This window comes from Flavobacterium sp. GSP27 (genome assembly GCF_003970395.1).
Taxonomy (GTDB): Bacteria; Bacteroidota; Bacteroidia; order Flavobacteriales; family Flavobacteriaceae; genus Flavobacterium.
Map to the genome: position 1 here is coordinate 1 of NZ_RYDP01000010.1, position 57671 is coordinate 57671.

Annotated in this window: 47 protein-coding genes and 1 tRNA gene (1 of these 48 running past the window's edge); 15 read left to right on the forward strand and 33 right to left on the reverse strand. The window is 35.4% G+C overall.

The genetic code is table 11. The features are described from left to right. The 3 genes from EKM05_RS09820 to EKM05_RS09830 all read right to left on the reverse strand — a co-directional run. On the reverse strand, positions 1-5591 hold a 5591-nt coding region (locus EKM05_RS09820), incomplete at its 3' end, for an RHS repeat-associated core domain-containing protein (protein WP_126554903.1). Positions 5592-5674: 83 nt separating this feature from the next. Further along, the gene (locus EKM05_RS09825) at positions 5675-6100 is read right to left on the reverse strand and encodes a T9SS type A sorting domain-containing protein (RefSeq protein ID WP_233584083.1); all 426 of its coding nucleotides are present in this window, start codon (positions 6098-6100) and stop codon (positions 5675-5677) included. A gap of 100 nt (positions 6101-6200) precedes the next feature. After that, positions 6201-6854 (reverse strand): response regulator transcription factor, encoded by a 654-nt coding sequence (locus EKM05_RS09830; RefSeq protein WP_126554905.1) that lies wholly within the window; start codon positions 6852-6854, stop codon positions 6201-6203. A gap of 486 nt (positions 6855-7340) precedes the next feature. On the opposite strand from EKM05_RS09830, the gene EKM05_RS14855 reads away from it, so the two are divergent. Then, positions 7341-7871, forward strand: a complete 531-nt coding sequence (locus EKM05_RS14855; protein ID WP_370275761.1) for a DUF6444 domain-containing protein — start codon at positions 7341-7343, stop codon at positions 7869-7871. Here the strand turns inward: EKM05_RS14855 and EKM05_RS14770 are convergent. From EKM05_RS14770 to EKM05_RS09860, 5 genes are all read right to left on the reverse strand, one after another. Continuing rightward, positions 7837-7959: a hypothetical protein gene (locus EKM05_RS14770; protein ID WP_255416488.1), complete on the reverse strand. Its 123-nt coding sequence runs from the start codon at positions 7957-7959 to the stop codon at positions 7837-7839. The genes EKM05_RS14855 and EKM05_RS14770 overlap by 35 nt on opposite strands. A gap of 12 nt (positions 7960-7971) precedes the next feature. Further along, positions 7972-8559, reverse strand: coding sequence for a DUF4202 domain-containing protein (locus EKM05_RS09840; RefSeq protein ID WP_126452893.1), 588 nt, complete (start codon positions 8557-8559; stop codon positions 7972-7974). Between the two features lie 29 nt (positions 8560-8588). Beyond that, positions 8589-8939, reverse strand: a complete 351-nt coding sequence (nirD, locus tag EKM05_RS09845; RefSeq protein ID WP_126554910.1) for a nitrite reductase small subunit NirD — start codon at positions 8937-8939, stop codon at positions 8589-8591. Between the two features lie 448 nt (positions 8940-9387). After that, positions 9388-11547 carry a S9 family peptidase gene (locus EKM05_RS09855; RefSeq protein ID WP_126554913.1) on the reverse strand — a complete coding sequence of 720 codons (2160 nt, stop codon included), beginning with the start codon at positions 11545-11547 and terminating at the stop codon, positions 9388-9390. Between the two features lie 902 nt (positions 11548-12449). After that, positions 12450-12522: transfer RNA gene (locus EKM05_RS09860), tRNA-Phe, on the reverse strand. A gap of 143 nt (positions 12523-12665) precedes the next feature. Here EKM05_RS09860 and EKM05_RS09865 point away from each other — a divergent pair. The 6 genes from EKM05_RS09865 to EKM05_RS09890 all read left to right on the forward strand — a co-directional run bounded on the left by EKM05_RS09865 (position 12666) and on the right by EKM05_RS09890 (position 18917). Beyond that, on the forward strand, positions 12666-13400 hold the full coding sequence (locus tag EKM05_RS09865; RefSeq protein ID WP_126554915.1) for a type III pantothenate kinase: 735 nt from the start codon (positions 12666-12668) through the stop codon (positions 13398-13400). Then, complete coding sequence (locus EKM05_RS09870; RefSeq protein WP_126554917.1) at positions 13393-14643, forward strand: hypothetical protein; 1251 nt, start codon at positions 13393-13395, stop codon at positions 14641-14643. The genes EKM05_RS09865 and EKM05_RS09870 overlap by 8 nt, the downstream gene beginning before the upstream one ends. A 45-nt stretch (positions 14644-14688) precedes the next feature. Continuing rightward, positions 14689-15243 (forward strand): LPS export ABC transporter periplasmic protein LptC, encoded by a 555-nt coding sequence (gene lptC / locus EKM05_RS09875; RefSeq protein ID WP_126554919.1) that lies wholly within the window; start codon positions 14689-14691, stop codon positions 15241-15243. 11 nt (positions 15244-15254) lie between these two features. After that, positions 15255-15449, forward strand: coding sequence for a hypothetical protein (locus EKM05_RS09880; protein ID WP_126457478.1), 195 nt, complete (start codon positions 15255-15257; stop codon positions 15447-15449). 3 nt (positions 15450-15452) lie between these two features. Beyond that, a complete protein-coding gene (locus EKM05_RS09885; RefSeq protein WP_126457477.1) occupies positions 15453-16712 on the forward strand; it encodes a hemolysin family protein in 1260 nt (419 codons plus the stop codon). 108 nt (positions 16713-16820) lie between these two features. Continuing rightward, positions 16821-18917, forward strand: a complete 2097-nt coding sequence (locus tag EKM05_RS09890; RefSeq protein ID WP_126554921.1) for a peptidylprolyl isomerase — start codon at positions 16821-16823, stop codon at positions 18915-18917. Between the two features lie 104 nt (positions 18918-19021). Here EKM05_RS09890 and EKM05_RS09895 read toward each other — a convergent pair whose 3' ends face one another. Both EKM05_RS09895 and EKM05_RS09900 read right to left on the reverse strand, forming a co-directional pair. Then, a complete protein-coding gene (locus tag EKM05_RS09895) occupies positions 19022-19939 on the reverse strand; it encodes a GYDIA family GHMP kinase (protein WP_126554923.1) in 918 nt (305 codons plus the stop codon). A 51-nt stretch (positions 19940-19990) separates the two neighbouring features. After that, complete coding sequence (locus EKM05_RS09900; protein ID WP_126554925.1) at positions 19991-21307, reverse strand: hydroxymethylglutaryl-CoA reductase, degradative; 1317 nt, start codon at positions 21305-21307, stop codon at positions 19991-19993. Between the two features lie 179 nt (positions 21308-21486). Between EKM05_RS09900 and EKM05_RS09905 the strand changes: the two genes are divergently transcribed. Genes EKM05_RS09905 through EKM05_RS09920 form a run of 4 tightly spaced genes read left to right on the forward strand, consistent with a single transcriptional unit; the run spans position 21487 to position 27525 of the window. After that, positions 21487-23658 (forward strand): S9 family peptidase, encoded by a 2172-nt coding sequence (locus EKM05_RS09905; protein ID WP_126554927.1) that lies wholly within the window; start codon positions 21487-21489, stop codon positions 23656-23658. A gap of 9 nt (positions 23659-23667) precedes the next feature. After that, positions 23668-25212 (forward strand): peptide MFS transporter, encoded by a 1545-nt coding sequence (locus EKM05_RS09910; RefSeq protein ID WP_126554929.1) that lies wholly within the window; start codon positions 23668-23670, stop codon positions 25210-25212. Between the two features lie 4 nt (positions 25213-25216). Beyond that, positions 25217-27022, forward strand: a complete 1806-nt coding sequence (locus EKM05_RS09915; RefSeq protein WP_126554931.1) for a peptide MFS transporter — start codon at positions 25217-25219, stop codon at positions 27020-27022. Between the two features lie 44 nt (positions 27023-27066). Further along, positions 27067-27525 (forward strand): thioredoxin family protein, encoded by a 459-nt coding sequence (locus EKM05_RS09920; RefSeq protein WP_126554933.1) that lies wholly within the window; start codon positions 27067-27069, stop codon positions 27523-27525. A 4-nt stretch (positions 27526-27529) separates the two neighbouring features. Here EKM05_RS09920 and EKM05_RS09925 read toward each other — a convergent pair whose 3' ends face one another. The 5 genes from EKM05_RS09925 to surE all read right to left on the reverse strand — a co-directional run bounded on the left by EKM05_RS09925 (position 27530) and on the right by surE (position 32489). Continuing rightward, a complete protein-coding gene (locus EKM05_RS09925; RefSeq protein ID WP_233590900.1) occupies positions 27530-29440 on the reverse strand; it encodes a ComEC/Rec2 family competence protein in 1911 nt (636 codons plus the stop codon). Between the two features lie 222 nt (positions 29441-29662). Beyond that, positions 29663-30181, reverse strand: coding sequence for a C40 family peptidase (locus EKM05_RS09930; RefSeq protein ID WP_126554935.1), 519 nt, complete (start codon positions 30179-30181; stop codon positions 29663-29665). A gap of 49 nt (positions 30182-30230) precedes the next feature. Then, positions 30231-31343 carry a lipid-A-disaccharide synthase gene (gene lpxB / locus EKM05_RS09935; protein ID WP_126457468.1) on the reverse strand — a complete coding sequence of 371 codons (1113 nt, stop codon included), beginning with the start codon at positions 31341-31343 and terminating at the stop codon, positions 30231-30233. A 101-nt stretch (positions 31344-31444) separates the two neighbouring features. After that, positions 31445-31717, reverse strand: coding sequence for a hypothetical protein (locus EKM05_RS09940; RefSeq protein ID WP_126554937.1), 273 nt, complete (start codon positions 31715-31717; stop codon positions 31445-31447). After that, positions 31710-32489: a 5'/3'-nucleotidase SurE gene (gene surE, locus EKM05_RS09945; RefSeq protein WP_126457467.1), complete on the reverse strand. Its 780-nt coding sequence runs from the start codon at positions 32487-32489 to the stop codon at positions 31710-31712. The genes EKM05_RS09940 and surE overlap by 8 nt, the downstream gene beginning before the upstream one ends. 206 nt (positions 32490-32695) lie before the next feature. On the opposite strand from surE, the gene EKM05_RS09950 reads away from it, so the two are divergent. Then, positions 32696-34954: a carboxy terminal-processing peptidase gene (locus EKM05_RS09950; RefSeq protein ID WP_126554939.1), complete on the forward strand. Its 2259-nt coding sequence runs from the start codon at positions 32696-32698 to the stop codon at positions 34952-34954. Between the two features lie 356 nt (positions 34955-35310). Here EKM05_RS09950 and rodA read toward each other — a convergent pair whose 3' ends face one another. The 6 genes from rodA to purH form a co-directional block, all read right to left on the reverse strand. Continuing rightward, positions 35311-36546 (reverse strand): rod shape-determining protein RodA, encoded by a 1236-nt coding sequence (rodA, locus tag EKM05_RS09955; protein WP_126457465.1) that lies wholly within the window; start codon positions 36544-36546, stop codon positions 35311-35313. A gap of 5 nt (positions 36547-36551) precedes the next feature. After that, positions 36552-38501 carry a penicillin-binding protein 2 gene (gene mrdA / locus EKM05_RS09960; RefSeq protein ID WP_126554942.1) on the reverse strand — a complete coding sequence of 650 codons (1950 nt, stop codon included), beginning with the start codon at positions 38499-38501 and terminating at the stop codon, positions 36552-36554. After that, on the reverse strand, positions 38498-39004 hold the full coding sequence (locus EKM05_RS09965; RefSeq protein WP_126457463.1) for a rod shape-determining protein MreD: 507 nt from the start codon (positions 39002-39004) through the stop codon (positions 38498-38500). The genes mrdA and EKM05_RS09965 overlap by 4 nt, the downstream gene beginning before the upstream one ends. Next, positions 38997-39821: a rod shape-determining protein MreC gene (gene mreC / locus EKM05_RS09970; RefSeq protein WP_126457462.1), complete on the reverse strand. Its 825-nt coding sequence runs from the start codon at positions 39819-39821 to the stop codon at positions 38997-38999. The genes EKM05_RS09965 and mreC overlap by 8 nt, the downstream gene beginning before the upstream one ends. Before the next feature lie 106 nt (positions 39822-39927). Beyond that, positions 39928-40956: a rod shape-determining protein gene (locus EKM05_RS09975; RefSeq protein WP_126452939.1), complete on the reverse strand. Its 1029-nt coding sequence runs from the start codon at positions 40954-40956 to the stop codon at positions 39928-39930. Positions 40957-41009: 53 nt separating this feature from the next. Beyond that, positions 41010-42536: a bifunctional phosphoribosylaminoimidazolecarboxamide formyltransferase/IMP cyclohydrolase gene (purH, locus tag EKM05_RS09980; RefSeq protein WP_126554944.1), complete on the reverse strand. Its 1527-nt coding sequence runs from the start codon at positions 42534-42536 to the stop codon at positions 41010-41012. 197 nt (positions 42537-42733) lie between these two features. Between purH and EKM05_RS09985 the strand changes: the two genes are divergently transcribed. Then, entirely contained in the window at positions 42734-43984 is a 1251-nt protein-coding gene (locus EKM05_RS09985; RefSeq protein WP_126554946.1) for an ABC transporter permease, read from the forward strand. Positions 43985-44139: 155 nt separating this feature from the next. Here EKM05_RS09985 and accD read toward each other — a convergent pair whose 3' ends face one another. The 3 genes from accD to EKM05_RS10000 all read right to left on the reverse strand — a co-directional run bounded on the left by accD (position 44140) and on the right by EKM05_RS10000 (position 48797). Next, positions 44140-44994, reverse strand: coding sequence for an acetyl-CoA carboxylase, carboxyltransferase subunit beta (gene accD / locus EKM05_RS09990; protein ID WP_126457459.1), 855 nt, complete (start codon positions 44992-44994; stop codon positions 44140-44142). Positions 44995-45102: 108 nt separating this feature from the next. Then, positions 45103-46170: a class II fructose-bisphosphate aldolase gene (fbaA, locus tag EKM05_RS09995; RefSeq protein ID WP_126554948.1), complete on the reverse strand. Its 1068-nt coding sequence runs from the start codon at positions 46168-46170 to the stop codon at positions 45103-45105. A gap of 59 nt (positions 46171-46229) precedes the next feature. After that, complete coding sequence (locus EKM05_RS10000; protein ID WP_126554950.1) at positions 46230-48797, reverse strand: BamA/TamA family outer membrane protein; 2568 nt, start codon at positions 48795-48797, stop codon at positions 46230-46232. A gap of 37 nt (positions 48798-48834) precedes the next feature. Here EKM05_RS10000 and EKM05_RS10005 point away from each other — a divergent pair, with 37 nt between their 5' ends. Then, positions 48835-49560 (forward strand): RNA methyltransferase, encoded by a 726-nt coding sequence (locus EKM05_RS10005; protein ID WP_126554952.1) that lies wholly within the window; start codon positions 48835-48837, stop codon positions 49558-49560. A 54-nt stretch (positions 49561-49614) separates the two neighbouring features. Here EKM05_RS10005 and EKM05_RS10010 read toward each other — a convergent pair whose 3' ends face one another. The 4 genes from EKM05_RS10010 to EKM05_RS10030 all read right to left on the reverse strand — a co-directional run bounded on the left by EKM05_RS10010 (position 49615) and on the right by EKM05_RS10030 (position 52480). Beyond that, positions 49615-50319, reverse strand: coding sequence for a porin family protein (locus tag EKM05_RS10010; RefSeq protein WP_126457455.1), 705 nt, complete (start codon positions 50317-50319; stop codon positions 49615-49617). A 1-nt stretch (position 50320) separates the two neighbouring features. Beyond that, positions 50321-51052: a bifunctional demethylmenaquinone methyltransferase/2-methoxy-6-polyprenyl-1,4-benzoquinol methylase UbiE gene (gene ubiE / locus EKM05_RS10015; RefSeq protein WP_126457454.1), complete on the reverse strand. Its 732-nt coding sequence runs from the start codon at positions 51050-51052 to the stop codon at positions 50321-50323. A 600-nt stretch (positions 51053-51652) separates the two neighbouring features. Further along, positions 51653-52135 (reverse strand): dihydrofolate reductase, encoded by a 483-nt coding sequence (locus tag EKM05_RS10025; protein WP_126452958.1) that lies wholly within the window; start codon positions 52133-52135, stop codon positions 51653-51655. 12 nt (positions 52136-52147) lie between these two features. Beyond that, a complete protein-coding gene (locus EKM05_RS10030; protein WP_126452960.1) occupies positions 52148-52480 on the reverse strand; it encodes a 2TM domain-containing protein in 333 nt (110 codons plus the stop codon). Positions 52481-52718: 238 nt separating this feature from the next. On the opposite strand from EKM05_RS10030, the gene EKM05_RS10035 reads away from it, so the two are divergent. Continuing rightward, entirely contained in the window at positions 52719-53015 is a 297-nt protein-coding gene (locus tag EKM05_RS10035) for an isoamylase early set domain-containing protein (protein WP_126554954.1), read from the forward strand. Positions 53016-53037: 22 nt separating this feature from the next. On the opposite strand, the gene EKM05_RS10040 is transcribed toward EKM05_RS10035, so the two are convergent. From EKM05_RS10040 to EKM05_RS10060, 5 genes are all read right to left on the reverse strand, one after another. Continuing rightward, a complete protein-coding gene (locus EKM05_RS10040) occupies positions 53038-53862 on the reverse strand; it encodes a thymidylate synthase (protein ID WP_126457450.1) in 825 nt (274 codons plus the stop codon). A 12-nt stretch (positions 53863-53874) separates the two neighbouring features. Next, positions 53875-55179 carry an amidohydrolase family protein gene (locus tag EKM05_RS10045; protein ID WP_126554956.1) on the reverse strand — a complete coding sequence of 435 codons (1305 nt, stop codon included), beginning with the start codon at positions 55177-55179 and terminating at the stop codon, positions 53875-53877. A gap of 153 nt (positions 55180-55332) precedes the next feature. Then, complete coding sequence (locus EKM05_RS10050; protein ID WP_126452972.1) at positions 55333-55962, reverse strand: bifunctional nuclease family protein; 630 nt, start codon at positions 55960-55962, stop codon at positions 55333-55335. A gap of 138 nt (positions 55963-56100) precedes the next feature. Further along, positions 56101-57081 carry an electron transfer flavoprotein subunit alpha/FixB family protein gene (locus EKM05_RS10055; protein WP_126457448.1) on the reverse strand — a complete coding sequence of 327 codons (981 nt, stop codon included), beginning with the start codon at positions 57079-57081 and terminating at the stop codon, positions 56101-56103. Positions 57082-57183: 102 nt separating this feature from the next. Continuing rightward, positions 57184-57671, reverse strand: partial view of an electron transfer flavoprotein subunit beta/FixA family protein gene (locus EKM05_RS10060; RefSeq protein WP_126452978.1) — the 3' portion only. The gene runs 259 nt beyond the window's last position; the window shows 488 of its 747 coding nt (coding positions 260-747); its start codon lies off the right edge, out of view; the stop codon is at positions 57184-57186.

A 57671-nucleotide genomic window follows, 5' to 3' on the forward strand; every position in this document is an offset into this window, starting at 1 on the left:
ATAAAAGTGGCTTTTAGCAAGCCACCAACACTAAAAGGTACATCGCTCATTAGAGCAGTTAAAGTATAAACGGTAGCAGAAACAGCTGCGCCAATAGCAACTGCAACCAAAAAAGGAATTATTTCCCCACTAGGATCGGTATACATTAGTGGGTTGTTCAACACATACGCATAGCGGTTGTAGTTTTGGGTATTCTCCGGTTGCTGGATAAAATTATCGGGCATTAAGAAAGAACGTAAAACAGGATCATATAAACGACCGTTCATATGAATTAAGCCTACCTCAGAAAGGTGTTCATGACTCGTATAACCACGATCTAAGAAAAGCAATTTTGCAGCGGTACCATCTGTAGGTAAAACTATTGCTACTCCATTTTGTTGCAATTTAGCTAAATTTCCCCAAGCATCAAAATGACGGCGTTCTATGGCTAGTCCATTTTCATCAGAAATGGCAATAATACTGCCTAAATAATCGCGATGTAAGTAGTACTTTTTATCGACTATAGTTCCTGTCGCTAGGTTTTTTATTTTTTCTACATACAGTGGGGCACCATAGGCATCTCCTGCAATATAGGTACGAATGGTAATAGTTGTAGGGGTTTTAATAATCTCTACCGTACCATCATCAGTATAATCCTTAGTTTTAGTATATACTCCGGTAGTAGCTGGTGGTGTAATGGTAAAACCATAATTCATAGTTTGACGGGACAAATGCGAATTGTAAGCAAAAGTAGTACTTCCTTTATCACTCTCATTTATACTTATCGGGCTTTTGAACATGGTATAACTCACTACTTGTTTGGGTAATGTGTTGTAATAATTCTTCCCTTCGGGAGTAAGGACAATAGCACTCTTTCTGTAAATACCAGTTGCTACGTCTGTGTTATAATTTACTGAACCTAATTTATTGTTGGTGGTAATACGTCCTTTGTTATCATAGCTGTTAGAATCGCTAGTACCATTCAATGGATTCGTCCATTGCGTCAATCGATCCAAGTTGTCATAGATAAAACTTTCACTAGTGCCTAGTGTTAGGTTCTGGCGACTGTTTAATGTACCTTTTATTCCATTAAAATCATACGTATTATGCAAAATAGCTGTACTGGATAGCAGGTGTTTTTGTGAACTAAAATACCCATCAATTGTGTAGGCATTGGTAATGGCAATACCATTCCCTAGTGTCTCTGTCAACGATTGCATTTTTTCATTGGCGGTATTCCACTGCCACAATACGGCATCATTACCATCGGTAATTTTGTCCATAATGCCATTATAGGTGTTATAGTTATTCTTTGTCACCACAGTAGCCACCATCCCAGTAATCAATTCTTGAGTGGTACTGGTACTGGTAACAGGTCTGCTAAACGAATCGAATGTGATCGATTTAGATTGTGTAAATCGGCTGTTGGATTCACTGGTTGTTAACAAGCGATGCAAACTATCATAGCCATACGTGAACACATCAATACTAACTCCATTAGATTTTTTACTAGTCTCACTAGTAAGTTGATTTAATGAATTATAAACATAATCTGTTTCTATATCAGTGCCATCGCCAATTAATTTTTTCTTTATCAATTTACCATAAGCGTCATAGGTATTGGTTGTACTTCCTTTCGGAGTCGTTTCTGTCAAGGATTGACCAAAAGCGTCATAAGTATAGGAATAATTTCCAGCATTAGGATCATTCATAGCAATTTTATTACCCCATCCGTCAATACTAATTGTTACTTTATGTCCCTCATAATTAGATTGTTTTAATTGACCGTTAGCGTAGTACGTGAATGCAATTACACCACCTGGATCAGTAGTTTCTATTTTATTCCCCAAAGCATCAAGCGCTGCAGTGGTGGTTTTTCCATCATCAATACTTGCAGTTGTCAATCCTGAATAGGATAATGTTTGTATACGACCAGTAGGTGCAGTTACTTTTACGGGACGTTGTAAATAATCATATTCATAATTAGTAAATCTATTAGGGAATGAAAAATAGGGTTCACTTACCCATGATTTCCTTCCTAAAGCGTCATAAGAAACCATGGTTGAGATCATAGATCCAGCTGCCAATCCTTTTGTTGAGTTGCGCACTTCACGACCTAAAACATCATATTCTACAACAGATAATCCATTTAAATTATTGGTAGTGGTTGTAGTATATCCACCAGAACTTAATTTGTTATAGACTGTTGTTGTTGTAAGGGGTGTTGCTGAAGCATTTGATACCGATGAATTAATTAGTTTGCCCCAACTATCATAGCCATTAGTACTAACTACACCCATATAATTTGTTGATGATAGTACTTGGCCCAAAGTATTATAGGTAAACTGATTAATAAATCCTTGATGATCTGTTTTCTTTATAACGAATCGTTTAGAGTTGTCGTATTCATCAGTAATTGTTCTTGAAGCAACAGGACTTGGAGCGCCCGGAGCACTAATAGTTTTTGTTAGTAAATTCCCTAATGTATCATACGTCATATCTTCGACGAGAGCATAACCGGTATTATGACCCGTTTTTTCAGATTTGGATAATGTCGTTCCAGAATAGGTATACGTTTCACTAGTTGTTCTCGTATCGCCGGTGCTATTTGATGTTGAAGTAGCAATAGTTTTAGGACGTCCTACATAATAATTTGCCCCTACACCTGATGGGTTATTTTCATAGGTTGAGGTGGTGGTTGCTGTTCCCTGCAGGGCAGTGCCAATACTTTTTTTAGAAACTCGTTGTGTTTCTAGTCCATAATACGAACTAGAGTTGACTGAGCCGTCATAAGTAAAAGTATCTTCAGTTGTTACTCCAGTTAAATGATCAATTGTCGATTGTTTGTTCAATAAAACATTGTAAACTTTTGAGGCTGGATGTATATAAGTATCAAAAGTGTTCGTTTTGGTATTTAATAAATCTGTAGGTACTGCATCAAAAACAGTATTGGAATTAGTACTTGACCAAGAAAGAGTAGTTGCTCCTTTTAGTGTTATATCATTGTGTTGTGTTGACCAAATTTTTGAATCCGAATCTGATAAATACCAGCTGCTTCTAGAAGTCCGAATGAAACCAACAGTTCCGAAATTGAAGTTAGAAACATACCCTCTATATCTAAAATCCTGATATTTAGAAATCCCATTGATTGTAGCAGTTAATTTAGAGACCAAAAAACTGGTAGGGTTACGGATAATTTCAATGTTGGGATAGGTTACCGAATCACTTGAAGAATAAAAATCGGATGTCGCATTACCATAACTAGTATCACTTGCTTCCATTGGTTTATAATCAATAGTTTGCTTTATATTTCCACTAGCTGCAGTTACCGATATTAATCTATTTTCTTTTTCTACATTTTTATAGAATTGGTAATACTCAATTTTATTATGATGTCCTCTTACAAGTACAAGATCAGTATTGGCTCCATTGTATCTGAAATTTGAGGTTACTGGAATAGGTATATCTGGAGAGTCATTATCAAACAGTCCTGAATCATAATCATAATTGAACCCTGGATAATCTAGTTTCCCTAAATTATTTACATAGCTGGTTACGCGCCATTGTGTGTTATGATCATTTATCGTCCATTTTGGTTTGTAATATTTTCTCCAAACTCGTACAATGTCTGATTTACCATCTTTATTTACATCAATTGCATAATAACTACTAAAATCAGTTTGAGTACTATATGTTGTTCCTGTATTAGGCCAGTATTCAACTATATTGTGACTTTCTTTTGTGAAAAAATCACCACCAGATGTTTTTGGATTACTGTAATAAATATGCCACAAAGTATGCCCACTTCCTCCTTCTGAATGGGGAATCATAATATCCGTTTTCCCATCTCCATTATAATCTCCAAAAAGGATTTGTTTTGTGTCTGAATAACTGTCAATAATACCAAAACCTAGCAGTTCCAATTCGACCCATGGCGCAGCATTGAGCTGTTTAAAGCCTATTACTTTATAATTCCTGTTATAATCTATAAGTAAAATATCCGATTTGCCATCTGAATTAAAATCCATGACAAACTTTTTTCCACCCTCTAAAAGATTTCCATTAGGTATTAAAGCAAAATCTTTTTGTCCAATTGACGTGTTTGCATTAGGGTCCAAGTTAACTAGGTGAAAATCCAGTCCGTCATAATCAAAAGTTTCTGTACAATATTCATTTATTGGATAACCAGTATTATGGTCATACTCTGTATATTCGTATGTAGTGCTTCTCTGATTTCTTAAGCTTTCAATAAGAAATTCACTTATCCCATCTCCATTAAAATCACCCTCGAGGTAAGTATTGATTTTTTGTAAATTGGCTTGTTCTGCACAATAACCCTCTGAACTTGGATCTAAGAGCATTGTGTTATTGAAATTTAGACTTTTTGTATAATTCAAAGTTAAACCAGTAGCATTTAAATTATACGCTTTAAACTCAATACTATTCAGCGATTCTTTAACATAAAAAATGGACTGAAATTGATTCATTTTATTGTTTGTAAGAGTAGTTCCTATAAATATTTGGCCATCTTTGGCAGGCATATCAATAGGAGTATTTCCACTGTTTCCCAAGAAAAGGTTCGTGTACATTTTATCTTTTGCCGTAAAATCCAGTCTACCATCACCATCAAAATCACCTGCTAAATCTATTTTGTCAAAAGCTAAGTTGTTTACGTATGATTTTTCCTTTCTTTCTAAAAATCTAGGGCTAATGTCATATTCAAATTCAACTGGGTTTGATTCTTCATTTTGAGCATTAAGTTCTTTAATACTTTGTACCCTTTCGTATCCTAAAAAGTAATCTTCTATATGAGACAATTGATATTTTCTAAAAATAGTGTTGTTAGTTCGTACTTCAATATTATCTAAAATCTTAGAAGCATAAGAAGGGTTTCCACCAATAAAATCGCGCTCCACACGTTGTGAATTTTTAAAATTGAATACAATTGAATTTTGAAATGCAATTCCCGCACTGGGATTCCCGCTAAATGAAATACTTGAAATGTAAAGTTGATTAGTAGCATTATACACCACATTCATATAGTTATAATCAATTCTATTGCCATTCACATCCTCATAGCGCACAATATGCCAAGCTGTTACTGAAACTGCATTTTGATAAGTGCCATTTCCAGTACTCCCATACCATGACCTAGAGCCATCCGGTGCCGTAACGACAAAGAAAGCCATATTACCCTGAACAACATACTCAATTTTAGTATTGCTTTTGTATTCCGTTTCATAGGTAGATCCGCTTCCCCAATAAGCACCTGTTTTTATAAGTAAACGCTGACCATCTAAGGCTAATTTATCATCACTATCAAAATCTACCCCATCAACAAATCCATCAATGTCTCTTCTTGTAGCCATTCGAGTTATAGATGAAATACTATTGATACTCCACCCTTGTCCAGCAATACCTCCCCGAGCTCCACTAGAATAGGTAAGATTAATTACTGGAGCGACATTCATAATACTTGGGGGTACTGCGATGGGCAAATTAAAGGAAGCTGTTCCAGAATTAGAAATTTGTAATTCTCCCTTGGTATCTGTGAAATTCTGAGCCAAACAAAATTGTCCAAACAAGAAGAGTAAAAAATAAAGTTTTTTCATATTAAATTCTATTGGATATGTAAAATATTGTAAATTGTTTTTTTTGAAATATATAAAGAGTAAACGGTACTGAAGGATAGTAACTATTTCTTAATAATTTTAATACTCTTTTGTTCATCAGTATTATAACTAAACTGAACTACATAAAGTCCACTTGGATAACCTTGAAAACTGATTGACATTTGTTTGTCGGCAGGAACATACCTTTGTAGTAACGTGCCATTTATTGAAATTAATTTAATTTCAACTACTTTTTTATCTGGCACCAATTCCCAATTAAGATAGAGTTCCTCTGATACAGGATTTGGATAATAAGAAATCTGATCAATTTTTTGTAAGTCCTCTTTTTTTAATTCTTTTACTGGTTTAGCTGTAGTTCTAGCATTACAATTAATACATATTTCCCGCAAAACTTGATTCCCAGCCTGGTCGTAACTGAATAGTATTTTATCTTGTGCGAATGATAATAGTGGAAATAATAGCATTACTAATATGTAGTGTTTTCTCATAAAATTCATTTTGATTAGTTAAAAATGAACAAAAATAAAAAACTTCTAAAATAAAAAAGGGTAGTAAAACTACCCAAAATGTTAAATTTACAATTGTACTTTAAATCAACCCACGTTTTTTGGCTTCCTTTATAATTGCTTCATTAGAACCATTCTCAATATTCAAAATAACTTTTATTTTAGCTTTTCTTTTATTAACAGCACTTAGTGAAATCGGTAAATGCATTGGCAAATTCTTGGTAGCTATACCTTTACAAATCAATTGAATAATCATTAAATTCAGATAATCTAAAAATATATAATTGGATTTATTATGCTTTATTCTTTGTAAAATATGACTACTGTAAAATACTCCTCCATTAAGCACCTTTTGGAAAATAATACTCAGATCACTATAGTTTATATCTGCTTTTTCAACAATAGCATCAGGTTTAATATTTTTTAATAGACTTTCTAATTCTAAACTGTGAAGTTGTCCTGAGATAAATATAATTTTCGCATCAGGAAATTTTGACCGTATAATCAAAGCAATATCTTCACCATTTTTTAAATTAAGAGGCTCATACTCGGCCATACTGAAATCTAAAATAGCTAACCTCAAAATATTAAAATTTGGATCTGTTAAAGTAGTATAAGCATGATGCAAAGAATGAGATACAATAATATCGGTATATAGATTTAAACTATGTAATGCCATAATGTAACAATCCGTTACCAATTTATGGTCTTCTAAAAGTAAAATAGGTTTTGCCATGTGAGTAGTGAAGATTATCGTGTTAAAAAAAATTAAGTATTAGCGGATTAGATATGTTTAAATATTCAAATCAAAAATACTAATTTGAAATAAATCCCAATTGAAATTTGTAATAAATATTATATTTTGACACTGACTAATCTGTAAAATCTATTGTAGTACTGCGACATAATCTTAAATATCAACTAGTTGTTGAATGAAATAATTGAAAAGCCGTAACTATTCAGCCTGTTCTAAAAAAAACATAGTTATAAACAATTTTAACTTTTTGCTTTTAAAAAAACAGCTTTATTTTAAGTAATTGTTTATTACTTCTTAACAAGTATTCGCCTGATTTTAGTTGCTTTTTGTAGGTGTTTGTTTCCCTTGTGTCAAACAAATAGAAATAGAACACAGATAAAAAACGTATTGCTGAATTAGAGGTCAAAGTTACCCGATTAGAATCATTAGTTGAAAAATTACTTGATAAAATCGATGACCTAACGCATCGCAAAAAACAGTCGTAATAGTTCAGTTTCATCATCAAAAGACGAACTGCGAAGCACATCACGAAAGCCAAAATTAAATAGACCTTTAAAACCAAAAAAAATAGGCAGACAACCAGGTCACCAAGGCAATACTTTGGAAATGATTGCCAACCCAGATGTTGTCATTGAGCACCAACTAGAATTTTGCAATCATTGTGGTGATGATTTGTTTGATCAACTAGCACTATTTATGCTACGCAGACAAGTTGTTGACATACCACCGATTATTCCTGAATTTACTGAACACGGTATATTTCAAAAAACTTGTCCTTGTGGCTATCATACCAAAGCTTTGTTCCCTAGCCGAGTTAACTCGCCTACCAGTTATGAATCTAATATTCAAGCTACTATTGCTTATATGCATACTAGACAATACTTGTCATTTGAGAGAATGAGCGAGCTCTTCAGGGATGTTTGTAATATCCATTTTGGAATCATCAACAACGCACTTAAGATTACGGAAGAGCCCAATTACTTAACAGAACCGTAACCACAATAGTCAATAAGGCAAATAGATAGAATCGTCTTAGATTTTTGAAGGTGTCTTTGTCAACAGATGCTGTGGCTCTGTTTTTCATAAGCATGTCGATTTACAAACCAAGCGCTTCTTTTATCAAATCGAAATTTTCAGCGCTAAATTTTATTTTTAGGGCTTCCTGTTGTCCTTTTTCAGACATTTTATTCCAGGTTTTCAAGATAATATTTTTCATTTTCTCTCGGTCGTGTTTTTGAACAAAAGGATCCAAATAAAATTCCATAAACACCAAACAAATTACATCTTCAAGGAGTTGTGTTTCGATATCTTTTTTGAGTAATTTTTTTTCGATAAGGAAAGAAACCCGTGCAATAAATGCTGTGGAATATCCTGCTTTTTCTAAAATTTCAGCAGTGGTTTTAGCGTGAAATTTTTTCAAATCTTCGCGCCATTTTAAATAGCCCACTCGATCCATTGGATAGGATTCTCGGGGCATTTTCCATCGGCAAATGTGTTGTGCTTTGGCCGAAATTTGAACAGCTTCGGATGCATTTGGATAAAAATCCATCAGCCTTTCGTACATTCGATTAGAGTACAATAGTTCCTTTGGCTGCGAAACAGAGTGGTCTATTTCATGATTTGGATCTTGTGCATTTTCTGCATCAATCCATGCGCTGGCATTTTGGAATTGTAAGATTGTCATTTGAAAGGTTTAAAATCAAAGATACATAATTAATCCAAAAAGCCAACGAATACCTCGTTACCTATAATTTTTTCAGGATAAGTCGCAATTTTTAGATCGTCTCCATTTAAATTGGTACCGTCCACAAGTGAAAAAGTTTTTTTGTGCAAAGGGCAGGCTATTTTGGGAATATCTCCCATAGAACTCAACATTCCTCTGGAAAGAGCCATTTTCATTTTATTAGGGCAGGCGTTTTGACAAGCATACCATTCTTTTTTGCATTCAAAGTTGATGATGGCAATTTGCTTGTCTTTGTATTTGAGGCAACCGCCTCTATTGCTTGGAAAACCGCTTGTTTTTCTGGCCTTGAACCAAGTTTTTACATAAGTCAACGCTATCATACGCGCGTCTGGGCTCTTCTCCAAATACGGTAATTTGATGTTTTTCCTGTCCGGGTTTTGCAATAAATTTTTCGCAAAACTTGTATCCTAGCATGCCGTTTCCGACTACTGTTACTTTAATCATAATCCAATTAATTAAGTATTGTTACGTAAATACAAGTATTAATACTTAACCCGTTGGGTGCAATTAATTTTTGATGATAATTTTCGTCAGTTCGAGTGATCCCGCTTTTGGGCGGGATTATATCGAGAACTAGAAAATTAGTATTAAAAACGGTTCTCGATACACGTCACTTCGAGTGCGAAGCGTATCGAGAAGTTTGTTCCGTTTTACTACACAAAAAACACTCGAACTGACGTTTTGAATAATTGCACCCAATGGGTTAATACTTATATAAACGTACTTAATTTAATTTTTTTATTCTACGTAATTTTAAAATTGAGTTTTTTATTTTTTAGCAATCCATCTTTCAAAGAATTCATAGGTTCGCAACATTTGATCCATTCGCTGTCTGTTGTCGCCATTGCGAGTGATTTCGTGTGTTGCTCCCGGATGGACTACATATTCAACGGGACGCCCCAGAACCTTGAGACTGCGATACATCATTTCTCCCTGAACGAATCCCGTACGACGGTCATTGCCCCCGTGAAAAATAATAAATGGTGTCTTGATGTTTTCAACGTATGTCAAAGGGGATTCTCTCGCCAGAATTTCTTTCACTTTGGGTTCCCACGGATAGCCGCCAAAATAATTAGGAACCAGTCTCCAGGCATTCCCTTCGCCAAAAAAGGTGTTCAGGTCGTACACGCCACGTTGTGCGCAGGCGGCTTTGAATCGATTGTCATGGCTGATAATCCAAGCCGTCAGGTAACCAGCATAAGAACCTCCGGTTATCAATAGTTTATCGGGATCAGCCCAGCCTTGATCGATAGTTTTATCTAAAGCGGTCAGCACATCGCTTGCAGGACCTTTGCCCCAGTCATTGATGTTACCCCGTAAAAAATCTAAACCATAACCGCCGGAACCCCTAGGATTGCTATACACTACACCATATCCTTTGCTACAAAAATATTGGTATTCGTGCCACATGCTTTCTTCACCTGGTCCCCACATAGCAGATGGCCCTCCATGAATTTCCAGCAACAAAGGGTATTTTTCTCCTGCTTGGTAGTTGGCAGGCTTCATTACCCAATACTCAATGGTCATCCCTAAATCGTTGACAAACGTTTTCTTTTCAGGAAAGGATAATTTTTTAGTTTGCACCCAATCATTAAAAGTACTGGCTTTTCTTTCTTTTTTGAAATCCGTAGTGGAAAAATACAGTTCGGATGGATTTGAAATCGCTGTTTTAGAATAAACAAGGGTTTTGTTTGCAATGTCAAAACTGGTAATGCCAATCTCACTGCTCGATAAAGAATCTACTTTTCTGGTGGCAATAGTGACTTTGTTCAGGACATTTCCACCATTGCTTTGTCCAGTGAAGTAGAGGTGTTTGTCATCAGTACTCCAAATGAGATTTGTTTTATTGCGATCAAATGGGATCGTTATAATGTCTTTTTCGGTTCCGTTTATTGGCATTATTGCTAAGGTAGGGACTGAGACGAAAGAAGTAGAACTAAAAAGAAAGGCAAGCCATTTTCCGGAATGCGATACGGAGGCATTGCTGTATCTTTTGTCCTTTTCGCCTAAGATCATTTTTAAATTAGTCCCATCACTATCCGCTAAATAAATTTCGCTTTCTAAAGAGCGATCCGGATTTTCTGCGGTGTCCATATCGCCCGAGAAAATGAGTTGTTTGCCGTCTGGAGTATAGTCAGCATTGGTAAAACTATAAAATCCTTTTGTGAGCAGTCGTGGCGCAGCATCTTTAGTCACATTGATATCAAAGAAATGGTTATAAGTCATTTCGGATGAGATAGCCGACTCACTTTGAAAGTTTAATTTGTTTAGGACGATTGCTTTTTTATCCACGGCATTTTTTTCAAGATAGGCTCTTATCTGGGATAAGCTCCCATTTGGGTTTGGTTTGTCGCTATTGGGTAACAAATGTTCATTATTGGTAAAACCAGGTTTTTCCATGGCCCAAGTTGGTATGTCATGTGATTTGTTTAGGGTAGAGTCTGCAATTAATTCTTGTAGAGAAAGACTTGATGAAAAAAGTATTTTTTTGCCATCTGGAGACCATTTTGGGTTGTTTGCGCCGTACTTATGGCTGGTCAATTGCATGGATTCTCCTCCATCTAGGGATAAAATAAAAACTTGAGATTTGTCTTCTACGGAGCGCGTAAAAGCAAGCTGCTTTCCGTCTGGACTCCATGCGGGTTTTGCAGCACCTTCTTTGCTAGTGGTCAACTGCAACGGAGTGGCTGTGTTTGCCGTGGATGCGCTATATATCTGGGTTCGATACTTATAATCCAGCGTACTAGTCTGGTCAGGCTCGATAGTGGTCAGGGTAAAGGCCACTTTTGTTCCGTCTTTAGTTAGTGTGACGTTGTTGATGGTTTTAATTTTTAGCAGATCTGTAAGGTGTACGGGTTCTGTTCCGTTTTGAGCAATAGTGGCTTGCAGCGTGGCAATAAAAAGCAGTAACAGGGAAATTTTTTTCATAGTGTAATGGTATCGCTAATTTTTATTTAATTCAAGAGAAAAGGCATACAGGCAACTAATTCTTGGTGTTACAATTGGTCATAATTTGCTTGTTCCGGCAAAAGAGGAAGTTTGGTTTTTAGTAAATATAGGAAAAAAGAACAGTGTAGTCCGATAAAAACATCAAAATAAGAGTATTCTTCTTCTTGTTGTCATTACTCTTTGATAATTCTGAGAACCTTTTTTGTAAGGAAAGCAAGAAATAAATCTTTACAAGACGCCAAGACCAGTTGTAGTTGTATCATGGCCACTGGGCGATGCTCGGTATGATTTTTGAAATCCGTATTGGAATACCTGTTTTTTCTTTCAATACAAATGTGGGAGATAAAGCGACTGAGGGAGATGTTGCTGCCGGAAAAAAAATGCAAAGCTAAATTGTAAAAGGACCTCTTTTTACTCGGTCTTTATTTTTCAGGGGTATGTGTTATTCCTTTTATAAGCCTGGTTTTCCTACTTATTTAAAAAGTGTTTTTTGCAAACAGAGAAGCGTAATCTTTTTGTAGGGGAATTATTAAAAAGATAAGAAGGGGTTCGTGTGCGATTGTGTTTTTTGCAATTAGGCCTATTTGTTTTTAATTAAAAGAATATGGAGGCAATGCATTAAACGAGAGTGCGGGCTGTTTTTATGGAGTTTGTACACGGAATAAAATATTTTTTTGGGAACAAGAGGGAACTACTGATTCCAGAAACGAAGGCGCTTTTTGAGGTCTTTTGAAGGGAATTTTATTGCTGTACGAGTATTTTGTTTCTTGCAATACTGCTTTGAGCAAGGACGAAAGGAATGTGTTTTAGATCAAGTCTTGAACAAAGTTGTTTTTGATTTTGTATAAAAACAAAAAACCCACTCGTTTGAGTGGGTTTTGTGGTACCTCCAGGGATCGAACCAGGGACACATGGATTTTCAGTCCATTGCTCTACCATCTGAGCTAAGGTACCTCGCTATTATCTCACTTTGCTCTTATTTTAGTAGGAGTTCGATGAACTTGTTTGCGGGTGCAAATATAGTATGATTTTTAGTTTATCCAAAACAATTTTAAAAAAAAATCAATTCGTACCTTTGTCCCATCAAAAAAGAAATTATGATTTTAGTAGTTGATGTGGGAAATACCAGAATTAAAGCCGCTGTTTTTGAGGGTGCTATGCTTTTGGAGGTTTTTGTTTTTAGCCAAATTGAATTGGAAAAAAATATTAAAAATATTTTAAAAAACTTTAAAAAAACAACTGATTTGGTGGTTTCTTCAGTTGGAGATCTCGGAAAACAGCCGTTTTTAGCTTTCGATAAAGAGATAAAAGTGCATTTTATCTCGAATAAGGATTCTTTTCCGTTCCAAAATAAATACGCAACGCCACAAACTTTGGGAATTGACCGTATGGTTCTTGCTGCAGGGGCTACGCTCCGGTATCCGGATCAAAACCGGCTGGTCATTGATGCCGGAACTTGCATTACCTATGATTTTATAGATCAGGAAAATAATTATTTAGGGGGAGCGATCTCGCCGGGACTGCGATTGCGCTATGAAGCATTGCATCACTACACCGCAAAATTACCTTTATTGTCTCTGGGGATTCCGGAAGATTTGATTGGGAAATCAACTTCAGAATCGATTCATTCCGGAGTGGTAAACGGTTTAGTTTATGAGATTGACGGGTTTATAAATCAATATAAAGCACGGTATTTAAATTTTATAATAATTTTAACGGGTGGAGACACAGATTTTTTGGCTAAACGATTAAAAAATACCATATTTGCCAATTCAAATTTTCTTCTGGAAAGTTTAAACCAAACATTTCAACATAAAACCAAAAATGATTAAAAAAATTATAATAAGCGCCTGTTTGCTTTTATCATTAGTATCTTTTGCTCAAGAAGGAACAGCGTCCCCGTATTCTTTTTATGGAATAGGAGATGTTAGGTTCAAAGGAACGTTGGAAAACCGTTCGATGGCAGGAATAGCCATTGAACAAGACAGTATACACATGAACTTGCAAAATCCAGCCAGTTATGCAAGTCTTAAACTAACTACTTTTACCCTGGGTGGTACGCATGCGACCACAAAAATGAAAACAGATACTGAAGCTGCAAATACAAGAAGAACGACTCTGGATTACCTGGCCGTGGGTTTGCCTATTGGTAAGTTTGGGTTGGGTTTTGGATTGATTCCGTATTCATCGGTAGGATATAAAATACAATCTATTGCTACTGATCCCTCGCAAAACAGCAAGCGTTTCAATGGTACTGGTGGTTTGAACAAGGCCTTTTTAGGAGTAGGGTATAAAGTGACGCCAAATTTTAGTGTAGGTGCCGATGTGCAGTATAATTTTGGAAAAATTGAATCTAATAACCTTGAATTCATTAGTGGAGTTCCTGTTGGAACCAGAGAATTGAATACGATTGATTTGTCTGGCGTGAATTTTAATGTAGGGATGATGTATCAGACTAAAATCTATAAAAAAATCTCTTTTTTTAGTAGTGCAAATTATACGCTGGAAAATACATTGGTGTCTAAAAACAACAGGAATATTTCGACAGTGGTTTTTAGTTCAAATTTTGATGTGGTGGTTGTAGATGCGCTGGATGATGTAAAGGGCCAAGTGAATTTGAAAATGCCGAGTAAATTAGCATTAGCAGCAGGTTTTGGCCAGGCCAGAAAATGGCTCGTAGGAGTTGGTGTGACGCTACAGGATGCAGGATCCTTGGCAAATAATTTTAATTCAATGCCAAATGTTACCTACGAAAAGCATTCGAAATACAGCATTGGAGGGTATTTTATTCCTAATTACAACTCGTTCACAAGCTACACAAAAAGGATTACGTACCGAGGGGGTTTGAAATTTGAAAAAACCGGAATGGTGATCAATTCAGAATCCATTGATGATATGGGATTAACTCTAGGCATTGGATTGCCACTAACAGGTCAGTTCTCTAATGTGAATATTGGATTTGAATTAGGCAAAAAAGGAACTACAGCATCTAGTTTAGTTCAAGAAAACTACGCCAATGTAAGTGTGAGTTTTTCTCTTAATGACGAATGGTTCATCAGAAGAAAATTCAACTAGAATAAAAAGAAGTACTTTTTCCAATTTTTTCGTCCAGGCCAACTTATGACAGTAGTCAAAAAATATTATATCAAATTAGGGGTCGCGGTTTTTGCCGGAGCGCTTTTTTTGGGGTGCGAAAGTAATTTTAAGGAAATACAAAAAATAAATTTTTCCGAGTTTGTTCCCAGTAGTGATGCTGATATGGTAAATCTCAAATATACAGATTCAGGAAGGATTACATCCATTTTGATCAGCTCTAAAATGTTAGATTATTCTAGCGTTAGCTTTCCTTTTACGGAATTCCCAAAAGGGATTGATGTTACTTTATTTGACAAAAAAGGGAAGAAAACATTTATCAAATCAAATTATGCCATTTCTTACAAAGGAACAGCAGTAATTGATCTGCAGGGAAAAGTAAGGATCTCTAATGAAAATGGACAGCTGTTAGAAACAGAGCAACTTTATTTTGATCAAAGGAATGAGTGGTTTTTTACCGAAAGAAGGTTTAAATTAACAGACCCAAAAGGTGTTTCAAATGGACAAGGAATCGATTTTAGCAAGGATTTCAAAGTGATTAATTCTCAAAAAATAACCGGCGAACTCGAAACCGCTGAATAACACAACACCCTATGAACTATTTAAAATACACACAATACGTTTATCTTGTTTTTGGAGCCTATTTTATTTATGATGGCTTCATAAAGTTAAATGCCGAGGAAGAAAATCCGTGGTTGAGTTTCATGTTTGCCGGATTAGCCGTTTTTATGTTTTTCTTTAGAAGAAAATTTGCTAAAAAGTTTGAAGACCGAAACAAAAAATCCTAATTCATGGAGATTAGTGTTATTTTCCTGTGTCTAATACTAAGTGCTTTTTTTTCAGGAATGGAGATAGCGTTTGTCTCTTCAAATAAAATATATCTTGAAATTGAAAAAAAACAAGGCGGTTTTGTTTCCAGAATACTGACAAAGCTTACTGAAAAGCCCTCCAAGTTTATCGTAGCCATGCTCATTGGGAATAATGTCACCATGGTGGTCTACGGTTTTTTTATGGGCGAATTATTGATGCGCTGGTTTGTTACTCTGGGGCTTCAGTTTTCGGATTTCTTGGATTTATTAATTCAAACCATAATTTCTACTATCATTGTGCTGATTACCGCAGAGTTCTTGCCAAAAGTTTTTTTTCAAATTTATGCCAATTTTCTATTTAAGTTTTTTGCAATTCCCGCCTATTTCTTTTTTAGTATTTTCTATTTTATAGCTGCATTTTTTATTTGGGTTTCTGATTTTGTTTTGATAAAATTCTTCAAAACCGAAGGCGATAATGTACAGCTTTATTTCAGTAAAATTGAGCTGGGGAATTACATTACGGAACAAATGAGCAGTGTTGAAGATGATGATGCCATGGATTCTGAAATTCTGATGTTTCAAAACGCATTAGAATTTTCAGGAGTCAAAGCCAGAGATGTGATGAATCCCCGTACTGAAATTATAGCCATTGACTTGTCGGATACCATCATAGATCTCCGAGAATTGTTTATAGAAACAGGCTATTCTAAAATAGTGGTGTTTCAAAATTCACTCGATGACATTGTAGGCTACGTGCATTCCTTTGATATGTTCAAGAAACCAGACAGTATCAAGGATATTGTGATTCCGGTAGAATTTGTTCCGGAAACAATCTTTATCAAAGATGCGATGAGTTTGCTGATCAAAAAACGTAAAAGTGTAGCTATTGTATTAGATGAATACGGCGGCACCTCCGGAATTATTACCGTAGAGGATATTGTGGAAGAGCTTTTTGGTGAAATTGAAGATGAACACGATTCAGATGAAGAATTGATTGAAAAAGAACTCGGTGATGGCGAATACGTTTTCTCAGCCCGGTTAGACGTCGAGTACCTTAATGATACCTATAAACTGGCTATTCCGGAAAGTGATTCGTATGGAACACTTGGGGGGTTTATTGTGAATTTTACTACCGAAATTCCTCAAAATGGAGCGGTTATCACCATTGGAGCGTATCGTTTTGTAATTGAAGAAGCAATAAATAAGAAAATAGAATTAGTAAATATGACCGTGCTAGAGTAGTTTTTTTTGTAAAATTGAAATTTCTTATAAAATAAAACGCTACTACTATAATTATTAATTAGATAATTGTATTTTCGCAACCTGAATATAAAAATTAACAACAATAAAATGGCATTATTACAAAAAATTAGACAACGTTCGCTTCTTCTGATCTTAGTTATTGGGTTTTGTTTATTAGCATTTATCATAGGTGATATATTTAGCAGTGGAGGTTTCAGCAGCACATCAAAAGATGTAGGAAGCATTGACGGGAAAGATATTTCATTTGAAGATTTTAGAGTTAAAGTGAGTAATGTTGAAAAAAGTGGTCAAGGAATTACTTCAACTGAAGCGGCTAACAGAGTATGGGAACAAGAAGTTTCGGTTGCTTTGCTAACGGCTGAATTTGAAAAATTAGGATTACGAGTAGGTGAAAAACACCTATTAGAAGTGCTGAAAGGCGATCAAAATATTGGTGGGAATCCATTGTTTTTGAATGCAGCCGGTGTTTTTGATATTGCAAAATTTAAAGAATATTTCAAAGCAAATCCTGCCCAAGCTCAGTTTTTGAAAGACAGAGAAAAAGATGCAGATCTTAATGCTAAATATCAAATCTATACTACATTGATTAAAGCGGCCGTTTTTACAACGGAGAGCGAAGGCAAGTTGCAGTATGAGATGGAAGCAAATAAAGTAAACTTTGCTTATGTTGCCGGATTATATTCAACAATCAAAGACAGTCAAGTAAAAGTGACTGACGCTGAAATTGTTGATTATATGAAGAAAAATGAAAAAAAATTCAAAGCAGACGAATCTCGTGAAGTAGAATATGTCTTGATTGAAGACAAAGCCTCACCAGCTGATGAAGCCGAAGTAAAATCAAAAATAAATGCATTGTTAGCCGGAACAGTAGTATACAATCAAGCTACCGGAAAAAATGATACCTTACCAGGATTAAGAGCAGCAACTAATACAATTGAGTTTGTGAATTCAAATTCAGATGTTCCTTATGATTCGTCTTATGTGGCCAAAAAAGATTTGCCTGCAATTGATGCGGATAAATTATTTAATCTTGCTCCTGGAGCCGTTTATGGGCCTTACATATACGGGAAATATTTCTGTATTTCAAAATCAATGGGAATGAAATCAGGTGTGAATGCAAAAGCAAGTCATATATTGATCAGTTATGAAGGGACTCAAGTTCCAAATCAAAAGGAAAAAAGAACAAAAGAAGAAGCAAAAGCAAAAGCAGAAAGTATTTTAGCACAAGTTACTGCCAGTCCGGATAGTTTCTTGATGTTAGCTTTCACAGCTTCTGATGATTCGTCTTCTCAACAAGGGGGAGATTTGGGTTATTTTGGTCCAAACCAAATGGTAAAACCATTTAATGATTTTGTCTTCAATAGCAGTATTGGGAAAATAGGGTTAGTAGAAACGCCTTTTGGATTTCATATTATCAAAGTTACTGATAAGCAAGACGGAATTCGTTTGGCTACTGTAGCTCAGAAAATAGAAGCATCTGAGGCCACTTCAGATAAAATGTTTACGCAGGCAACTAAATTAGAAATGGATGCTGTGGACAAAGATTTTAACAAAGTTGCAAAAGATATGGGGCTTGTAGTAGCTCCGGCTGTTTCTGTAAAAGGGATGGACGAAAACTTTGGAACTTTAGGAAATCAAAGATCAATCGTTCGTTGGGCTTTTGAAAAAGGAGTAAAAGTAGGTGCTGTAAAAAGATTTGAAGTGGCTAATGTAGGTCACGTAATTGCAAAATTAAAGAGTATTGACAATTCTGGTTTAGTAGCTGTTTCTGTGGCGAGACCTTATGTGGAACAAATACTAAAAAACAAGAAAAAAGCAGCATTGATAAAGGCAAAAATGACAGGTTCTTCGCTGGAAGCAATCGCGAAAGCAGTAGGAGCTACCGTACAACAAGCTACTGACTTGACAATGCTAAACACGATGTTGCCAGGTGTTGGTCAAGAGCCAAGTGTAGTAGGAAATGCATTTGCTTTAGCAGCAAATAAAATGTCAGCTCCAATTGAAGGAAACACAGGTGTTTATGTAGTGAAAAACAATAGCACTGTAAAAGCGCCAGCATTGAAAAGCCATGCTTCTTATGTTTCTAAATTAAAAGAACAAAGCGCTTCAGATGCTAATAGAGTAGTTCCTGCCTTGAAAGGAAATGCTAAAATTGAAGACAACAGACAGGAATTCAATTACTAGTCAAAGCGTAAGTAATCAAATAAAAAATCCCGATACATGCTGAATGTATCGGGATTTTGCTTTTCTATAGCTTTTTCTACAGCTATGATTATTGATACAAAAAATTATGGTAAGATCATTTCATCATAAAAAATGATAGTTTCATATCCTTTTGAAATAAAATAGTCAGTTGGATTTTCAATTGCAATTGCCATTACAAAATCGCCTCCCCAAGCTCCCAGGCTTTTTATCACGCCATTGAAATCTGGAAACAAAGACTCTTTTATCGTTTGTGTTTCCAGAACAATACTCATTTGTACTTCGTGTTTTTGTAGTGCTGCAGCAAAAGATTGAATTGTAGTCGCATTCAAAACTTCAGAGGTTATCACGTCATTTAAAGCAATCGTTCTCGGGAGATTATTCTTTTTATTCATATCGTAGGCTGTTATTGCGCTTTTGCTGCTTTGCTTTTTATTCAGATAGACAAAGTAAAGATTGTTAGTAAAATCCGGATTAAAAGATACTTTTTCAACAATAGGAGTACCTTTTTCCAAATGATAGACAATAGGGGTGTCGTTTTGTGCACAGGCAATATCATAACCACTACCTCCAAAACTGTTTTTAAGTAATGTAAAAGCATCGATGTCTAACCACTGAGCAATGTTGTTTATCAAAGTCGATGACGTGCCCAAACCCCAGCTTTTGGGAAAGCTAAGTTCAGTCGTGATTGTGTATCCCTCTGAATTTAAAATGAAACCCGGATTTAATTTGAATGCCTCGTGCAAAATAATCTTAAGTGTAGCCTTGACCGATTCATTTTTAGTTTGAACTTCCTTTGAAATATCAGAAAATAAAAGGGTGTCTTCAAACCAAATACTTCCATCTGCATCATAACTTTTCCAGATGATTTCCTTATTATTTCCCTTTTCTATAATGAGGTTTTGCCCCATTTTTGTTGGTAATGCAAACGCTTTGGCACCATCAAGAACCAGATATTCACCTGTGATTAAAAGTTTTCCGTTACTGTAAAATGTTTTCTTCATTGTCTTTGCGAGGAACGAAGCAACCTTATTCTTTGTTGCTTCAAGATAAAATTATTTTCTTAAACTTTCAATATAGGTGACCACAGCGCTATGCGAAACGGGATTTTTTTTAAAATATTTCAGGATTAAAATGCGCTCTTCATCAGTGGCTTTAAGCTGATTGATGATGTTGTTCAAATGCATTTTCATGTGTCCTTCCTGAATTCCTGTGGTAGTCAAAGAACGCAATGCGGCAAAGTTTTGGGCTAAACCGGCTACGGCTACAAACTGCATTAATTCCTTGGCAGATGGTTTCTCTAACATTTCTAAGGATAATTTTACCAATGGATGTAAGGAAGTCAAACCACCAACCGTTCCTACTGCTAAAGGGATTTCTAGCCAAAAAGTAAAAATACCATTTTCTATTTTGGCATGGGAAAGACTGGAGTATTTTCCGTTTCGCGATGCATAGGCATGAATTCCGGCTTCGACAGCGCGGAAATCATTCCCAGTTGCCAAAACTACCGCATCTACTCCGTTCATGATTCCTTTGTTATGCGTAACGGCTCTGTACGGCTCGACTTCGGCGATTTGTACGGCTTGCACAAATTTCTCTGCAAATTCTTGAGGATTTAAAATGTGTTTTTCTTCCAAGTCAGCAATCGGACAAGAAACTTCGGCTCTTACGATACAATTAGGAACGTAATTCGAAAGGATACTCATTACTACTTCAATCTCTTTTTCTGATTCGGTGAATAGACTATAGTTTTGGACCTCTTCTTTTAAGGTTTTAGCAAACTGTTCCAGACACGAATTGATAAAATTAGCGCCCATGCTGTCTTTGGTTTCAAAAGTGGCATGCAGCTGAAAATAATGGGGCAATAAATCGGTTTTGTCTTTTAAAATAATATCTAAAATTCCGCCACCACGTTTTTGCATATTTGTGGTAATCGACTCGGTTTCTGAAAAGAATTTATTTTTGTGTTGGACAAAAAACAAATTCAATTTTGAAACATCACCTTTATAAATAAAATGAACCTGACCAATTTTTTCAGTATTGATTACGGTTGCTTTAAATCCGCCACGCGTGGACCAAAATTTAGCAGCTTTTGCGGCAGCGGCAACCACAGAACTTTCTTCAATAGCCATGGGAATCGTGCTGTATTTTCCATTAATCAGGAAATTAGGAGCAACTCCAAGCGGTATGTAGAAATTGGTTATCGTGTTTTCGATGAATTCATCGTGTAATTTCTGTATTTTTTCATCAGAATTCCAGTAGTTTTTCAGCAAGGCGATGGCTTCTGTGGGTGTTGAAAAATATTGATCGGCAATCCATTTAATTTTTTCTTCTTTGGATAGTTTAGAAAATCCGCTAATGGCCTTATTCATTTTCAATTGATTATAGTATAATTAAATGCAAATATACGGTTTTAGCCGTTTTAGTAGCAATCCTATTATCCTCAATAAAAGGGGGTTTAAAATATTGTTTTTAAGATTTAACACATATAATGTGAAATTATTGTAATTTTTTCACTAAAATTGACGGTTTTTATATTTAAATAAATATCATGTATTCAAGAAAAATTATTGCATTATTTTTATTCGTTTGTTTTGCAGTTGCAGGGCAGCAAAAAATCACCATTGATGCCATTTATAACGGCACTTTTCGGGCGCAAGGCATGGATGAATTGCAGTCGTTGAAAAACACAAATCAATATACGGTTTTGAATACCGACAGACAGTCCAGAAGCATGCAGATTGATTTGTATGATTTTGCAACTTTAAAAAAAGTGTCCACATTAATAGATACAAAATCGTACGCCGAATTATCAGGAGGGATTGACAGTTATACGTTTGACGCTTCAGAAAAAATGATTCTATTGGCTTGCAATACCAATCAAATCTTCCGCCACTCCTTTACAGCGGATTACTATTTATATGACATTGCCAATAAGAAATTAAGAAAACTATTCGATTCTCCCGTTCAGGAGCCTACTTTTTCACCTGATGGGAAAAAGATTGCATACGCCAAAGAAAATAATCTGTATGTACATGATTTAGCTGCTGATAAATCAACTCCAATAACTACAGACGGACAAAAAAACAGTATTATTAATGGTATTACGGATTGGGTTTACGAAGAAGAATTTGCTTTTGTAAAGGCTTTTGACTGGAGTGCTGACAGCAAAAAAGTAGCCTACATACGTTTTGACGAAAGTCAGGTTCCGGAATTTTCAATGTCAATGTTTGGAAAAGACTTGTACCCAACGATGCAAACGTTCAAATATCCAAAAGCCGGGGAGAAGAATGCTCTAGTTTCTTTACATATTTATGATGTAAATTTGAATGCAGTAAAAAACATAAATCTTGGGAATTATAACGATTTTTATATTGCCAGAATGAAATGGACAAATGATGAGAATACACTATCAGCACAGGTATTGAATCGCCACCAAAACAATTTGGATTTGTTGTTTATCGATGGAAATTCAGGAGCTGTAAAAGTAGTTTTGAACGAAAAAGACAAAGCCTACGTTGATGTGACAGATAACTTGACTTTCTTGAAAGACAACAGTTTTATTTGGACCAGCGAAAAAGACGGTTTCAATCATATTTATTTATATGATAAAAATGGAAAATTGAAAAACCAACTGACCAAAGGAAAATGGGAAGTGACGAATTATTACGGTTTAGACGAAAAAACAAATACAGTTTTCTATCAGTCGGTAGAAAACGGATCTATTAACAGAGATGTTTATAGAATAGGTCTTGACGGAAAAAACAAAGTCCGTTTGTCACAAAATACAGGAACTAATGCGGCAACATTCAGTCCGAATTTCCAATACTACATCAACACGTTTTCTAGTGCGTCTCTACCTCCGACGTATACATTGAACGAGGCCAAGGCTGGAAAACAAGTACAAGTTATTGAAAACAATGAATCATTGGCTACGAAACTAAAAAGCTATAATTTACCGGCTAAAGAGTTTTTTGTTTTAAAAACAGCAAAAGGACATGAGCTAAATGCTTGGATTATGAAACCAAAAGATTTTGATTCAACTAAAAAATATCCTGTTTTTATGATTCAGTATTCTGGTCCAGGTTCTCAGCAGGTTGTGAACGGATGGGGAAGTTCTAATGAATACTGGTTTATGATGTTGTCGCAACAAGGGTATATTGTGGCTTGTGTTGACGGGAGAGGAACTGGCTTTAAAGGAGCTGATTTCAAAAAAGTAACCCAACTGCAATTAGGGAAATACGAAGTAGAAGATCAAATTGATGCTGCGAAAGTAATAGGAAATTACGCATTTGTTGATAAGGCTAGAATTGGTATATTTGGCTGGTCGTATGGTGGTTTTATGGCGTCTAATTGCATCATGAAAGGAAATGACACGTTCAAAATGGCAATCGCTGTAGCTCCGGTGACGAACTGGCGTTTTTATGACAGTGTGTACACGGAACGTTACATGCAGACCCCACAAGAAAATGCTAGCGGATACGATGATAATTCCCCAATAAATCATGTAGATAAATTGAAAGGGAAATTCCTTTTGATACACGGTTCAGGAGATGATAATGTGCACGTTCAAAACTCCATGCAGATGATGGAAGCTTTGATTCAGGCTAATAAACAATTTGATTCCCAAATTTATCCAGACAATAATCACGGAATTTATGGTGGGAAAACCAGAATTCAATTGTACACAAAAATGACTAATTTCATCAAAGAAAATTTATAACAGCGCTTTATGACGAACGACGCATTGATTAAAAAAGATTTTTTTGGACATCCAAAAGCGCTTTTTATATTGTTTTTTACCGAAATGTGGGAGCGCTTCTCCTTTTATGGAATGAAAGCCTTGTTGATTTTTTATCTGACAAAGTACCATTTGTTTTCGGATACTTCGGGGAATTTATTAATTGGTAGTTACGCTGCTTTAGTGTATGCCGTTCCAGTGTTAGGAGGTTTTATTGCTGATAAATATCTGGGATTTAGAAAAGCCATTGTTTTTGGTGGGATTATGTTGGTGTTGGGTCATATAGGAATGGCTTATGAAGGAAATGCTGCCACACAATCCATTACCGGCGCAATTACACGGGACGAAACCGCCTTGCAAATATTTTACTTTTCATTGTCGTTAATCATTGTCGGGGTTGGTTTTCTTAAAGCCAATATCTCTTCATTAGTGGGAGAATTATATGAAAAAGGCGATAAACGAAGAGATTCTGGATTCACGTTGTTTTATATGGGAATCAACTTAGGATCTTTTATGGCTACGCTAATATGTGTTTGGTTGGGCGAAACGTACGGTTGGAGTTATGGTTTTGGTGCAGCTGGTGTCGGAATGTTTTTTGGATTAGTGACTTTTATTTCCGGCAGAAAATTATTGATGGGAAAAGGAGAATCAAACAACCCTTCTTTCCTAGAAAACAAATTGTTTGGATTTAAAAATGAGTGGTTGATTTATATTGGAAGTGTTTTGTCAACGGTATTGTTTTGGCAAATGGTCCAAAATCACGATGCAGTTTCATGGGCTTTAAAAATTGCGGGTGGAATTTCTTTTATTTATATTGTTTATTACGCAGCTACACAACTCGATGGTAAAGCACGTGATCAGTTGATTGCGTTAACTATTCTGATCGTATTTACTATTGTCTTCTGGGCATTGTTTGAACAAGCGTATACTTCCATGAATTTATTTGCTGACCGGATTTTAGACCGAACTATATTTGGTTATGAAGTTTCTGCCGGGCAGTTCTTAAGTTTTAATGCCTTGTTTATAATATTGCTAGCGCCTGTCTTTGCTTGGATTTGGCCGAAATTAGGGAAATACAATCCGAATACAGCTGTAAAATTTGCATTAGCATTAGCATTAGTAGGACTAGGCTTTGGAGCATTAGTGATGGGAATAAACCTTTCTGGTGCTGGAAAAGTAGCAGCGATTTGGCTAATATTGGCTTATTTTTTACATACTTGTGGAGAATTGAGTTTGTCACCAGTAGGACTTTCTGCGGTAACCAAATTATCTCCGGTAAAAATCGTTGGGTTTATGATGGGCGTTTGGTTTTTGGCAACAGCCAGTTCTGAATTTATTGCGTCTATTTTAGCAAATATTGCTTCGGTAGACACCTCAAATGGTACAGCACCTGATTTAAATTTAGCAAAGCAGAGTTATTTAGTGCTTTTTGAATATTTATTTTATACGGGTCTTGGTTTTGGGGTTGTTTTACTGCTGCTTTCACCAGTAATCAAAAAATTAATGCACGGAGTTGATAAGGAATTAAACAATTAATAGGATGAGTGAAAATACAACAGATCAATTTTTTAAGAATACCGTTTTAGGACATCCTGCGGGATTGTTCGTTTTGTTTTTCACAGAAATGTGGGAACGATTTTCATTCTACGGAATGCGTTCTTTGTTGATATTATTTTTAACCGCTTCCTTTACAGATGGTGGTTGGGAATGGACTCGCGAAAATGCTTCTGCCTTATTTGGATCCTATGTAGGATTGGTTTATTTGTCCACAATGTTAGGGGGGTATTTTGCGGATAAAGTAATTGGTTTTAGATGGGCTGTTGTTGTTGGGGCAAGCTTAATGACTTTAGGGCATGCTTCTATGGCTGTTGAAACAGAATTTTCTATTTATTTAGGATTAGTATTGTTGGTTTTTGGGAATGGTTTTTTTAAACCCAACATGACCTCTATCGTATCTGAAATGTACAAAGACCGTCCTGAAAAGAAAGATGGCGCGTATACTTTGTTTTATATGGGAGTTAATGCCGGAGCGTTCTTTGGGATTTTACTTTGCGGTTATTTAGGAGAAAAAGTGGGTTGGACTTACGGTTTTGGTTTAGCCGGAATTTTTATGTTCTTTGGAATGTTGCAGTTTTGGCTGTCTCAGGATATCTTTGGAGATATTGGTTTAAAACCAAATAAAGAAAGCAAAGCGAAAGCAGAAGCATTAGATACTGACAAAAGAAATCCTTTTTCGCCAATACAATTGGCAGCAATAGCCTTCTCTTCTATATTAGCATTATTATGGCTTATAAATGATCCTGCTTCAAAAATATCCGGGGGCAAAATAAATATTTTTTCTTTCTTAGGTCCTAATGGAAATGCGATTGCAATTGTTTCAGCTCTACTTGTATTTATTTTATTGTTAATCTATAGATTTACTCAATATTCTAAAATTACTAAAGAAAAATTAATAGCAGTTACCTTTTTTGCCTTTCTTACCATTTTCTTTTGGGCAATTTTTGAGCAGTCACCAAACAGTTTGACCATTTTTGCCAGTGATTATACGGATCGTGTTTTAACAGGCAATTGGAGTGTGGTGTTTTTAGTGATTAATTCGTTAATTACTATTTTACCGTTGGTTATTATTACCGGGGTTTTAATTTTATTATTTAAGCAAACATTTAAACTTTATGCTGTTGCAAATATGATCCTTAGTGTCAGTTTTATAATTATTTGGGGAATAGCACTATGGATGTTGACTAAAGATTATTACACTGCGGGTTATCTTACTTTATCAGATTCAACATTGCAAGCTTTGAAAATTGATAAAGTAACTACTGCATTGACAGAAGTTCCTGCCACTTGGTTTTCTACTTTAAACTCGTTATTCATTATCTCTTTGGCTCCATTGTTTTCAAAATGGTGGGAAAGTAAATACAATCCTTCTGCAAATTTAAAATACGGAATCGGAATGGCATTGCTAGCGCTTGGTATGGCTTGTGTCGCTTTTGGGGCAAGCGGAATCGAAGCGGGTGCAAAAACAGCTTCAGTAAGTATGATATGGTTGATTTTAGTCTATCTTTTCCATACAATGGCTGAGCTGTGTATCTCACCGGTAGGATTGTCGTATGTAAGTAAATTAGTTCCTGCCCGTATGATTGCCTTTATGTTTGGAGTTTGGTACTTAGCAGTAGCAATTGGTATGAAAGGTGCAGGTATGTTTGGTGAAAATATAGATAAAATCGCCAATGAACACGGATTGAGTTACTTCTTTTGGATGTTGACTATTATCTCTATTGTAGTTGCTTTGTTCTCTGTTTTGATGACTCCAATAATTAAGAAATTAATGCATGGTGTTCGATAAATTTTAGGCATCATTTTTGATTTGTCCACCGTAAAAAAATAGATATGAAGAAAGGTATAATAACGTTGTTATTGTTAGTTGGTTCATTTGCTTCTGAAGCACAAGAATTAGTGTGGGAGACTAATGTCAATAAGGCTCTTGAAGTTTCAGCCTTAACTAAAAAACCATTATTAATGTTTTTTACCGGAAGCGATTGGTGTGGTTGGTGCATCCGGTTACAAAAAGAGGTCTTGAAGACTCCTGAATTTGCAGCTTGGGCAAAAGAAAATGTCGTTTTGGTCGAATTAGATTATCCAAGACGAGTACCACAGACTGAAGAGGTAAAAAAGCAGAATAATGAATTACAACAAATTTTTGGCATACAAGGGTTTCCAACTATTATACTCGCAAATGGTACTACAAAAGAAGGGAAAGTCAATTTTGAAGGTATTGGCAGTACGGGGTATGTAGCCGGCGGTCCAGCAGCCTGGTTAGCAGTTGCAAATGGTTTTTTGAAAAAATAAAATATTAATTCAATTTATAAAATCCCTTTTCGCCTGTTGCGTGAAAAGGGATTTTCTGTTTCTCGCAACTGGCTTTCCATTGTTTTTGTATGGATTTAAAGTTGGACGCATCAGCCACAACTAATTTTGGCTTCATTATTTGGAGTAGGCGGTCCATATTTATTTTAGAGGATTGTGTCAATACAATAACATCCGGATTGATGTTTTTGGGATACACCCCGGAATGGTCTACAATAAATATTTTTTCGCCTTTAAAATACAGGAAATTTCGGAGTTCTTTTTTCTGTCGTAAAGTGCTCAGGTTTCCAATGCGATAGGATTTTATAAGACTGTTTTCTTGTGCCGTTTTTAAAAGACTGTCATTGGCGTAAACAATGATATTTGCTCCATTTCGTTCAGTGATCAAGGTATTCTTTCGGCTGTTGAAAACAATAAATTCCTGCTCGTTTTGCACGTTCCAATGGGTTGTAAAACAAGAAAATTGCACAACTATAATACAAGTTAAAGCGATTGCTAATTTGAGGAAAGTAGGTTTTTTAAACCAAATGATAAGGCTTATTAGAGCTAAATAACTACTGAGTAACAGGTATAAATTAAGCGGAATATCTTGAATTATAAACTGTTCTATCGAAGCTATTGCGTTGATAATCTTGTTTAAATAGTAAATACTGGTTTCCAGCAGGTGGGAGAGAAAAACCGAAATAAGGTCAAATGCGGCCAAAATCATTACCAAAACGCCTACTATCATTATGAAACTCAGTACTGGAATAATGATTAGATTGGTCACAAAAAATAAACCCGGAAACTGATGAAAATAATAAATACTCAGGGGTAAAGTACCTATTTGCGCCGCCAAGGAAACGGTGAGAATGTTCCAGACGTATTTTGAAGCTTTGTTTTCTGGTTGCCACACAGAGGCCAAAAGAGGTTGCAGCCAAATAATGAAAAACAAAGCAATGTAACTCAACTGAAAACCAACGTCAAATAGAAACGAAGGCTCAAAAAACAAAATCAATAACACAGAAACTAATAAAGTATGGTAAATATTGACGCTTCTGCGCAGATGATTCCCAATAGCCACAAAGGAAAACATAGTCACCGAGCGAACTACTGATGGTGCTAAACCTGCAATTATACCAAAAATAGACAAAGATGCCAGAATAAGGAGTAGTTTAAGGAACGAGCCCTTTTTTGTATTTGGAATAGGCTTTAGAATATAAGTTACAAAAAGCAAAATGAAGCCAATATGCAGTCCTGAAACGGATAAAATATGTACGGCTCCCGCATACTGGTAATCCCGTATGATATCAGGTGAAATATCTTGTTGTTGCCCCATGATCAGAGCAATGGCAACATTCAATTCCGTTTTATTGAAGTTGTTTTTTTCTAAATTCCGAATAATTCGCGTTCTCAATTTTGAAGAATAGTACCAGATATTTTTCGCTGTTTTATTTCCAATTTTTATTTCATCACCAGCAGCAAACAGTTGTGCATAGATTTGTTTGTTTTCAAGGTATTTGCCGTAGTCAAATTGATTCGGATTCATAGGTTGTTTATTCCTTGACAACGTGCCTTTGATTAGCAAAGGGGTTCCTGCTGCAAATACGGGGTTTAAATGATTTTTTTGAACGTTAAGGAGCAATCGGCCAGACTGTTCTTTTTCATTAATATGGTTGACAAGGACTATATAACGGTCGCTAAATAAGGAGCTTTTCAGCTTTTCTCTAACAACAACAGAAATAGAATGAGGCTGCTCAAAAGCATTTGTATTGTGGGTGTAGTTGTCCTTTTGAAAATAATCCGTGTGGGTTACTTGTGTAGTGGTTCCAATGATAAAAGACAAAAAATAAGTGGCAATACCAAAATAAGCGGTACGGGTGTTGCTTTTTTTGGATAAAAAAAAACAACACCCCAAAGAGACTCATAGCGGTTAAAAGTATAACAATGACTGCTGCTAATGGAGGATGCAGGTAAAAAGCGAAAAGAAGTCCTGAAACAAACCCAATTGTTATTCTTGCCAAAGGAAATTGTAGTACTTTCATGACTCTAAAGTACATATTTTTAGTACGTAACGAATTTATTTTTTTTAAAAACAGGTAGAAATAGAAACACAGGGATTAGTAATGAAGAACTCGAGCTATAAAATCCTGTTGAGTTGAGCAAATCTGGTTTTGTAATACACTTCTTTTGTGGAGGAAATCATAACGCCTCTTGAGGTCGACGCATGAATGAATTTTATCTCGTCTTCATTGACTTCAATGACTATTCCTACGTGGTTTATTTGTCGGTTTCTATTGGTTTTAAAGAATATCAGATCCCCTTTTTTAGCTTTTTCTTGTTCATGATCTAAAATAATACCGTGTTTTGATTGTTGAATCGAGGTGCGAGGTAGACTTATTTCATTTGAATCAAAGATGTTGACCATCAAGCCGGAACAGTCAAAACCTGATTTTGTTGTCCCGCCATACCTGTATTTCACCCCAATATTTTCAGCAGCGGCATCGATTAATTGTTCGACCAGACGTTGTGCTTTCCTTTTTTCGGATTGAATGGATTGCTTTTTTGGGTCTGCTTTTTTCGAGTTGGTTATCGGGGAAGTTGATTTACAAGCCGTAAAAAAGGTAAGAACCAATACAAGAAATAGAAAATGTTTCAAAAGAGTGTAATTTTTTTGTAAAGGGAGCTATTTATAAATAAGAGATAATCTACAGTAAATCAGACACGATGAGTTTTGCTGTTTTTTCACTAGCGCCAATGCCACCTAATTGCTGTTCTAATAACGCATATTTTTCTAAAAGAGTATTGCGGTGGTTGATTTCTAATATTTTTTTGAGTTCTTCTCGAATGCGTTTTGGATTGCATTGCTCTTGAATTAGTTCGGTCACCACCTCCTCATCCATAATTAAGTTGACTAATGAGATGTATTTCAGGGTAATAATTCGTTTAGCAATTTGGTAGGAAGCCCAGCTGCCTTTGTAGCAAACTACTTCCGGCACTTTGAAAAGCGCTGTTTCCAGTGTTGCCGTTCCTGAGGTTACTAATGCAGCTGTTGCATTACGCAGTAAATCATAGGTTTTATTAGAAATGAATTTAATGTTTTCTTGAGTGATGAATTCTTTATAGAAAGAAAATTCCTGACTTGGCGCCCCTGCAATCACGAACTGATAGTCTGGAAAATCATTTGCCACACTGAGCATGACTGATAGCATTTTAGTTATTTCCTGTTTTCGGCTACCGGGTAAAATTGCAATTATCGGTTTGTCGTTTAATTGGTTTTCTGTTCTAAAAAGGATTGAATCAACTTCGGGTTGGTTGTGGATGGCATCAATCAGTGGATGCCCGACAAATTCTACCGGAAAATGGTGTTTGTCTTCATAGAATTTTTTTTCGAAAGGCAAAATCACATACATTTTATCAATATCACGCTTGATAGCTGTAATTCTGCTTTCTTTCCAAGCCCAAATTTGTGGAGAAATGTAGTAGTGCGTTTTCATTCCTAACGCTTTTGCCCATTTTGCAATCCGTAAATTAAAACCAGGATAATCAATGAAAATAAGAATGTCCGGCTGAAATTCAAGAATGTCTTTTTTGCAGACTTTGATGTTGCTTAAAATAGTTTTCAAATTAAAAATTACCTCAATAAAGCCCATAAAAGCTAATTCTCGGTAATGTTTTACTAAGGTTCCGCCTGTTGTATTCATTAAATCGCCTCCCCAAAACCGAATGTCAGCTTTAGGATCTTTTTTATAAAGTGCTTTCATTAAATTGGAACCATGCAAATCGCCTGAAGCTTCCCCTGCTATAATGTAGTATTTCATGTTTGTTGGATTAGAAAGGTATAAATTCAGCATTTAAATTTATAAATTCAGGTCTGTTATAAATGGTATGTCAATTTACAAAGGTAAACTAATAAGCCTTCTTAAATAAACAAAGTGAGTACTGTCATTAGTATGATGGCCAATACGACACCACGCGCCATCATTTCTTTATTCATTTTTAGCAGAATGCCAAAGGCTATCAACGTAAGGATGGATCCCAGTGTGATGATTTTTCCTAAATTTCCCTGCGCTTTTATGATCTGAATTCCAATGATAAACTGGAAGTCAGTAAAAAAGGTAATAAAGAGATAGCAACCAACTAGTGTACTGAAAAATCCTATCAAAATTCCCCAGACTAAATCGTTCTTATTCATTCCATTTCCAGGTATTAAGTTGCTGTATGGCATGATGTGCTGTTAAGTCAAATTGAACTGGAACAACTGATATGTATCCATTTTCGAGCGCCCATTCGTCTGTGTCTTCGCCTTTGTCCTGATTGACAAATTCTCCTGCCAGCCAATAGTAATCCCTTCCTTGCGGTGTTTTTCTTTTATCAAATTTTTCTACCCAAAGTGCTTTGGCTTGACGACAAATACGGATTCCTTTGATGTCCTTTTCGTTTAATTTTGGGAAATTAACATTTAAAACGACCCCTTCTGGAAGTCCATTTTCTAAAACTTCTAAAGAGATTTTGCGTATAAAAGTTTTGATCGTTTCAAAATTGGCGTTCCAGTCATAATCTAAAAGAGAGAAGCCTATAGCTGGAATTCCCTCTATTCCTGCCTCGACTGCCGCACTCATGGTTCCGGAGTAAATTACATTTATGGATGAATTTGAACCATGATTGACACCGGAAACACATAAATCTGGTTTTCTTTTTAGGATTTCATTTACAGCCAGTTTCACACAGTCCACTGGAGTTCCGGAGCAGCTGTACTCTAAAAATGGATCACTATCTTTAGAGATTTTATTCAAATACAACATGCTGTTTATGGTAATGGCATGCCCCATGGCACTTTGTGGATTGTCAGGCGCAACCACGACGATTTCGCCTATTTCTGCCATAACGGCAATTAAGGCTCGAAGTCCCGGTGCCGAAATTCCGTCGTCATTCGTTATTAGAATTAAAGGTCTTGTTTTTTTCATTATACCTGTTTGTAAAAAGATTGATTATTTTTGATTTTCGGAGTATATGTAATCCCCCTGAATGAAATCACTAAACAAAATATAAAAATAGGTTATGTTGGTTGATTTAACTTAAAATAATAAAAACAATTTATATCTTTAACAAAAATTTATGGGGCTACTGCTGCGGTTGGCATAGTTTTTACCATAATTTAGATTAAAAATTCATGAATACAATTCTTAGCTTTATGAAAAGAAATTATAAAATCATACTTGTTGTTGTATGCCTTTCGTTAACATTGTTTGCTTTTAAATATAATGCATCAAAAGAGAACGACCCAGAAAAAGATAAATTACTCCTAGAGTTGTTGACTTTTGTAATCCAGAAAGGACATTACAATCCTGCCGATATTAACGATACTTTTTCAAAAGGAATCTATAAAGATTATATTGAGGCTTTAGATCCATCTAAACGTTTTTTCCTGCAATCCGATATCGATGAATTTTCGAAATTTGAGTTGTTGTTAGACGATCAGTTGTTGAATAAAGACTTGTCTTTTTTTAATCTTACCTATGATCGTTTGATGAAAAGAATGGAAGAGAGTAAAAAGATTTATAAGGATGTCTTGAGTGAGCCTTTTGATTATTCTGTCGATGAAAGCTTTAATATAGATTATGAAAAGGCTCCCTATGCTAAGAGTGCAAATGAATTAAAGGATAAATGGCGCAAGCAAATTAAATTATCAACTCTTTCTTCTCTAGTAGATCGTTTGGCTTTACAAGAAAACAAGACTAATGAGGCAAAACTGGATGCTGCAATACTGAAAAAAGAGGAAAAATTAAAAGAAGAACTTTCTAAAGAAACAGCAAAGGACAGCACGGTAACCCCAGATAAACCAAAGACTTTTGAAGAATTAGAAAAAGAAACCAGAAGAAATTCTGGAAAATCATTAGATGAATATTTTGGGTTTATAAAAGATTTGGATAGAAATGATTGGTTTTCTGTGTATATAAATTCTATTACGGCTCGTTTTGATCCGCACACGAATTATTTTGCTGCCGAAGAAAAAGAACGATTTGATGTAAGTATAAGCGGAAAGTTAGAGGGAATTGGTGCCCGTCTCCAAAAGAAAAATGATTTAACTGAGATTTCGGAACTTATTTCCGGTGGTCCCGCATGGAGAGGGAAACAACTGGAAGCAGGAGATTTAATAATGAAAGTAGGGCAGGGCTCCGGAGTTTCAGTTGATGTTGTTGGGATGCGGCTTGATGATGTGGTAAAGAAAATTAAAGGACCAAAAGGTTCGGAAGTCCGACTTACAGTTAAAAAAGTAGACGGAACAATCAAGATTATTTCTATTATCAGAGATATTGTTGAAATTGAGGAAACGTACGCCAAGTCAAGTATCGTGAATAAAAACGGGATGAAATATGGGATAATTTATTTGCCTAAATTCTATATTGATTTTGAAAATAAAGACGGTAGAGATGCCGGTAAAGATGTTGCTATTGAAGTCGAGCGACTGAAACAATCCGGTGTTGATGGAATTGTTCTTGATGTTCGCGATGACGGAGGCGGATCATTATCCACGGTTGTAGATATTGCAGGCTTATTTATTGAGCAGGGTCCCATTGTTCAAATTAAATCAGCAGGAAGAAAAAAAGAAGTGTTGTACGATCGAGATAAAAAAATAGAATGGGATGGCCCTTTAGTAATTATGGTGAATAGTTTTTCTGCCTCAGCTTCTGAGATCTTAGCAGCTGCAATTCAAGATTACAAAAGAGGAATTATAATTGGGAGCAAACAAACGTACGGTAAAGGAACCGTTCAAAATGTGATTGACCTGAACCAGTTTGTGCGCAGTAGCTCCGTTGGGGATTTAGGTGCTATTAAGACCACCACACAAAAATTTTATAGAATCAACGGTGGTTCTACTCAACTAGATGGGGTACGAAGTGACATCGTTATGCCGGATCGTTATGCCTACTTGAAAATGGGAGAGCGCGATATGGATAATGCAATGCCTTGGGACAAAATTGATCGGGCTGACTACAGTGTTTGGACTAATAATGACAACTTTAATCAGGCGATAACAAATAGCAAAAACCGTATTAGTAAAAATGCACAGTTTCAATTAATTGAAGAGAATGCGAAGTGGATTGATAGTAGAAGCGAGGAGAATGTGTATAGTTTGAATATTGATACATTTAAAATCGCACAATCTGAAATTGAAGAAAAAGCTAAAAAATACAAACCAATTGTAGATTACAAAAATCTACTTACGTTTACTTCACTGCCTCATGAAGCAGATGCAATTAATAAAGACGCTTCTTTAAAAGAAAAAAGAGAAAGATGGCATGAAGCTTTAGCAAAAGATATTTATGTTGAGGAAGCACTGAATGTATTAGAAGATTTGCAATCAAAAGCAATTTCTAAAAAAAGCATTCCTGTTAAAATTAAAAAAGATAAATTAGCGAAATCTTAGGTAGTTTTTCAGCAAGTTTCAGTCAATAATAATAGAAAAACCCTGTACATTCTTAAGAACGTACAGGGTTTTTCTATTTGGGTAATTGTTTTTTCGAGTTTTGTAACTCAGTGAAGGAGACTAGATAAGTAAATCAATGCTGTTTATCTATCAATTTAGTGTGCTAAAATGTTACTGAAAAAGACCGGATTTATTGCAAATTACCATCTGAATTTTGGTATTGACGTATAACTTTAGGATTCAATTCAATGTAACAATAAGATAAATATATTTATTGTTTAGGTCTTTGATTCAAAAACAAAGAGTAATAATCCATAGTGAGGTTCGTGGATTACTTTTGTCTTAAATTTGTCAAATTACCATTCATTTACTTTATTGGCATCCATTTTTATAAATATAAAAAGCAATATTGTAAAACCCCAAAGACCGGAACCTCCGTAGGAAAAGAAAGGTAAGGGTACGCCTATGGTGGGGAAAATACCGGCTACCATGGCTATGTTTACAAAGAAATGAGTAAAAAGTACGCCTGCAACACAGTAACCATATACTCTGCTAAACTTTGTTTTTTGTCTTTCGGCAAGGTATATTATTCGAAGAAGTAAACAGGCAAAAAGGGCGATTACAGCCAGAGAACCCAGAAATCCCCATTCTTCGCCTACAGTTGTGAAGATGTAATCCGTGTGTTGTTCCGGTACAAAACCACCTTTGGTTTGTGTTCCTTCTAGGAATCCCTTTCCAAACCAGCCTCCAGATCCTATGGCTATTTCGGATTGATTGGTGTTGTATCCAATTCCTTTGAGGTCAACAGTTTTTCCTAAAAGAATATTAAAACGATCTCGGTGATGTTGTTTGAACAGGTTGTCAAATACATAATCTACAGATAGCACAAATCCAGAAATCAGGGCAAAGATAATACTGCTCAAAACAATATTTCGGTCTGCCAGTCTTGATTTGAAATGAACCAATATTATAATTGCTAATCCAATAAGTATTACATATTCTGGTTCTAATAATAAGGTAAACACAAATAAAAGAATTGTAATAAATCCAGTCCAAACATACCAAGCCGGAAGTCCTTCACGATACAAAACAATGATGAATATGCTGTATATCAATGCGCTTCCAGGGTCTGGCTGAGGCAAAATGAGTAGCACAGGTAGGAAGATTATGGCAAGAGCCTGTATTTGTCTATTGACTTCTTTTAAATTAATTTGTGTGTCACTCAAATATTTGGCTAATGCTAATGAAGTGGCTGCTTTTGCAAATTCAGAAGGCTGGATCGTGAAGCTTCCAATAGCATACCAGCAACGTTGACCAGCAATTGTTTTGCCAAATAAAAACAGCCCGGCTAATGTGAGTAGTGATACTCCAAAGATGATACTCGCATATTTCTCATAAAATTTCCCGTCAACCGAGAGTATTATGAATATTAATGGAATGGTCAATACGATGAAGATCAGTTGTTTTTCATAGGTGTCTTGCATCGAAGACATAGAGGAGGAATAGATATTTAACCAGCCCAAAATAACTAATACCGCATAGATGATTATGCTTATCCAATCAATATTATTTGTGATACTTTGGTTTTTCATTACATTTAAATAACTTGTTTTTTTACTTTTGAGGTATCTGTTTTAATCCTTACGGCAGGAATTGTTCTTTTATTTAAAAGCGAGTCGCTAATGCGTAATTGCAATTTGACTGCGTCAGATAGTCCACCTAATTTGGCATATTGACTTTGTAAGCTGGTTGCAAGTATTCTTTTTTCCAGATCTATCCTTGTGATTTTTTGTCTTAGGTATTTTTCAATCATCAAACTGGCAATTGGTCCCGCTATTGTTGATCCAAAGCCCCCATTTTCAACCATGATAGCAATGGCAATTTTCGGATTGTCTTTTGGTGCAAAAGCTACAAATATGGAATGATCTTTAAGTTGAATTCTTTTGCCTCCAATTTTAGCAAAATTTTCAGCTGTACCGGTTTTACCACAAATATCTATTCCTTCGACTTTAAGTGCGCTAGCAGTCCCCATGTTGTACACATCAAACAAACCGCTAATTATGGGTTTGAAGTGTTTTTTGTCGATGGTAGTGGTGTGTTTTGTCGTGAATTTTTTATCAATTTTGTGGCCTTCAATTTTTTTGATGATGTGAGGGGTGTAATAATAACCTTCATTTGCAACAGTTGCCATCATGTTAGCAAGTTGTATGGGTGTCATTAGAACTTCGCCCTGTCCTATTGAATTAGAAACGATCGTGGTACTTCTCCACCCTCCATTTGGATAGATGCGTTTGTATGTTTTAGAATCCGGAATATTTCCTCTTTTACCTGTTGGTAAGTCATATCCCATAAATTGTCCCAGTCCAAAGCTTTTTATGTGGTTGCTCCAAACATCAACAGCTGTGGCCGGTTTTGTATATTTGTTTATTGTCTTCATATACGCTGTGGCAAAATAGGAATTGCAAGATTCATATATACCTCTGTGCAGCTGAAGAGAACCTCCTCTACAATGGCATCTCATAAATCGACCTCTTGCATAACTAAAACCATTATTGCAGGATACGCTTGTGTTTTCATCTATTACACCTTCTTGTAGAGCAACTAATCCAGTTAAAATTTTAAACGGTGATCCTGGCGGATATTCAGCTAGTAATCCTCTGTCATACAGTGGCTTTGCTATTGAATCATGGTATAGTTGGGTGTAGTTTTTAGAGCGTTGTCTTCCTACCAATATTCCTGGATCATAAGAAGGAGCGGTTACCAGTGCTAGTATTTCGCCAGTGCGAGGTTCTATAGCAACAATTCCGCCTCTTTTATTAATCATCAATTCCTCTCCGTATTTTTGAAGTTCGGCGTCAATAGTAAGATTTATATCTTCTCCTTGCACGGCTATAGTGTCGTATTTCCCTTCTTTATACGAGCCAATTTCCCTATTGTATTTGTCTTTTTGAATGTATTTAACCCCTTTTACCCCGCGTAAAAGATCTTCATAACTTTCTTCAACTCCCTGTCTTCCAATTAAATCACCGCTATTGTAATATGGATTTTTGGCTACTAGTTTTTCATTTACCTGAGTGATGCCCCCAAAAACATTGGCTCCAAAATTTACTTCATAATCACGAAGGGAACGTTTTTGAAAATAAAAACCTTCATATTTTCTTATTTTTTCTTGAAAAGCTGCAAATTCACTTTTATTCAATTGTGATAAAAAAACAGAGGGTAACCGCGGACTATATATTCTAGCTTTTTCAATTCTTTTAATGAAATCTTCTTTTGAAATTTTCAACAATTGACAAAGTTCTAAAGTATCTGTGTTTTTTAATTCTCTAGGAATGACCATAATGTCATAAGATGCTTGGTTCGCAACCATTAATACGCCTTTACGGTCATAGATGTAGCCTCTTTCAGGATATTCATATTTTTTTTTAATTGCGTTATTTTCAGATTTTAACTTTAAGGTGTCATCCACTATTTGCAAATAAAAAATACGCAATATTAGTAAAGAAGTAGCAAGAATGATTAGGGAAGGCAATAGTGCTTTTCTCATCTTTTATTAGGCTTAATAAGGTATATTATAATTATGCAAATAAGGAGTGTGAATATGGTACTCAATAAAGTTCGTAATACGACATCTAAAATAAAGCTAAATTGAAAAGCTTCCAGCAAAAACATCGTAAAATGATGAATGGTAACCGATAGTAATAAAAAAGAAAATCTTTCTGGGGTTAATACATCATTCAGTTTTATAGTTTGGTATTCATAACTTAACCCAAAGGAGAACTTAAAAACAGAAGGTCTAAAGTAGGCTAATACTAAGCAAGCGGTCGCATGTGTTCCTCCAGAATTACTGAACATATCCATGATAAGGCCTAGTAAAAAACTAGCAATTAGTAGTCCTGATTTATTTCCATTTACGGGATAAAGTATGATAAATAACACATAAGGAAATGGGCTTATATACCCAAAAAAATTCATGTTATTAAATATGATAATCTGAATTGCTAATAACAAAAGGAATCGGGAAATATTGACTAATAGTGCGCTATTCATCCTTATTTCTTTTTTCTAAATTAATAATTTCTTCACGATCTTTACGCGTTATAATATAAACGTGACCTAGATTTGTCATATCGTTAAATAATTTAACATTTATGGTGTAATAATTAGTCTGATTGTCTATTTCTATTTTGTCAATAGTTCCTATGTTGATGTTTTCTGGAAATATTACAGATTGCCCCCCTGTTACAATGGTATCTCCTTTTCTAATAGCGGCTAATCTAGGAACATCTATCAATTGTACAAAGCCAGTACTTTTTCCGTTCCATATCAAAGATCCAAAATGATTGGATTTTTTGATTTTAGCATTAATTTGAAATTTCTTATTTAAAATGCTGATTACAGTGGCATAATTAGGTGAGGTATTTTCTATGATTCCTATAATTCCTAAGCTGTTTATAACACCCATGTCTGGTTTCACACCTTCTAGTTCTCCTGAATTTAAGGTTAAATAATTTTCGTGAGTACTATAAGAATTGTGTATTACCTTAGATACTAATATATCTCCTGATTCGATCCCTTTTAGACTGTCTAGTTTTTTTATTGCAGTGGTATCTTTTTTGTTAAATATAAGACTCTTTAATTTTGCGTTTTCAAGCGCGAGTGCTTCATTTTCAGTTTTTAAATTCAAATATTCATTAAGGTTGTTTACCTTTTCATAGACACCTCCGCTTAGAAAATTTGCAGAACTAATTATTTTACTTCTGTGAAAGGAGTGGGATTGAATGGTAAGGGATAATGAAATACCCAAAAGCAGCAAAAACAGTAACCGATTACTGTTTTTAAAAATAAAATTAAATATTTGCTGCATTTTCTAACGGTATAATATAAATAGCTGTCTGTTTTATTTTGGAATCTAATAGTTGTTGCTGGATGCTATCTCAGTCCTGTAAATTGACAAGAGTAGCTATAACAAATTACTTGATTAAAATACTTTTAAATTTAGCAATGTTTTTTAGTGCCATTCCTGTCCCTCTTACTACAGCTCTTAACGGATCTTCTGCAATGTAAACTGGTAAATCAGTTTTTTGTGAAATTCGCTTGTCAAGACCTCTTAACATGGAGCCTCCACCGGCAAGGTAGATTCCTGTGTTGTATATATCGGCAGCTAGTTCTGGGGGAGTTTGTGATAACGTTTCCATAACGGCATCTTCAATTCTTTGAATTGATTTGTCTAATGCTTTTGCAATTTCTCGGTACGATACTTCTACCTGTTTTGGTTTACCAGTAAGTAAATCTCTACCTTGAACGGACATGTCTTCAGGAGGTGTTTCTAAATCTTCTATTGCTGCGCCAATTTGAATTTTTATTTTTTCAGCTGTACTTTCTCCAACAAAAAGATTGTGTTGGGTACGCATATAATATACGATATCATTTGTGAATACATCGCCAGCTATTTTTACTGATTTGTCACAAACAATACCACCTAAGGCGATTACGGCAATTTCAGTTGTTCCACCACCTATATCTACAATCATGTTTCCTTTTGGTTGCATAATATCAATACCAATACCTATTGCTGCTGCCATAGGTTCGTGTATTAGGTATACTTCTTTACCGTTTACTCTTTCACATGATTCTTTTACGGCTCTCATCTCCACTTCGGTAATGCCAGAGGGAATACAAACGACCATTCTTAACGCAGGAGTAAACATTCTTTTCTTTAGCGCGGGTATGCTTTTGATAAACATACTTATCATTTTTTCTGAAGCATCAAAATCAGCAATTACACCATCTTTCAAAGGGCGTATTGTCTTAATGTTTTCATGTGTTTTACCTTGCATCAAGTTGGCTTCTTTGCCCACAGCAATGATTTTACCAGAAACTCTGTCTCTGGCAACAATTGATGGACTGTCTATTACAACTTTATCATTATGTATGATTAAAGTATTAGCGGTACCAAGGTCTATCGCGATATCCTCAGTCATGAAATCAAAAAATCCCATAAATTTTTTGGGGTTAAAATGTTATAAATTTGAAACGCACAAAGTTAAACAAATTAATGTTTAAAATGACGCGTTCCCGTAAATACCATTGCAAGTTTATTTTCATTGCAATAGTCAATGCTCAAATTGTCTTTGATGGATCCGCCTGGCTGAATTACCGCAGTAATACCTGCTTTTTTAGCTATTTCAACACAGTCTGGGAAAGGGAAAAATGCATCACTTGCCATTGAGGCTCCATGTAAGTCAAATCCAAAATTTTTAGCTTTTTCTATCGCCTGTACTAAGGCATCAACTCTGGATGTTTGTCCTGTACCGGATGCAATAAGTGTTCCGTTTTTAGCAAGAACAATCGTGTTTGATTTGGTGTTTTTACAAATTTTGGAAGCAAAAATTAAATCCTGAATTTCCTGTTCAGTAGGAGCTGTTATGGTAACGGTTTTTAAGGCTTCTTTATTGTCAGTTACCGTATTTCTTTCTTGAATTAAAAGTCCGTTCAAGCAGGTTCGTACCGTTTTTTGGGGTAACGCAACCTCGTTCTGAACTAATAGGATTCGGTTTTTCTTTTCTTGTAAAATAGTCAGGGCCTCAGTATCATATTCGGGGGCAATGACCACCTCACAAAATAATTTGTTTATCTCTGTTGCAGTCGCTGCATCAATTTTAGTATTGGAAATTAAAACACCTCCAAATGCAGATGTCGGGTCACAAGCTAATGCGGCTAAATAGGCCTCAGTAATAGTTGTTCGTGTCGCTAAACCACAAGCGTTGTTGTGTTTTAATATGGCAAATGTAGGGCCGTCATTGTTGAATTCAGCTATCAAATTTACAGCCGCATCTACATCCAACAAATTATTGTATGATAATTCTTTTCCGTGCACTTTGTTGAACATGGCCTCAAAATCTCCAAAGAAAAATCCTTTTTGATGTGGGTTTTCACCGTATCTCAGCACTTGACCGTTAGGAATACTTTCTTTGTAAATGGTTTCGTCAGTATTAAAATAATTGAAAATTGCAGTGTCATAATGCGATGAAACATGAAATGCTTTTGTTGCCAATAATTTTCGGTCTTCCAATGTTGTGGCGCCATTTTGATCGATAATTAAATCTAAAAGCAAGCCGTATTGATCTACCGAAGCCACAATTACGGTATCCTTGAAGTTTTTTGCAGCAGCACGAATTAAAGAAATACCACCAATATCTATTTTTTCAATGATGTCTGCTTCACTTGCTCCTGAAGCAACCGTTTTTTCAAAAGGATATAAGTCAACAATGACTAAGTCAATTTGTGGAATGTTGAATTCTAGCATTTGTTGTGCATCACTCTCATTATCTTGGCGATTTAGTATTCCACCAAAGACTTTTGGGTGTAATGTTTTTACTCTTCCACCCAAAATAGAAGGGTAAGAGGTCACATCTTCAACGGGTATTACGGGAATTCCTAAATTTTTTATAAAATCCTCAGTCCCTCCAGTAGAATAAAGTGTAACATTTTGACTGTTTAGTTGTCTTACTATAGGTTCTAATCCTTCTTTTGAAAAGACGGAGATTAATGCAGATTGAATTGTTTTAGTTGTGCTCATTATGTAGTTATAGTTATAAAATGCAAAAATAGTTTTTTAATGTCAAAATTAAGCCATTTGAAATTGAGATAATTGTAATTTTTACGGCTATTGCAACGGGAAACATAAAAATAGCGCTTTCACAATGTAACGAAACGATTTTTCATTAGGTTTCTGATTAATATTTATAGAATTTTACTTAACACTAAATAGATTGTATGTTAGTTTACCTTCGATTATTAAAAGAGAGTTTTAGCTTTGCGATGAATGCATTGCGCAACAATAAGTTACGAACGCTGCTTTCTTTGTTAGGCGTTACTATTGGGATTTTTTCTATTATAGCGGTACTCGCTGCTGTAGATTCTTTGGACAGAAAAATCACTAAAGATTTGAGTAGTTTAGATAAAAATACGATTTATTTGATGAAATTTTCTTTCGGGCCTTCGGAAATTCCACAATGGAAAAGAGAACAGTTTCCTAATGTGAAGTATGATGAATACACCTATATGAAAGGTGCAATGACTAACACGGATCAAATGGCCTATCAAATATTTATTAGAAGAGAATCTATTAAATTTGATTCAAAAACAGTTAGTGATGTCAATATAGTTCCTGTTTCTCAGGAATTTATAGATATTCAGGGCCTTGAGTTTGAAAGCGGACGATTTTACAATGAATCCGAAGCCAATTCCGGAGCTACAGTTGTTGTTTTGGGGAATGAAATTGCAAAATCACTTTTTGATGATGCAGAACCCATTGGAAAAAACGTGCGGTTGTATGGAAATCGTTTTACGGTCATTGGGGTTTTGAAGAAACAAGGAGCGGGTTTGTTTGGGGATAGTAATGACACCTCAGCTTATATTCCAGTCAATTTTGTGCGACAACTATACGGAGATAATAATACTGCTTTGACAAATGTTATTATTTTTAAACCTGAAAATGGAGCTGACATGGCAGCTTATAAAGAAGAAATAGCACAAAAATTAAGAAGCTTTAGGGGATTGAAAGCAGGTGAAATAGATAATTTTTTCATTAATGTTTTTTCTGGATTTACTGACCTTATTGATGGTATCCTTGGGCAAATGAATCTTGTAGGATGGGTTATCAGTGGCTTTTCTCTGCTTGTAGGTGGTTTTGGAATTGCTAATATTATGTTTGTTTCTGTAAAAGAGCGTACGAATTTGATTGGGATCCAAAAATCATTGGGAGCCAAAAACAAGTTTATATTGTTTCAGTTTTTATTTGAAGCGATAATATTATCAGTTATTGGTGGTTTGATAGGATTGCTCTTAGTTTGGATTATTACTCTTATTGTAACAAAAGCCTTAGACTTCGAGTTTGTCTTAAGTATGGGTAATATTGTCCTAGGAACAGGATTAGCGGCTATAATTGGTCTAATATCCGGAATTCTACCTGCAATTGCAGCTTCTAAATTAGATCCGGTGGAGGCTATTCGTACCGGGATATAAAAAACTCAGGTTTGTGTAGTCCTCTTTTGTAAACACTTAATTTTAAATATAATGGCATAACAAAAAACAGCTTCCAATATTTTTTTGGAAGCTGTTTTGTTTGGTATAAAGAGAATGTAGCGCAAATATAAAATCCCAATTGCTTGGGATTTTATTTATCGAATATCATTGTTCTGAATCAAATCAATGTACAAGTTGATCTTGTCTTTCAATTCTTTTCTTGGTGTGATAAAGTCTAAGAAGCCATGTTCGAGTAAAAACTCAGCAGTCTGAAAACCTTCTGGTAAATCTTTACCAGTTGTGTCTCGTACTACCCTTGGGCCAGCAAATCCTATTAATGCGCCTGGTTCAGATATGTTGATGTCACCTAGCATCGCGTATGAAGCAGTTGTTCCTCCAGTTGTAGGATCTGTACATAACGAAATATAAGGCAGTTTTGCTTCGGCAAGTTGTGCTAACTTAACAGATGTTTTAGCTAATTGCATTAAAGAATAGGCAGCTTCCATCATTCTGGCTCCACCTGATTTTGAAATCATGACAAAGGGCATGTTGTTTTTGATGGCGTGATCAATTCCTCTCGCAATTTTTTCACCTACAACTGCACCCATAGAACCACCAATGAAGGCAAAATCCATACAGCAAATAACTAAATCTTTACCTTTTGATTTTCCAACTCCCGTGCGTACTGCATCCTTGAGTTTGGTTTTTTCCATTACATCTTTCAAACGATCTGCATATTTCTTGGTATCAACAAAGTGCAAAGGATCTTTAGAAGTCATATTCTTGTCTAATTCAACAAATTCATTGTTGTCAAATAAGATTTGAAAATATTCAGCACTTCCAATTCTGACATGAAAACCATCTTCTGGACTCACAAATAAGTTGCGAGCTAGTTCATCGGCATCAATGATTTTTCCGGTTGGAGATTTGTACCAAAGTCCTTTTGGAATATCCATTTTGTCTTCGGTAGCGGTAGTAATCCCTTTTTCTTTTCTTTTAAACCAAGCCATTTCTTTAGTATTCAGTGTTCAGTAATCAGGTATTCAGTGTTTTGTAATCAGTTTTAGTATTCCATTATCAGCATTTGAGATCTGAACACTAAAAACGGACCACTATTTTTATAATGTATTCACATTGTTCAAGTCAGCAAATGCTTGCTCAAGTCTTGTGTTGAAAGTAACTTCACTTTCACGCAACCATTTTCTTGGGTCGTAATGTTTTTTGTTTGGAACATCAGCGCCTTCTGGGTTTCCAATTTGAGTTTTCAAATAGTCAATATTTTTAACCATGTAATCACGAATTCCTTCTGTAAATGCAAATTGCAAATCAGTATCGATATTCATTTTTATTACCCCGTAGCTGATCCCTTCTCTTATTTCTTCTAATGTAGAACCAGAACCACCGTGGAAAACGAAATCTACTGGATTAGATCCTGTATTGAATTTATTTTGAACAAAATCCTGAGAATTTTTCAAGATTTTTGGAGTCAATTTTACATTTCCGGGTTTGTACACTCCATGTACGTTTCCAAAAGCAGCAGCAATTGTAAATCGTGGACTTACTTTTGAAAGTTCTTCGTATGCGTAAGCAACTTCTTCCGGTTGTGTATATAATTTAGAACTATCTACATCAGAGTTGTCTACACCATCTTCTTCACCACCTGTGATTCCAAGTTCGATCTCTAATGTCATTCCCATTTTACTCATTCGTTCTAAATAGCCTTTGCAAATTTCGATGTTTTCTTCGATAGGCTCTTCAGATAAATCAATCATGTGAGACGAAAACAATGGTTTTCCGGTTTTAACAAAATGTGCTTCGGAAGCATCTAATAGGCCGTCTATCCAAGGTAATAATTTTTTCGCACAATGGTCAGTATGTAAAATTACAGTTGCTCCATACGCTTCCGCCATGGTGTGAATGTGTAAAGCTCCTGCAATTCCACCAGCGATAGCTGCTTTTTCACCAACATCCGAAAGTCCTTTACCTGCATTAAATTGTGCTCCTCCATTAGAAAACTGAATGATAACAGGAGCATTAAGTTTTGCTGCAGTTTCAAGGACACCATTGATTGTATTTGATCCAGTAACGTTTACTGCCGGAAGTGCAAATCCTTTTTCTTTTGCGTAATTGAAAATTTCTTGTACTTGATCTCCTGTAGCTACGCCCGGTTTAATAGTATGTGCCATTGTGTTTTTTTTAGTTATTTTTTAGTTTTTAGTTTTGCAAAAATAAGAATTATTTAGCATTAGAACGGGTAATTTATTCCAAAATTTAAAACAGAGTTTCCAAAATTATATTCTTGAAACCATCTTTTACGGGTTTCGTTGGCAGGATTATAGGTTTTAAATCCTAAATCAAAACGAATTACAAAAAAACTCAGGTCATATCGAAGGCCGAATCCCGTGCCTAATGCAATGTCTTTTAAGTCGCTGAAACTGGTAAATGTTGATTTCTCATCCACCACATTATCCAATACGTTCCAAATGTTCCCGGCATCAGCAAAAAGGGCCCCTTTTAAATTGCCTAATATTTTAAATCTAAATTCACCACTAATGGCAATTTTCATGTTGGCTTCATTAAAATCATCTACAGCTCCGCTACTCCCGGGACCTAAGCTGTATGGTTGCCAGGCTCGGTTGTCATTTGAGCCCCCAGAAAAATAACTCCTTGAAAAAGGAATGTAATTTGAATTCCCAAATGGGACTGCAATGCCAAAAAAGGATCGAAAGGCAAAGATCTTTTCTTTAGATAAATCCCAATGTTTGATGTATTCAAATTCTGTTTTTAGGTATTCAGAGTATTCTAAATTAAATATCTCATAATTACCGGTGACATTTTCTTTTTGATTTGTCGTTTTTGCAAAAGCTGACAATAGTGTTCCCGCTGATTCTATTTTTGTTCTAAAGAGATAAAAATCATTGTCTAATAAGTCTTTCTTTGTTGTTTTTGAAAACGTAAAACTTGTAGCGAGTATAAAATCGTTTTCCGTAAGTCGGAGTCTTCTTTCCTCAATGCTTTTTACACTTTCTATATCAGCACTTTCTAATGGTTTTAAGAAACTCGCATTTCCTGATAAGACATCACGGGTAAATCCAGTTGTGCCTCTTTCAATGACTAAATCCCTATCGATATCATTGTTATAGTAGTTAGGGTTGGTGTTGTATTGCTTCCCTATGGCATTCAATGCTCTGTAAGAAGAGTTGTAAACAAAGAAATAATTATTGGGATTTAGATTGCGAACAAACTGGGTGTTAAACAGGTCAAATCGGGCAGTATGGTTTCTTTTTGGAGTCCAATTGTACGATAGTGCTCCCGTGAAATTTTCTTTGTCTAACCCCAGATTTCTTTGTTTTGCAAAACCGACTGTGATTAGTGTGGAGGGAATCATGCTTTTTGGAATGATTTTTTCAGTGCTAAAGGGAATGAAAATTCTAGGAATATTTAATTTTAAATCCAACCCGTACTCGGATACATTAAAAAAATTATTATTTGGATTGGCAAGATCTTGTGAGGAACCTATATTGCCACGGGCTGCAATTTCCAGTGTTTCAGCACCATTAAAAACATTTCTGATTGTTTCTGAAACACTCAATCCGATACCAAAATCCTGAATGTTTGAATGAGTAACATCTAGTGTAGTCCCAAAACTATATTTTTTGCGGGGAGTCAGGTATACTTTAGCGATCAGCGATTGTGCAGTACTGTCTCTTTTGTCAACTTCATATTGTATGGAGGGGTAGTTGAATACTTTGAGGTTGTTCAGGTAGCGTGTGGTCAAGACTGTTTTGTAATCAGCATACAAACCTCCCTTTGTAATGAATATGGCGTTAGTTATCGCGCGAGGTTTGTATTTTAATTTTTGATGGCTGTATAAATTGAAGTTTTTGTAGGTTGTACTATCTGTAATAGTCCGGTTGTTATTCTCTGAGGAATAGTCCGTATAAATATTTACATCACTTATTTTATAAATTTTAAAAGGCACCGTTTTGCTAGAATCCTGATCTTGGTACGAATAATTATTAATGACCAGGTTTATATTTGCTTGATTTACTTTTTTAATCGTGTCAATATCAAAAGTAACGTAGTTGGACTGAAAATAATAGGCTCCGTTATTTCTGAAATGAGTGGTAATTCGGTTTTTTTCATTCTCAAAATCTTCTGTTTTGTATTGATTGCCTGATTTTAGAAAGGTATTGGATTTATTGGTTTGGTATAAAGAGTCTAATGCTGGAGTTAAAATAGTGGTTTTTAAAGTATCTAGGAAAAAGGCATTTCCGGGCGTTATGGCGTATTTTATTTTAGCTTTTTTAAGGCTCAGGGTGTCTATGTTGTAATTTGCATTTACATTAAAATAGCCATTGTTGAAATAGTAATATTTCAATCGCAATACTGATTTGTCAGCTCTTTCTTTGTCGATAATTACAGGAGGCTCTCCTGTTTTTTTTAAAAAATTATGGATGCCATAATATAAAAAAGACTTTCCGAGTCTGTTGACTTGTTTTTCAGACAGCCATTTGGATTGTCTTTTGTATTTTTCGGGATTGTTAGCAAACTTAGCCTGATAGGTTGAATCTGGATTTAGATTGGCAAGATTGTAAAGGTTCAAGCGCAAACGATAGCCCAGCAAGGTACTGTTTGGTTTTTGATACAACTGATTAAAAATAGTTTCCTCCTTAATGGATTTGCCATTGGCCTCGATTTCATTTTTTGTAAGCAGCAATTTCCCGTCAGGAACTCTTTTTACAGCGTCACAAGCGCAAATTAGTATTGCAATTACAATAAATGCAGTTATTTTTGTAGAAATTTTTTTCAAGTGTTCTAAAATATTTAATTCAAAAGTACATTATTTTATGGTTAGTAAAAACCAAATAAAGCTTATAACGAGTTTGCAGCAAAAAAAATATAGGATAGCCAATAAATTATTTTTTGCCGAAGGTGTCAAAGGAATTCAGGAACTATTGGATTCTAATTTTGAATTGGAACATTTGTTTACCACCCAAAATGATTTTGATTCGGTAAGCCAAGAAAAAAAAACCATTATTTCAGAAAATGATTTAAAAAAAGTTACAGCATTGGCTACTCCGAATACATGTTTAGCCGTTTTTAAGATGCCAGTAGAAAAATCAATTACTGAAACCGGTTTGATTCTAGCGCTTGATTCTATTCGGGATCCTGGAAATTTAGGGACTATATTGCGTTTGTGTGACTGGTTTGGGATACAACAAGTCTTGTGTTCAAAGGAAACGGTGGATCTGTATAATCCAAAAGTGGTTCAGGCAACAATGGGCTCCATTGCCCGGGTGAATGTTAATTATGTTGATTTGAATGTTTTTTTAGCGCAGACAAAACTTCCAATTTTTGGGACCTTCATGGATGGAGAAAATATTTATAAAGCAACTCTTCCTCAACAGGGAATTATTATCATGGGGAATGAAGCTAATGGAATTTCTCCGGCTCTTGAAAATGAGGTCCACAACCGACTCACAATTCCTCGTTTTGGGAATCTTCAAAAAACGGAAAGTCTGAATGTAGCTGCAGCAACAGCAATTGTCTTAAGTGAGTTTTGTAGAGGCTGATAGCAACGCGCAGTCATAGTTTACGGGAGAACTTAAAAACGGCCAAACTACTTTTTAATGGAAAGTAAAATTAATTAAAATGGCTCTGGTCTTTAAGGCTTCAATGTTTCCTGTCCAAGGACTGCTGGGGTCATTGTCTCTAATTAGTTCGTCATTAAGTCCAAAAACACCTCTTATGGAAGGCGAAAATATAAAATATTCGGAAAAAAGGTCAATTCCAAAGCCTAATTCATAATTAGTAGTCCATGATTTAACTCGAAAGCGTTCCTGCAAATTATCATCCATCAACTTAGAGTTGCTGGATAAGTTTAAAGTAGCTGACAATCCTCCCACTAAATAGGGGCGAATATTGCCCGTTCTTAGGGAGGAAAATTTCAACAATAAAGGAAAATGAATGTACGTGCTGTTCACTTCTCTAAGCGCATCGCCACTGTTTGAAAAATTAGGATAATACAAGTCTCTTTTTGTGTAATACAATCCAGGTTCAAATCGCAAGTTAATGTATTCCTGTAATTTTACATCACCAATAATTCCCACATTGAAACCGGTTGTTTTTTTGACCAGTATATCAGGGCCTTTCATTTTATAATCAATTTTAAAATCATAGGAATTGAATCCTAAGTAAAAGCCATAATAAACTTTCTTTTTTTGAAAATTTTCCAAATTAACAATGGGATCTTTGCTGAAAATAGTTCGAGACTTTTGGGCGTATCCGTTTAGAATAAAAGCAAAAAAGAGTAAGGCAATTATTTTTTTCATGTTATTTTTTAGAAGCTGAGTAAATGGTGGCCACACCAAAGGTTTGCGGTAATGCTACAACATCTATAAACCCAATTTCTCTTAAAATATTGTTTAACGCCTCGCCATAAGGAAAAGCGGCAGCTGATTCAGATAAATAACCGTAGGCAACGTTATCCTTAGAGAATAATTTACCTATCAAAGGCAGGATGTTTTGACTGTAAAAAGTATAGCCTTGTTTGTAAGGCGTTTGGTCTGGCACTGACGTTTCTAAAATTACAAATACACCATTTGGTTTTAAAACTCTTAAAATTTCAGCTAATCCTTTTTCCAGCGTTTCAAAATTTCGAACACCAAAAGCAACGGTAATCGCATCAAAATAATTGTCTTCAAAAGGCATGTTTTCTGAGTCGCCCAAAATCATTTCAATAGTAGCAGTAAGGTTTTTGGCAGCAATTTTTTGGACGCCAACTTCCAGCATTCCGGCAGATATGTCTAAGCCAATGATTTTTTCAGCATTGGTTTGTGCCATTAAAATCGCTAAATCTCCAGTGCCCGTAGCAATATCCAGGATTATTTTTGGATTGGATTTCGCAACCATCTGCAAAACTTTTTTACGCCATTTTATATCAATTCCAAAAGAAATGACACGATTCAATTTATCATAGTTGCCTGAAATGGTGTCAAACATTTGAGCAACCTGTTCTTTTTTACCTAAGGCAGAACCTTTATAAGGAGTTATCTTTTCTGACATTTTTTTTATGCAAATATAATACAAACGGGATGAACTAAAAACGAGTTCTTTAAATTAGAAGCAAGTTTTGTTTTATGTGCCGGAATGATTTTTTGCGTATTAAATAAGACTAAGTCCGTTAAAATAAGAATCATTTTTTTTATTTGAAATATCACTAAAAGTGGGTATTGTATCTCCGATTTTTATTGCGCAAATTTGGTATTCAAGAAAGAACCATATTAAATGATTAAAAAAGAGTCAGTGAACCTAATCAAATGGATATTTTTAGCGCTATTTATCTCATTTGTTCTTGTTAGCTGTTTTGAAAATGCTGTTTTACAAGGCAGTATTGTAGTTAAAGCGCAACATACGTTCTTAGGATTAAATTTGTTTTTGGAAATTTTAATTTTTTTCGTCTTTAGTACCTTCGTGGTATTTGGTATTAAAGGCTTTTTTGAGATGTATTCTCAAAAAACATCAAACATTATAATCTTCGTTTCTGGAGTGTTACTAGTGTTTGTAATTTTTATATTAGTTTATCAAATACTGTTTCAAGACTAGGTCATTGCTCTTAATCAATGGTTAAAAAAAAACATCCCTAAATTGGGATGTTTTTTAATTTTATATTCTGACGAATGTTTCGTAAGTGTAATCAAATTTGTGGTTTTGATCTTTTGCATTAAACTCGGTTGCATCAATCTTCCATTTCTTTTTATCGATCTCAGGAAAATAAGCATCAACATCAAAACTCTCGTGGACTCTGGTAATTTCTAATTTATCGGCGTAAGGCATTCCTAAAGCGTAAATTTCACCACCGCCTATAATAAAGGAGTCCTTTTCTTTTGGACAAGATTCAAGAGCTTGTTCCATACTTGCAACTATTATACATCCATCAGCTTTATAGTTTTGCTGTCTCGTGATAATAATATGTGTTCTATTGGGTAACGGTTTTTCTAAGCTTTCAAACGTCTTTCGCCCCATGATGATATGATGCCCCGAAGTTAGCATCTTGAATCTTTTAAAATCATTTGGTAAATGCCACACTATCTTATTATCTTTTCCTAATGCGTTATTCTCAGCTGCCGCTGCAATCATTATAATCATAATTTCATACTATTATTTAGGTTCGTCATTTGCTATTTTGGATTGTAGCTGCTCTATTTTCCTTTGTTGCAAAACTACAAGTCTGTCAATTTGTTCTCTTTCCCAATCTTTATTCATAAATCGATCCGTGATGAAAATTTTTATAAAATGCAAAATAAAAAGGAATAGCCATATTGTAATAATCCAAAGATACCAATACGAGACTACCGTACTGTCAAGGAAATTATGAGCAACAAATAGCAATAAACTTCCCAAAACAAAAAGAACAAAATGAAAATACAATCGTTTCTTTTGTTTTATTCTTCGTCTTGCATATTCATATTGTTCGTGTAATTCTTTTTCCATCGCCCTGATTTTAGTTTATAAAGGTAAAATTTATTTTGCAAAGTCACTATTTTGCTTCGGGATTATTTCACCAGAAAACGTTTTCTGATTTTTGAATAGTAAATTTACAATCACTTAAATTATTGAATTTATCAAAAATTAACATAGTTTACGGTATTCCATTAAAACTTTACAAGGGCTATTGAAACTTCAATATATTTCATTTACTTTGTTTTATAAACCTATAAATGAATATGTTATGCCGATTAAAAAACAATTTATAAAAACAAAGCCAGTTTGTAAAGTTACTTTTTCGGTAGCGGCAAAGGCAGCAAGTCATGCTTCTGTTGTGGGTGATTTCAACAATTGGAATGTTGCTGAAGGGGCTTTAAGTAAATTAAAAAATGGAACTTTCAAGGGAGTATTTGATGTGGCCAAAGACGCCGCTTACGAATTCAAATACGTTATCGATGGTGTATTTGTCAATGAGCCAGAGGCAGATTCTTTCAAATGGAATGCGTTTGCAGGAAATGAAAACGGTGTTTTAGTAGTATAGCTAAACACCGTTTTTTATTGTTTTATACCGCAACACTTCCTTTTATCGCGGCATGAGGTTCATAGCCTTCAAGGGTAAAATCTTCAAAACCAAACGCGAAGATGTCTTTTATATTGGGATTTAAAATCATTTTTGGTAATGGTTTTGGCTCACGGGTCAATTGCAATTCCAGTTGTTCAAAATGGTTGTTATAGATATGTGCATCGCCAAAAGTGTGAATGAATTCACCAGGTTCTAGATCACAAACCTGTGCAATCATCATGGTGAGTAACGCATACGAAGCGATATTAAAAGGAACTCCTAAAAAAATATCAGCGCTTCGCTGGTACAACTGACAAGATAGCTTACCCTCAGAAACATAAAACTGAAAGAACGCATGACAAGGAGGTAAGGCGGCTTTATTGTTGCTTACATTTTCGTCAAATGATTTTGTCGTGTCAGGCAGAACCGAAGGATTCCATGCTGAAACCAGCATTCTGCGGCTGTTAGGATTCGTTTTTAACTCTTTAATTAATTCCGATATTTGATCAATTTCTTCACTATTCCAATTGCGCCATTGGTGGCCGTAAACAGGTCCTAAATTTCCATTGGCATCAGCCCAAGCATCCCAAATTTTAACGCCGTTTTCTTGAAGATACTTAATATTTGTGTCTCCTTTTAAGAACCAAAGCAATTCGTAGATAATGGATTTTAGGTGTAGTTTTTTAGTAGTGACCATCGGGAAACCTTCATTTAAGTCAAAACGCATTTGGTAACCAAAGACACTTTTTGTCCCGGTTCCCGTACGATCTCCTTTTTGACAACCGTTTTTCATTACGTGTTGTACTAAATCTAAATATTGCTTCATTGTCTCTTGATTCTATTGTGCGGTAAGCGGTTGTTCGTTTTTATATACTTTTCCGTCTTTCATTACAAATACGACCTTTTCCAGAGTTTTGATCGCATTCAAAGGATTTTCATCCACTGCAATGATGTCTGCCAAAAAGTTTTCTTTGATTTGACCTGCTTCATTTTCAAGCCCTAATAACATAGCATTCGTAATCGTTGCTGATTGTATCGCGGCTAATGCAGGCATTCCGGCTTCAACCATATACCCAAATTCTTTTGCATTTGTACCATGAGCAAAAACGCCGGCATCAGTTCCAAAAGCAATTTGGACTCCTTTTTTATACGCCTTGGCAAAAGTAGCTTTCAGTTGTGGGCCAACTTCTCTGGCCTTTGGAACTACGATGTCAGGATAAAAACCAGTAATTTCTGCATTTTTTTCTACTTCTTTTCCAGCCGTTAAGGTAGGAACTAAATAAGCATCGTATTTTTTCATCAATTCCATTGTCTCTTCACTCATAAAGGTGCCGTGCTCAATGGTTTTTATACCGCCCAATATGGCTCTTTGCATTCCTTCGTCGCCATGGGCATGGGCAGCGGTGAGCATGTTGTAATCTTTGGCTGTTGTGGTGATGGCTTTAATTTCCTCTAGAGAGAACTGCGGATTTTTACCGCTTTTTGCCACGCTCAAAACACCACCTGTAGCTGTAATTTTAATAACATCAGCTCCTTCTTTATAACGCTCTCTCACTGCTTTTACTCCTTCTTCTGGAGAATTGATTACGCCTTCATGTGGACCTGGATCGCCTACCAGTTTTCGGTTGCTTCCGTTAGTAGGATCTGCATGACCGCCTGTTGTAGCAATTGATTTTCCGGCAGTAAAAATTCGGGGACCTTTTACGATTCCTTTATTGATGGCATTTCTTATGGAGATATTTACTCCGGTTCCACCTAAATCCCTCACCGTAGTGAATCCAGCTAGAAGAGTGATTTCGGCACATCGAACGGCTTGAAATGCAACATCAGCTTCGTTGTCTATGTATTTTGACATGTAGCTCTTGGTATCATGTTCGCCTTCTATGTGAACATGTAAGTCAATAAGACCCGGTAAAACATATTTGTTTTTCAGGTTGATCTCAATGTCTTCAGGCTTGACTTTAGCGATAAAACCCTCTTGTACTTTTGTAATTTTGTTTTTAGAAACAATGATCGTTTGGTTTGTTAATTCTTTACCTGATAGTGTATTTAAAATTTTTCCACAATGCAGATAATAGTCTTGGGATGAGGCAGCTGAACAAATAAATAATGTTGAGAGAAGTAGGAAGTGGTTTTTTTTCATAGCTTATTTTTATCAATTTTATAAAAGAAACATGGTACTAAGTGTTTTTGGTGAATTTAAGTGTATTTATTCAAAAACAAGCGATTCAATCCTTTGAAATTTAGTAACAATCTGATTTCATTTCAATCCTACGGAAAGTAAAAATGGGTACAATTACAATTCTCTCTTTGAGATTTCATCTCTAATTTTTGCGGCTTTCTCATAATCTTCGTGCGACACAGCTTGATCTAACAATTCATTTAATTCCGGTAGACTGTGTTTAGAATAGGTTTCTCCGGATTGATTGCTTTCTTCTTCACGACCAAAAGTGTCCGGATTAGAAAGTACATCGTCAATTTCCTGCGAGTCTTTATTAGGGTCTAAAGGATTTGATTTTAAATAAATTCCGGCTTTGTCCAGAATGTTTTTGTAAGTGAATATAGGTGCGTTAAAACGCAATGCTAACGCAATGGCGTCTGAAGTTCGGGCATCAATAATTTCTTCAATTTTATCCCTTTCGCAAATGATACTCGAATAAAAAACACCGTCCACAAGTTTGTGAATAATGACTTGTTTGACTACAATGTCAAATCGTTCTGCGAAGTTTTTGAACAAATCATGGGTCAGAGGACGTGGTGGTTTTATTTCTTTTTCCAATGCTATAGCGATGGATTGGGCTTCAAAAGCACCAATGACAATGGGTAATTTTCGTTCTCCGTCAACCTCATTCAAGATTAATGCGTAGGCTCCGTTTTGAGTTTGACTGTATGAAATTCCTTTTATAGATAGTTTAACTAAGCTCATAATTGATGTAATGGGAAAGTACGAGGTACTTTTTTTAATAAAAATTAAGCAGCAATTATAAAAAAGAAATGCTACTTAAAAGCAAAGATACAAATATCTTGTTTTTAAGTAGCATTTAAATTAATGGGATGCTATAATTTATGAATTGTGAGCTTTGAAAGCTTTAAATTTTTCAATTAATTGTGGTACGATTTCAAACGCGTCACCTACAATTCCGTAATCCGCTACTTTGAAAAAAGGCGCTTCGGGATCACTGTTGATGACCACTTTTACTTTAGAAGAGTTGATTCCCGCAATGTGTTGAATCGCTCCTGAAATTCCAATTGCAATATAAAGGTTTGTAGCTACCGGTTTTCCTGTTTGCCCAACGTGTTCTCCGTGAGGTCTCCATCCTAAATCAGAAACTGGTTTTGAACAAGCAGTTGCAGCGCCAAGAACAGTTGCTAACTCCTCTACCATTCCCCAGTTTTCCGGACCTTTCAATCCACGTCCAGCCGACACTACAATATCCGCATCAGCGATTGAAACTTTTCCAGAAACTTTTTCAACTGATTCTACTTTTACACCAAAATCAGCTTCTCCAATATTTGGGTTAAAATCTTCCTCGGTTAATGTTGAAGGTGTTTCAAAAACCCCATACGAGTTTTTGGCAAGCCCAAGTACTTTTACGTCTGTGGCAATTTCAGTGATATTGAACGCTTTGTTTGAAAAAGCATTTCTTTTTACTTGAAAAGGCGACGTTGAAACTGGTAATCCAACCACATTTGACGCATAGCCGGCTTCTAAAGCTACTGCAACAAGTGAGGAAAGATAAATACTGTCTGTAGTGGATGAAAGTAAAACTAACTTTACGTTTTCTTTTTGGGCGGCTTGTTTGATCACATCAGCGTATGCTTTTGCAGTAAACCCGGATAATTTATCGTTGGTTACTTTTAATACTTTGTCTACTCCGTATTTTGATAATTCCGAAACATCCCCAGCATTTACGGTTACAGCCGTAACAGTGGTTCCTAGACTTTCGGCTACTTTTTTTGCATAGGAAGCCAATTCGAATGCTACTTTTTTAAATTTTCCTCCCGAAGCGTCGGGAGCGTATTCCGCGTATATTAATATTGACATGATTTTTTTATTTTAGTCTTAAAGTTTAAAAGTCTAAAGTCGTAAAGGGAAATTAGTGTAAACTTCTATTCATTTGACTTTTGACATTCAGCTTTATGACAGTTAGATTACTTTTGCTTCGTTGTGTAATAAATTGATTAATTCATCTAAATTGTCAGCAGCAATCAATTTTACGGCTGATTTAGGCGCTGGTTTTTCAAATTTTACTGCTTTTGTATTCACAGCAGCGTCAACAGGCTCCAGTATTGTTAATGCTTTTGTTCTTGCAGTCATGATTCCTCTCATGTTTGGAATACGCAAATCTTTTTCTTCCACCAATCCTTTTTGTCCACCAATGATTAATGGTAAAGTTGTAGCAACGGTTTCTTTTCCACCATCAATTTCACGAACTGCTTTTACATTAGTTCCATCAACAGTAAGACTTGTACAAGAATTAAGGAAGTTGTATCCTAAAATCCCGGCTATCATTCCAGGAACCATTCCGCCATTATAGTCTAAAGACTCTTTTCCGGCAATGATTACATCGTAACTTCCGTTTTTAATTACTTCAGCAAGTTGTTTGGCTACGAAAAATCCGTCAGTAGGAGTAG

Excerpts from the sequence above, each read along its gene's own strand:
- EKM05_RS10045 (WP_126554956.1), bottom strand. The coding sequence starts at position 55,179 with ATGAAAAAAAACCACTTCCTACTTCTCTCAACATTATTTATTTGTTCA.
- EKM05_RS09885 (WP_126457477.1), top strand. The coding sequence starts at position 15,453 with ATGGAGATTAGTGTTATTTTCCTGTGTCTAATACTAAGTGCTTTTTTT.
- rodA (WP_126457465.1), bottom strand. The coding sequence starts at position 36,546 with ATGAAAAACCAAAGTATCACAAATAATATTGATTGGATAAGCATAATC.
- nirD (WP_126554910.1), bottom strand. The coding sequence starts at position 8,939 with ATGATAGCGTTGACTTATGTAAAAACTTGGTTCAAGGCCAGAAAAACA.
- lptC (WP_126554919.1), top strand. The coding sequence starts at position 14,689 with ATGACAGTAGTCAAAAAATATTATATCAAATTAGGGGTCGCGGTTTTT.
- EKM05_RS09910 (WP_126554929.1), top strand. The coding sequence starts at position 23,668 with ATGACGAACGACGCATTGATTAAAAAAGATTTTTTTGGACATCCAAAA.
- purH (WP_126554944.1), bottom strand. The coding sequence starts at position 42,536 with ATGAGCACAACTAAAACAATTCAATCTGCATTAATCTCCGTCTTTTCA.
- EKM05_RS10040 (WP_126457450.1), bottom strand. The coding sequence starts at position 53,862 with ATGAAGCAATATTTAGATTTAGTACAACACGTAATGAAAAACGGTTGT.
- EKM05_RS09900 (WP_126554925.1), bottom strand. The coding sequence starts at position 21,307 with ATGAATAAGGCCATTAGCGGATTTTCTAAACTATCCAAAGAAGAAAAA.
- EKM05_RS09895 (WP_126554923.1), bottom strand. The coding sequence starts at position 19,939 with ATGAAGAAAACATTTTACAGTAACGGAAAACTTTTAATCACAGGTGAA.
- EKM05_RS14770 (WP_255416488.1), bottom strand. The coding sequence starts at position 7,959 with ATGAAAAACAGAGCCACAGCATCTGTTGACAAAGACACCTTCAAAAAT.
- surE (WP_126457467.1), bottom strand. The coding sequence starts at position 32,489 with ATGAAAAAAACAAGACCTTTAATTCTAATAACGAATGACGACGGAATT.
- EKM05_RS09825 (WP_233584083.1), bottom strand. The coding sequence starts at position 6,100 with ATGAGAAAACACTACATATTAGTAATGCTATTATTTCCACTATTATCA.
- EKM05_RS09950 (WP_126554939.1), top strand. The coding sequence starts at position 32,696 with ATGAATACAATTCTTAGCTTTATGAAAAGAAATTATAAAATCATACTT.
- EKM05_RS09840 (WP_126452893.1), bottom strand. The coding sequence starts at position 8,559 with ATGACAATCTTACAATTCCAAAATGCCAGCGCATGGATTGATGCAGAA.
- mrdA (WP_126554942.1), bottom strand. The coding sequence starts at position 38,501 with ATGAGAAAAGCACTATTGCCTTCCCTAATCATTCTTGCTACTTCTTTA.
- EKM05_RS09830 (WP_126554905.1), bottom strand. The coding sequence starts at position 6,854 with ATGGCAAAACCTATTTTACTTTTAGAAGACCATAAATTGGTAACGGAT.
- fbaA (WP_126554948.1), bottom strand. The coding sequence starts at position 46,170 with ATGGCACATACTATTAAACCGGGCGTAGCTACAGGAGATCAAGTACAA.
- EKM05_RS10035 (WP_126554954.1), top strand. The coding sequence starts at position 52,719 with ATGCCGATTAAAAAACAATTTATAAAAACAAAGCCAGTTTGTAAAGTT.
- EKM05_RS09855 (WP_126554913.1), bottom strand. The coding sequence starts at position 11,547 with ATGAAAAAAATTTCCCTGTTACTGCTTTTTATTGCCACGCTGCAAGCC.
- ubiE (WP_126457454.1), bottom strand. The coding sequence starts at position 51,052 with ATGTCAGAAAAGATAACTCCTTATAAAGGTTCTGCCTTAGGTAAAAAA.
- accD (WP_126457459.1), bottom strand. The coding sequence starts at position 44,994 with ATGGCTTGGTTTAAAAGAAAAGAAAAAGGGATTACTACCGCTACCGAA.
- EKM05_RS09890 (WP_126554921.1), top strand. The coding sequence starts at position 16,821 with ATGGCATTATTACAAAAAATTAGACAACGTTCGCTTCTTCTGATCTTA.
- EKM05_RS10025 (WP_126452958.1), bottom strand. The coding sequence starts at position 52,135 with ATGATTATAATGATTGCAGCGGCAGCTGAGAATAACGCATTAGGAAAA.
- EKM05_RS09940 (WP_126554937.1), bottom strand. The coding sequence starts at position 31,717 with ATGAATAAGAACGATTTAGTCTGGGGAATTTTGATAGGATTTTTCAGT.
- EKM05_RS09870 (WP_126554917.1), top strand. The coding sequence starts at position 13,393 with ATGATTAAAAAAATTATAATAAGCGCCTGTTTGCTTTTATCATTAGTA.
- EKM05_RS10055 (WP_126457448.1), bottom strand. The coding sequence starts at position 57,081 with ATGTCAATATTAATATACGCGGAATACGCTCCCGACGCTTCGGGAGGA.
- EKM05_RS09865 (WP_126554915.1), top strand. The coding sequence starts at position 12,666 with ATGATTTTAGTAGTTGATGTGGGAAATACCAGAATTAAAGCCGCTGTT.
- EKM05_RS09905 (WP_126554927.1), top strand. The coding sequence starts at position 21,487 with ATGTATTCAAGAAAAATTATTGCATTATTTTTATTCGTTTGTTTTGCA.
- EKM05_RS09915 (WP_126554931.1), top strand. The coding sequence starts at position 25,217 with ATGAGTGAAAATACAACAGATCAATTTTTTAAGAATACCGTTTTAGGA.
- EKM05_RS10010 (WP_126457455.1), bottom strand. The coding sequence starts at position 50,319 with ATGAAAAAAATAATTGCCTTACTCTTTTTTGCTTTTATTCTAAACGGA.
- EKM05_RS10005 (WP_126554952.1), top strand. The coding sequence starts at position 48,835 with ATGGTTAGTAAAAACCAAATAAAGCTTATAACGAGTTTGCAGCAAAAA.
- EKM05_RS09965 (WP_126457463.1), bottom strand. The coding sequence starts at position 39,004 with ATGAATAGCGCACTATTAGTCAATATTTCCCGATTCCTTTTGTTATTA.
- EKM05_RS09985 (WP_126554946.1), top strand. The coding sequence starts at position 42,734 with ATGTTAGTTTACCTTCGATTATTAAAAGAGAGTTTTAGCTTTGCGATG.
- EKM05_RS09920 (WP_126554933.1), top strand. The coding sequence starts at position 27,067 with ATGAAGAAAGGTATAATAACGTTGTTATTGTTAGTTGGTTCATTTGCT.
- EKM05_RS10050 (WP_126452972.1), bottom strand. The coding sequence starts at position 55,962 with ATGAGCTTAGTTAAACTATCTATAAAAGGAATTTCATACAGTCAAACT.
- EKM05_RS09975 (WP_126452939.1), bottom strand. The coding sequence starts at position 40,956 with ATGGGATTTTTTGATTTCATGACTGAGGATATCGCGATAGACCTTGGT.
- EKM05_RS09880 (WP_126457478.1), top strand. The coding sequence starts at position 15,255 with ATGAACTATTTAAAATACACACAATACGTTTATCTTGTTTTTGGAGCC.
- lpxB (WP_126457468.1), bottom strand. The coding sequence starts at position 31,343 with ATGAAATACTACATTATAGCAGGGGAAGCTTCAGGCGATTTGCATGGT.
- mreC (WP_126457462.1), bottom strand. The coding sequence starts at position 39,821 with ATGCAGCAAATATTTAATTTTATTTTTAAAAACAGTAATCGGTTACTG.
- EKM05_RS10030 (WP_126452960.1), bottom strand. The coding sequence starts at position 52,480 with ATGGAAAAAGAATTACACGAACAATATGAATATGCAAGACGAAGAATA.